The sequence below is a fragment of the Syntrophotalea acetylenica genome (genome assembly GCF_001888165.1).
In the GTDB taxonomy this organism is placed as follows: Bacteria; Desulfobacterota; Desulfuromonadia; order Desulfuromonadales; family Syntrophotaleaceae; genus Syntrophotalea; species Syntrophotalea acetylenica.
The window spans coordinates 1,777,378-1,835,048 of record NZ_CP015455.1 but is presented as its reverse complement, the minus strand read 5'-3'; the positions used below and the strand labels follow the sequence as shown (position 1 = coordinate 1,835,048).

General features: G+C 57.3%; 53 protein-coding genes, 1 other RNA gene, 6 pseudogenes and 1 other annotated feature (1 of these 61 running past the window's edge). Of the genes and pseudogenes, 54 read left to right on the top strand and 6 right to left on the bottom strand.

Annotation, left to right across the window (positions count from 1 at the left end; all coding sequences use genetic code 11):
- The 10 genes from A6070_RS08490 to ahcY all read left to right on the top strand — a co-directional run.
- A protein-coding gene (locus A6070_RS08490; RefSeq protein ID WP_072287900.1) for a PTS system mannose/fructose/N-acetylgalactosamine-transporter subunit IIB crosses the window boundary here: on the top strand, positions 1-349 show its 3' portion. Its footprint begins 134 nt before the window's first position; only the last 349 of its 483 coding nucleotides appear in the window; its start codon lies beyond the left edge, outside the window; its stop codon occupies positions 347-349.
- A 7-nt stretch (positions 350-356) separates the two neighbouring features.
- Positions 357-614, top strand: coding sequence for a PTS sugar transporter subunit IIC (locus A6070_RS16710; protein ID WP_072502065.1), 258 nt, complete (start codon positions 357-359; stop codon positions 612-614).
- Positions 533-1,054, top strand: a complete 522-nt coding sequence (locus A6070_RS15575) for a hypothetical protein (protein WP_158515874.1) — start codon at positions 533-535, stop codon at positions 1,052-1,054. Before A6070_RS16710 ends, A6070_RS15575 begins: the two co-directional genes overlap by 82 nt.
- 3 nt (positions 1,055-1,057) lie before the next feature.
- Complete coding sequence (locus tag A6070_RS08475) at positions 1,058-1,828, top strand: PTS system mannose/fructose/sorbose family transporter subunit IID (protein ID WP_072502063.1); 771 nt, start codon at positions 1,058-1,060, stop codon at positions 1,826-1,828.
- Positions 1,828-2,094: an HPr family phosphocarrier protein gene (locus A6070_RS08470; protein WP_072288206.1), complete on the top strand. Its 267-nt coding sequence runs from the start codon at positions 1,828-1,830 to the stop codon at positions 2,092-2,094. The genes A6070_RS08475 and A6070_RS08470 overlap by 1 nt, the downstream gene beginning before the upstream one ends.
- A gap of 1 nt (position 2,095) precedes the next feature.
- Entirely contained in the window at positions 2,096-3,871 is a 1,776-nt protein-coding gene (gene ptsP, locus A6070_RS08465; protein ID WP_201257957.1) for a phosphoenolpyruvate--protein phosphotransferase, read from the top strand.
- A gap of 81 nt (positions 3,872-3,952) precedes the next feature.
- Complete coding sequence (gene metK / locus A6070_RS08460) at positions 3,953-5,122, top strand: methionine adenosyltransferase (protein ID WP_072287896.1); 1,170 nt, start codon at positions 3,953-3,955, stop codon at positions 5,120-5,122.
- A 240-nt stretch (positions 5,123-5,362) separates the two neighbouring features.
- Positions 5,363-6,094: a hypothetical protein gene (locus A6070_RS16335; protein WP_072287895.1), complete on the top strand. Its 732-nt coding sequence runs from the start codon at positions 5,363-5,365 to the stop codon at positions 6,092-6,094.
- Between the two features lie 120 nt (positions 6,095-6,214).
- Positions 6,215-7,153, top strand: a complete 939-nt coding sequence (locus A6070_RS08450; protein WP_072287894.1) for an ArsR/SmtB family transcription factor — start codon at positions 6,215-6,217, stop codon at positions 7,151-7,153.
- A gap of 47 nt (positions 7,154-7,200) precedes the next feature.
- Positions 7,201-8,628, top strand: a complete 1,428-nt coding sequence (ahcY, locus tag A6070_RS08445) for an adenosylhomocysteinase (protein WP_072287893.1) — start codon at positions 7,201-7,203, stop codon at positions 8,626-8,628.
- Positions 8,629-8,724: 96 nt separating this feature from the next.
- Here ahcY and lptG read toward each other — a convergent pair.
- Together lptG and lptF are read right to left on the bottom strand one after the other, a co-directional pair.
- Positions 8,725-9,809, bottom strand: a pseudogene (gene lptG, locus A6070_RS08440) (LPS export ABC transporter permease LptG).
- Positions 9,810-9,811: 2 nt separating this feature from the next.
- Positions 9,812-10,944, bottom strand: a pseudogene (gene lptF, locus A6070_RS16080) (LPS export ABC transporter permease LptF).
- A 328-nt stretch (positions 10,945-11,272) separates the two neighbouring features.
- Between lptF and rpsB the strand changes: the two are divergent.
- The 32 genes and pseudogenes from rpsB (at position 11,273) to recJ (ending at position 44,489) form a co-directional block, all read left to right on the top strand.
- Entirely contained in the window at positions 11,273-12,064 is a 792-nt protein-coding gene (gene rpsB / locus A6070_RS08420) for a 30S ribosomal protein S2 (RefSeq protein ID WP_072287890.1), read from the top strand.
- A gap of 120 nt (positions 12,065-12,184) precedes the next feature.
- Positions 12,185-13,096 (top strand): translation elongation factor Ts, encoded by a 912-nt coding sequence (gene tsf, locus A6070_RS08415; protein ID WP_072287889.1) that lies wholly within the window; start codon positions 12,185-12,187, stop codon positions 13,094-13,096.
- 13 nt (positions 13,097-13,109) lie between these two features.
- Complete coding sequence (gene pyrH / locus A6070_RS08410; protein WP_072287888.1) at positions 13,110-13,835, top strand: UMP kinase; 726 nt, start codon at positions 13,110-13,112, stop codon at positions 13,833-13,835.
- Positions 13,836-13,840: 5 nt separating this feature from the next.
- The gene (gene frr, locus A6070_RS08405; RefSeq protein WP_072287887.1) at positions 13,841-14,398 is read left to right on the top strand and encodes a ribosome recycling factor; all 558 of its coding nucleotides are present in this window, start codon (positions 13,841-13,843) and stop codon (positions 14,396-14,398) included.
- Between the two features lie 214 nt (positions 14,399-14,612).
- Positions 14,613-15,341 (top strand): isoprenyl transferase, encoded by a 729-nt coding sequence (locus A6070_RS08400; RefSeq protein WP_072287886.1) that lies wholly within the window; start codon positions 14,613-14,615, stop codon positions 15,339-15,341.
- The gene (locus A6070_RS08395) at positions 15,338-16,150 is read left to right on the top strand and encodes a phosphatidate cytidylyltransferase (protein WP_072287885.1); all 813 of its coding nucleotides are present in this window, start codon (positions 15,338-15,340) and stop codon (positions 16,148-16,150) included. The genes A6070_RS08400 and A6070_RS08395 overlap by 4 nt, the downstream gene beginning before the upstream one ends.
- Before the next feature lie 17 nt (positions 16,151-16,167).
- Positions 16,168-17,342 (top strand): annotated as a pseudogene (locus tag A6070_RS08390) (1-deoxy-D-xylulose-5-phosphate reductoisomerase).
- Positions 17,336-18,678, top strand: a pseudogene (gene rseP, locus A6070_RS08385) (RIP metalloprotease RseP). Before A6070_RS08390 ends, rseP begins: the two co-directional pseudogenes overlap by 7 nt.
- Position 18,679: 1 nt before the next feature.
- Positions 18,680-19,390, top strand: a complete 711-nt coding sequence (tsaB, locus tag A6070_RS08380) for a tRNA (adenosine(37)-N6)-threonylcarbamoyltransferase complex dimerization subunit type 1 TsaB (protein ID WP_072287883.1) — start codon at positions 18,680-18,682, stop codon at positions 19,388-19,390.
- Positions 19,391-19,559: 169 nt separating this feature from the next.
- A complete protein-coding gene (locus tag A6070_RS08375) occupies positions 19,560-19,781 on the top strand; it encodes a YdcH family protein (protein WP_072287882.1) in 222 nt (73 codons plus the stop codon).
- A 205-nt stretch (positions 19,782-19,986) separates the two neighbouring features.
- Positions 19,987-21,657 carry a dihydroxy-acid dehydratase gene (gene ilvD, locus A6070_RS08370; RefSeq protein WP_072287881.1) on the top strand — a complete coding sequence of 557 codons (1,671 nt, stop codon included), beginning with the start codon at positions 19,987-19,989 and terminating at the stop codon, positions 21,655-21,657.
- 79 nt (positions 21,658-21,736) lie between these two features.
- Positions 21,737-23,434: a biosynthetic-type acetolactate synthase large subunit gene (ilvB, locus tag A6070_RS08365; protein WP_072287880.1), complete on the top strand. Its 1,698-nt coding sequence runs from the start codon at positions 21,737-21,739 to the stop codon at positions 23,432-23,434.
- A gap of 12 nt (positions 23,435-23,446) precedes the next feature.
- Positions 23,447-23,953: an acetolactate synthase small subunit gene (ilvN, locus tag A6070_RS08360; RefSeq protein ID WP_072287879.1), complete on the top strand. Its 507-nt coding sequence runs from the start codon at positions 23,447-23,449 to the stop codon at positions 23,951-23,953.
- A 105-nt stretch (positions 23,954-24,058) separates the two neighbouring features.
- A complete protein-coding gene (locus A6070_RS08355; protein WP_072287878.1) occupies positions 24,059-24,703 on the top strand; it encodes a phosphatidylserine decarboxylase family protein in 645 nt (214 codons plus the stop codon).
- 220 nt (positions 24,704-24,923) lie between these two features.
- Positions 24,924-25,140 (top strand) — a binding site (T-box leader).
- Positions 25,141-25,346: 206 nt separating this feature from the next.
- Positions 25,347-26,888, top strand: a complete 1,542-nt coding sequence (locus A6070_RS08350) for a 2-isopropylmalate synthase (protein ID WP_072287877.1) — start codon at positions 25,347-25,349, stop codon at positions 26,886-26,888.
- Between the two features lie 56 nt (positions 26,889-26,944).
- Positions 26,945-28,224, top strand: a pseudogene (locus A6070_RS08345) (3-isopropylmalate dehydratase large subunit).
- A gap of 38 nt (positions 28,225-28,262) precedes the next feature.
- Positions 28,263-28,793 carry a 3-isopropylmalate dehydratase small subunit gene (locus tag A6070_RS08340; protein WP_072287875.1) on the top strand — a complete coding sequence of 177 codons (531 nt, stop codon included), beginning with the start codon at positions 28,263-28,265 and terminating at the stop codon, positions 28,791-28,793.
- A 222-nt stretch (positions 28,794-29,015) separates the two neighbouring features.
- Positions 29,016-30,113 (top strand): 3-isopropylmalate dehydrogenase, encoded by a 1,098-nt coding sequence (leuB, locus tag A6070_RS08335; protein WP_072287874.1) that lies wholly within the window; start codon positions 29,016-29,018, stop codon positions 30,111-30,113.
- A gap of 71 nt (positions 30,114-30,184) precedes the next feature.
- A complete protein-coding gene (locus tag A6070_RS08330; RefSeq protein ID WP_072287873.1) occupies positions 30,185-31,204 on the top strand; it encodes an aspartate-semialdehyde dehydrogenase in 1,020 nt (339 codons plus the stop codon).
- Positions 31,205-31,289: 85 nt separating this feature from the next.
- Positions 31,290-32,042 carry a CbiQ family ECF transporter T component gene (locus tag A6070_RS08325; RefSeq protein WP_072287872.1) on the top strand — a complete coding sequence of 251 codons (753 nt, stop codon included), beginning with the start codon at positions 31,290-31,292 and terminating at the stop codon, positions 32,040-32,042.
- Positions 32,039-32,830: a tRNA pseudouridine(38-40) synthase TruA gene (gene truA / locus A6070_RS08320; RefSeq protein WP_072287871.1), complete on the top strand. Its 792-nt coding sequence runs from the start codon at positions 32,039-32,041 to the stop codon at positions 32,828-32,830. Before A6070_RS08325 ends, truA begins: the two co-directional genes overlap by 4 nt.
- A gap of 59 nt (positions 32,831-32,889) precedes the next feature.
- On the top strand, positions 32,890-33,318 hold the full coding sequence (gene rplM / locus A6070_RS08315; RefSeq protein ID WP_072287870.1) for a 50S ribosomal protein L13: 429 nt from the start codon (positions 32,890-32,892) through the stop codon (positions 33,316-33,318).
- 29 nt (positions 33,319-33,347) lie between these two features.
- A complete protein-coding gene (gene rpsI / locus A6070_RS08310) occupies positions 33,348-33,740 on the top strand; it encodes a 30S ribosomal protein S9 (RefSeq protein WP_072287869.1) in 393 nt (130 codons plus the stop codon).
- A 111-nt stretch (positions 33,741-33,851) separates the two neighbouring features.
- Positions 33,852-34,889, top strand: coding sequence for an N-acetyl-gamma-glutamyl-phosphate reductase (gene argC, locus A6070_RS08305; RefSeq protein WP_072288204.1), 1,038 nt, complete (start codon positions 33,852-33,854; stop codon positions 34,887-34,889).
- 48 nt (positions 34,890-34,937) lie between these two features.
- Positions 34,938-36,824, top strand: coding sequence for a YgiQ family radical SAM protein (locus A6070_RS08300; protein WP_072287868.1), 1,887 nt, complete (start codon positions 34,938-34,940; stop codon positions 36,822-36,824).
- Between the two features lie 141 nt (positions 36,825-36,965).
- The gene (locus A6070_RS08295; protein WP_072287867.1) at positions 36,966-37,154 is read left to right on the top strand and encodes a DUF2065 domain-containing protein; all 189 of its coding nucleotides are present in this window, start codon (positions 36,966-36,968) and stop codon (positions 37,152-37,154) included.
- Positions 37,155-37,236: 82 nt separating this feature from the next.
- A complete protein-coding gene (gene queA / locus A6070_RS08290; protein WP_072287866.1) occupies positions 37,237-38,268 on the top strand; it encodes a tRNA preQ1(34) S-adenosylmethionine ribosyltransferase-isomerase QueA in 1,032 nt (343 codons plus the stop codon).
- A gap of 123 nt (positions 38,269-38,391) precedes the next feature.
- On the top strand, positions 38,392-39,522 hold the full coding sequence (gene tgt, locus A6070_RS08285; RefSeq protein ID WP_072287865.1) for a tRNA guanosine(34) transglycosylase Tgt: 1,131 nt from the start codon (positions 38,392-38,394) through the stop codon (positions 39,520-39,522).
- Positions 39,523-39,608: 86 nt separating this feature from the next.
- On the top strand, positions 39,609-39,920 hold the full coding sequence (gene yajC / locus A6070_RS08280; protein WP_072287864.1) for a preprotein translocase subunit YajC: 312 nt from the start codon (positions 39,609-39,611) through the stop codon (positions 39,918-39,920).
- Between the two features lie 222 nt (positions 39,921-40,142).
- Positions 40,143-41,744: a protein translocase subunit SecD gene (gene secD / locus A6070_RS08275; RefSeq protein ID WP_072287863.1), complete on the top strand. Its 1,602-nt coding sequence runs from the start codon at positions 40,143-40,145 to the stop codon at positions 41,742-41,744.
- A 10-nt stretch (positions 41,745-41,754) separates the two neighbouring features.
- On the top strand, positions 41,755-42,672 hold the full coding sequence (gene secF, locus A6070_RS08270; RefSeq protein WP_072287862.1) for a protein translocase subunit SecF: 918 nt from the start codon (positions 41,755-41,757) through the stop codon (positions 42,670-42,672).
- Between the two features lie 89 nt (positions 42,673-42,761).
- Complete coding sequence (gene recJ / locus A6070_RS08265) at positions 42,762-44,489, top strand: single-stranded-DNA-specific exonuclease RecJ (RefSeq protein WP_072287861.1); 1,728 nt, start codon at positions 42,762-42,764, stop codon at positions 44,487-44,489.
- Positions 44,490-44,685: 196 nt separating this feature from the next.
- On the opposite strand, the gene A6070_RS08260 is transcribed toward recJ, so the two are convergent.
- Positions 44,686-45,873: a pyridoxal phosphate-dependent aminotransferase gene (locus A6070_RS08260; protein ID WP_072287860.1), complete on the bottom strand. Its 1,188-nt coding sequence runs from the start codon at positions 45,871-45,873 to the stop codon at positions 44,686-44,688.
- Between the two features lie 173 nt (positions 45,874-46,046).
- On the opposite strand from A6070_RS08260, the gene pheA reads away from it, so the two are divergent.
- The 10 genes and pseudogenes from pheA to A6070_RS08215 all read left to right on the top strand — a co-directional run bounded on the left by pheA (position 46,047) and on the right by A6070_RS08215 (position 54,439).
- Positions 46,047-47,126 (top strand): prephenate dehydratase, encoded by a 1,080-nt coding sequence (gene pheA / locus A6070_RS08255; protein WP_072287859.1) that lies wholly within the window; start codon positions 46,047-46,049, stop codon positions 47,124-47,126.
- A 37-nt stretch (positions 47,127-47,163) separates the two neighbouring features.
- Positions 47,164-48,030, top strand: a complete 867-nt coding sequence (locus A6070_RS08250; RefSeq protein ID WP_072287858.1) for a prephenate dehydrogenase — start codon at positions 47,164-47,166, stop codon at positions 48,028-48,030.
- A 41-nt stretch (positions 48,031-48,071) separates the two neighbouring features.
- Positions 48,072-49,366 (top strand): annotated as a pseudogene (aroA, locus tag A6070_RS08245) (3-phosphoshikimate 1-carboxyvinyltransferase).
- A 28-nt stretch (positions 49,367-49,394) separates the two neighbouring features.
- Entirely contained in the window at positions 49,395-50,102 is a 708-nt protein-coding gene (gene cmk, locus A6070_RS08240; RefSeq protein WP_072287856.1) for a (d)CMP kinase, read from the top strand.
- On the top strand, positions 50,099-50,938 hold the full coding sequence (locus A6070_RS08235; protein WP_072287855.1) for a 4-hydroxy-3-methylbut-2-enyl diphosphate reductase: 840 nt from the start codon (positions 50,099-50,101) through the stop codon (positions 50,936-50,938). Before cmk ends, A6070_RS08235 begins: the two co-directional genes overlap by 4 nt.
- A gap of 103 nt (positions 50,939-51,041) precedes the next feature.
- Positions 51,042-52,763, top strand: coding sequence for a 30S ribosomal protein S1 (locus A6070_RS08230; RefSeq protein WP_072287854.1), 1,722 nt, complete (start codon positions 51,042-51,044; stop codon positions 52,761-52,763).
- Positions 52,764-52,823: 60 nt separating this feature from the next.
- Positions 52,824-53,240 (top strand): ATP-dependent Clp protease proteolytic subunit, encoded by a 417-nt coding sequence (locus A6070_RS16070; RefSeq protein WP_236718877.1) that lies wholly within the window; start codon positions 52,824-52,826, stop codon positions 53,238-53,240.
- Complete coding sequence (sppA, locus tag A6070_RS16065) at positions 53,141-53,716, top strand: signal peptide peptidase SppA (protein ID WP_330220618.1); 576 nt, start codon at positions 53,141-53,143, stop codon at positions 53,714-53,716. Before A6070_RS16070 ends, sppA begins: the two co-directional genes overlap by 100 nt.
- Before the next feature lie 18 nt (positions 53,717-53,734).
- On the top strand, positions 53,735-54,019 hold the full coding sequence (locus tag A6070_RS08220; protein WP_072287853.1) for an integration host factor subunit beta: 285 nt from the start codon (positions 53,735-53,737) through the stop codon (positions 54,017-54,019).
- A 36-nt stretch (positions 54,020-54,055) separates the two neighbouring features.
- Positions 54,056-54,439 carry a PaaI family thioesterase gene (locus tag A6070_RS08215; protein WP_072287852.1) on the top strand — a complete coding sequence of 128 codons (384 nt, stop codon included), beginning with the start codon at positions 54,056-54,058 and terminating at the stop codon, positions 54,437-54,439.
- 92 nt (positions 54,440-54,531) lie between these two features.
- On the opposite strand, the gene ssrS is transcribed toward A6070_RS08215, so the two are convergent.
- Positions 54,532-54,709, bottom strand: a non-coding RNA gene (gene ssrS, locus A6070_RS08210) — 6S RNA.
- Positions 54,710-54,942: 233 nt separating this feature from the next.
- On the opposite strand from ssrS, the gene A6070_RS08205 reads away from it, so the two are divergent.
- Together A6070_RS08205 and lgt are read left to right on the top strand one after the other, a co-directional pair.
- The gene (locus A6070_RS08205; protein WP_327191987.1) at positions 54,943-55,896 is read left to right on the top strand and encodes an RluA family pseudouridine synthase; all 954 of its coding nucleotides are present in this window, start codon (positions 54,943-54,945) and stop codon (positions 55,894-55,896) included.
- A gap of 41 nt (positions 55,897-55,937) precedes the next feature.
- Positions 55,938-56,720 (top strand): prolipoprotein diacylglyceryl transferase, encoded by a 783-nt coding sequence (gene lgt / locus A6070_RS08200; RefSeq protein WP_072288201.1) that lies wholly within the window; start codon positions 55,938-55,940, stop codon positions 56,718-56,720.
- A gap of 132 nt (positions 56,721-56,852) precedes the next feature.
- Here the strand turns inward: lgt and A6070_RS08195 are convergent, their stop codons facing one another.
- A complete protein-coding gene (locus A6070_RS08195; protein WP_072287851.1) occupies positions 56,853-57,272 on the bottom strand; it encodes an ATP-binding protein in 420 nt (139 codons plus the stop codon).
- A 15-nt stretch (positions 57,273-57,287) separates the two neighbouring features.
- Positions 57,288-57,629, bottom strand: a complete 342-nt coding sequence (locus A6070_RS08190; RefSeq protein WP_072287850.1) for an STAS domain-containing protein — start codon at positions 57,627-57,629, stop codon at positions 57,288-57,290.
- Positions 57,630-57,671 lie beyond the last annotated feature (42 nt).

The window sequence follows — 57,671 nt, the reverse complement described above, 5'->3', positions numbered from 1 at the left end:
ACTCATGACCGCTTCCGTGCCGCGCGGCATCCAGGTATTGATCGAATCTGTCGAAGAATCGGCAAAATTTGTCGCGTCCCGGGATAACGAGACACTGCGGGTCCTGGTTCTTTTCGCCAGCCCGGCAGATGCCCTGCGGGCCTATCGGCTGGGCCTGCATTTTTCGAAACTCAATCTCGGCAATCTTCATCGGCCCGAAGGTGCGTTTCAGTTGGGATGCACCGTTACCCTGGATCCCGAAGATATTGCAAACCTTTCCGAGCTCGAATCCTGCGGCGTAAAGATCGACTTGCAGTGCGTTCCCTCGGACCGCAAACGAAGCTGGCGCAACGCAATCAAGCTGAAATAAGGCAGGTATGACAATCGGATCTTCCCTCTGCACAGCTGCCGCCGTTTCCCTGCTTGCCGGCCTGGATCGGACTGCGGTATTGCAGCTGATGATTTCCCGGCCAATCGTGGCGGCGCCACTGGCTGGATGGCTGCTTGGTAATGCGGCCATCGGATTGGAAATCGGCGCTTTTCTCGAATTGTTGTGGTTGGGACGGATCCCTGTTGGCGCCTCGATCCCCCCGACGATACCCAGGTCGCCATCGGCTGTACCTTTCTTGCCATAACCCAGTATCCGGGACCGCCGGTCCCCGCAACGGCGTTTTCCATCCTCTGCTTGCTGGCAGCATTGCCCTTCGGCAGGATCGGCGGTTTTTTTGATCGTCTTGCCCGGCGTCGGAATGAATGTCTGTGGATGCGTGCCCAGCAGGCTCTCGATGAGCAGCGCTATGGGGTGGTGAACTGGCTGCATCTTCAGGGCGCGCTGCATTTCGGAATGGCATCGCTTTTGACATTGGGGGTGGTTCTTCTTGGCGGTTTTGTAGGGATCAGGGTTTTTACACCTGTTCTTGCCTCCGGGCCGACAGACATCTCCCCGTGGTTACGCATGGCCGTGCCGCTGGCCGGCATCGCGGCTTGTCTCGGCACCGTGAACTTCCGCAAATCCGCGTGCTTTTACGTTTTGAGCTTTATGGTCGTTTACAGTCTGCTGCTGGTTTCGGGATAAGCCATGGCCCTGTCGCGGAAGATTACCGGATGGATCCTCTGGCGGGTTGCGTTGCGCGGCTGGTTTTTGCAAGCCAGTTGGAATTTCGGGCGCATGCAGAACCTGGGGTTTCTTTTCGCCCTGTTTCCCGGCTTGCGCGTCCTTTATCAAGGTGCGGACCTGCAGCGGGTTTGCCGGCGTCATCTTGATTATTTCAATACCCATCCGGTGTTAGCTTTGCCGGTACTTGGCGCCAGTCTGCACCTCGAAGAACGGATAAGCCAGGGACAGGCACCCGAGATGGAGGTGGCGGAGTTCAAGTCCGTTCTGGCTGGCCCCTGCGCCGCCATGGGAGACAGTTTTTTCTGGGGAACACTGCGGCCTTTGGCGGCCAGCATTGCCGTCGGGTTGGCACTTGCCGGTTTCTGGTGGAGTGTCGCGGTTTTTTTGCTTTTGTACAATGCGCCATCCTGCGGTTTGCGGATTTACGGTTTCTGGCAGGGATACCGGAGAGGTTACAGAATTGTCGACAAGCTGCATCGATGGGGTCTGTCGGATCTTGCTTACCGTTTGCGCGCCATTCTGGTCATGGTTCTGGGAGGGGTGTCGGCCTGGATAACCTTTTCTGGACTGGAATCTGTCCGGCAACCCGGCCACTGGGGCTGGCTTGTGGTACCTGTTATGGTTATGGTCGGGTGGCTGGTCCGGCGCGGATTATCCTCGCTTGCGATGCTGACCGGTGTGGTGTTGTTGGTCTGGATTGGATCACATGTATGCGCCAGTGTGGGATTTTGATGGAAAAACAGTCTTTTATTATTGTCAATAAGCTGGGATTGCATGCCAGGGCGGCGGCCCTGTTCGTGAAGACAGCCGCCAGGTTCGAGGCCGAGGTCACGGTCTCCAAGGATGGTGAGGAAGTCAGCGGTAAAAGTATTATGGGGATATTGATGCTTGCGGCGGCCCAGGGGACGCATATCGAGGTTACGACCTCCGGCCCGGATGCCTGCCAGGCCATGGAATCCCTCGGGCAATTGATCCAGGATGGGTTTGGGGAGCAGTGAGATGATGCAGGACGTTTTTCTTGTAGGCATCGGCGCTTCACCGGGCATCGCCATCGGCTCCGCCTATGTGGTGGATCGCAGGCGCATGTCGGCTGTTGAGAGGGCGGTCGAACCCGGCGAACTCGATGCTGAAATCCGATTGTTCGAAAAAGCTCTGCAGCGTTCCCGGCAAGAACTGGAGGACGTCAAAAATCGTGTTGCCGATCCCCATATTGCCGAGCATCTGCATATCATCGACACGCACCTGATGATCCTGAAGGATCCCATGCTGGTCGATGAAACCATCGCTGTTATCCGCAGGAACCGGATCAATGCCGAGGGCGCCCTGCTGAGGGTTCTTGGGAAGTTTCGCGCCGTTTTCGATACCATTGACGACGAATACCTCCGGGAACGCCGCTCCGACATCGATTCGGTGGGGGAGCGCGTTCTTCGCAATCTGGTAGGCGTTTCTCAGCAATCCCTGGCCGACATCGAGCGTAAATCCGTTATCGTGGCCCACGATATTTCGCCCACCGACACGATGCAGATGGACAAGGCGCGGATTATCGGTTTTGTCACGGACCTGGGGGGCAGAACCTCCCATACGACGATTCTCGCCCGTTCCCTTGGAATCCCCGCGGTGGTCGGACTCGAAAATGTCACTTCCCGCGTGCGGGAGGGCATGCCTGTCATTATTGACGGCAGCACCGGAACGGTGGTGCTCAACCCCTCCCATGACACCTTCCGTGAGTACCTTGAAAAGAAGCGGTTTTATGAATACCAGGCCGAGGAACTGACTTATTTCCGGGGACTTGAAGCCGTTACCCTGGACGGTCACCGAGTGGTGCTGCGCAGCAATATCGAAATTGCGGAGGAGGTGCCGATTGCCCTGCGCGAAGGGGCGCAGGGTGTGGGGTTGTTCCGTACCGAATTTCTTTACATGAAGCGCAATCATGTGCCATCCGAAGAAGAACAACTGAGCGCTTACCGACAGATCATCGAAAGCATGGCCCCGCACCCGGTGACCATTCGCACCCTGGATGTCGGAGGCGACAAACTGGTTTCCGGCATCGATCTTTCCGACGAAGCGAATCCGGCCATGGGGTTGCGCGCGATCCGCTTTTCCCTGAAAGAAAAGAATCTGTTCAAGGTCCAGTTGCGGGCCATCCTCAGGGCTTCCGCGTTTGGCAATGCGCGCATCCTGTTCCCCATGATTACCGGCGTGGCGGAGATAAAAAGCTGCAAGTGCCTGCTTCAGGAAATCAGGCAGGAGTTGGTCGCGGAAGGGCATGCTTTCGACCCTGACATCGAGATCGGCATCATGATCGAGACCCCCGCAGCGGCCCTGGTCACCGAATTGCTGGCTCGTGAAGTCGATTTTCTTTCCGTGGGAACCAACGATCTGATTCAGTACTGTCTGGCCGTGGATCGCGGCAACGAACATGTGGCCTATCTTTTCGAACCCCTGCATCCAGCCATTTTGCGGACTCTGCGGATGATCTGTGATGCGGCAAAACAGGCAGGCGTCATGGTCGGTATCTGTGGCGAAATGGCCGGCGACCCCCTCTATGCGCTGGTTTTGCTCGGTCTCGGTTTTGATGAATGGTCCATGAATGCCCCCTATATCTCCCAGGTCAAGCGGATCATACGTCAGGTTCACCGACCCGAGGCCGAGAGGCTTGTCGAAGAACTGTTCGAACTGGGGTCGGCTCCCGAGGCAGCCCGTCGTCTCGCAGGAGAAATGAACAAACGGTTCCCCTCGCTTTTCAGCCACCCGACCGCAGTTGGCGGCGAATGATACAGCGTAAAAGCTTGACAGGTCCCACGTCGCTACTTAAGATTCAGCATTCTTCAAAATACTTACCAGGAGGGCTTTCTCATGCCTATGACCGATTTTCTTTTTACCTCCGAATCCGTAAGCGAAGGGCACCCCGACAAGGTGGCCGACCAGGTATCCGACGCGATTCTTGATGCCATCCTCGCTCAGGATCCGCACAGCCGTGTCGCCTGTGAAACGATGGTTACCACGGGGATGGCCATTGTCGCCGGAGAAATTACCACCAACGCTGTCGTCAACTATCCCAATGTGGTCCGTGACGTTATCCGGGACATCGGCTACAACGATTCCGCCATGGGTTTCGACTGGGAAACCTGCGCGGTGCTGACGTCCATCGATCGCCAGTCCCCGGATATTTCCCAGGGCGTTACCGAAGGGCAGGGGCTCTACAAGGAGCAGGGGGCCGGCGACCAGGGGCTGATGTTCGGTTATGCCTGCGACGAAACGTCCGTGCTGATGCCGATGCCCATTACCTATGCCCATCAATTGACACAACGCATGGCCGATGTTCGCAAGAGCGGAATGCTGACTTTTTTGCGTCCGGACAGCAAATCCCAGGTGTCGGTTCAGTATATCAACGACAAGCCGGTAAGAGTCGATGCGGTGGTGGTCTCTTCCCAGCATGAACCGGATGTGTCTTACGAGACGTTGCGCGAGGCACTGATCGAAGAAGTTATCAAAAAAGTCATTCCGGTTGAGATGCTCGATGAGAACACCAAGTTTTACGTCAACCCGACAGGCCGGTTCGTCGTCGGCGGTCCGCAGGGCGACTGCGGTTTGACGGGCCGGAAAATCATCGTCGATACCTATGGTGGTCAGGGATCCCATGGCGGCGGGGCCTTTTCCGGCAAGGATCCCTCCAAGGTCGATCGCAGCGCCTCCTATATGGCGCGCTACATTGCCAAAAATGTCGTGGCCGCAAAACTGGCACGCAAGTGTGAAGTTCAGATTGCCTACGCCATTGGCGTGGCCGAACCTGTTTCCATCATGGTCAACACCTTCGGTACCGGTGTGCTGCCGTCCAACGATATTGCCCGCATCGTGCGCGAAGAGTTCGACATGCGCCCGGCCGCCATCATTCGCAGTCTCGACCTGCTGCGCCCCATTTATCACAAAACCGCTGCCTATGGACACTTCGGGCGGGAATTGCCGGATTTCACCTGGGAGCGCATCGACCGGGTCGATTCCCTGCGTGAACGCGCCGGGTTCTGATCCTTCCGACAAAAAAGCGAGCCTTGCGGTTCGCTTTTTTGTATTGGACGGTTTGCGGTGCTGTCTGCATTGCTGTTGTCGGTTTGCCGAGCCCAGGTGACGACCATGACCTGATTTATGTGCTAATATAGGTTTAATTCAGATCGTGCGGATAAATGAAAAGTGCTCAGTTCTGCAAGAATGCAATCGTTTGACGGAACGGAACCAGACACGCATCTGCTAACGGAAAGGTGGACGATCATGAAAATTACCGGTTCGATGTTATCTCTGGCGCTGTTGGCGGTACTGCAGGCGGGGTGCTCGGCCTATCGCAGTCAGGAAGTGCCGTTCCGGGCTCCATCAAGCTACGCAAATATGCAAGTGGTTTCCGGAGCGCAACTGGCATCCAGGGCGTTTGTCGATAAATCCGAGGCAATCAGCGCGTTCGGCTTCGACATCCGCAGTGCCGGGCTGCTGCCGGTCCAGGTGGTTTTCGACAATCAGGGTGAACAGGCATTGACCGTGGTTCCCGAGCAATCTTTCCTGATCGATAGCACTGGCAGCCTGTGGAATCTGCTCGACAGCCGCACCGCCTATATGCGTATCGAACAGAGTTCGGAATATGCACGGATTGCAAAGGGCGGCGGCAAGGGAGCCATGCTCGGTGCAGCCGGGGGAGCGGTGCTTGGTGCCGCCATTGGCATTCTCAGCGGTGAAAACGTCGGTTCCGCCCTGTTCAAGGGGGCGGCCGTGGGCGGCGCTGGCGGAGCGGTTGTCGGTGGCACCCAGGGTGCCGGCGACGATGAGGCAGGCCGGCAGATAGCCAGGGATCTGGCCAACAAATCCCTGATTAACGAGGCTATCCAGCCAGGCAGTCTCGCTCAGGGCTTTCTGTTCTTCCCCGGTGAGGCCGAGTCAGCCGCTCAACTGCGTCTGCAGGTCCGCGAAGTTGCTACGGGAAAAGTGCATACCGTGGTGATGCCACTGCAGTAAAGGGGTATCCGGGTTGTCCTGGGGCGGTTCCCTTCGGGGGGCCGCCTTTTTTCTTGCCTTGTGGTGCGAAATTCGCTATATCAAAACATATTGATATAGTCCGACAGGGATTCTTGATATATGTTTTCGACATTCAAAGCCTTGGCCGATCCAACCCGCTTGCGTCTGCTGGCGGTTCTCGTTCACGGCGAGTTTACCGTTCAGGAACTGACCGGCATTCTCGGGACCGGACAATCCAGGGTTTCGCATCACCTTAAAATACTTACGGATGTCGGGTTGCTGTCGGTGAAAAGGCAAGGCACCTGGGGATACTACCGTCTGGACGGGGATAACCCGTTTTTTCATGCCATTCGTTCCGTGGTCGAGGCCAGGCTTCGAAAGGAAACCGCCCCGGGTGACAAGGAGCGTATGCTGGCGACTCTGGAGAAGAGGCGGCACAGAAGCCGGGATTTTTTCGACAGACATGCGCGGCAGTGGGACAATCTGGTGCGCAACCTTCTGCCGATGGCGGATTACGAAAAGGAACTGCTGGCTTGCATACCCCGGGTGTCCGTTGTCCTTGAAGTTGGCGTCGGAACCGGCAATCTTCTGGCCGGCCTGCGCGGCCGCGCAGCGAAGGTGATCGGGGTGGATCATTCTTCGCGGATGCTCGAACTGGCCCGCCAAAGAGTTGCCGATGCGGGACTTGACGGCGTCGAGTTGCGCCTGGGAGAAATGCGCCATCTGCCGGTGGCGGATGGCGCGGCTCAGTGGATTGTGCTTAACATGGTGCTGCACCACGCCCCCCACCCGCAACAGGTGTTTTACGAACTGGCCCGGGTGCTGCCGGCCGGCGGCGGCATCAGTATTGCCGACCTGTGCCGTCATGATCAGGATTGGGTCAGAGAGCAAATGGCGGACCAATGGCTCGGTTTCGAACGGCAGGAACTGGAAACATGGCTGGCTGCTGCTGGTTTTGAGCCGGTTTTTTTTAATCGGGTGTCCGGAAATGTCAATGAACAGGACACCCTGTTGCTTTCCGCGGTTAAGATACGACAGGGTATGGAGACACACACTTAAATATTGCATGGCCTGGGCGTTGTTTAATTTCTGAAAGGGAGAACGTTATGAAAGAGCAACCATTGTCGAGCGGTTATATCGTCAGGGATATCAGCCTGGCCGAATGGGGCCGACGTGAAATACGCATGGCGGAAGCCGAGATGCCCGGACTCATGGCCATCCGTGAAGAATACCGGGACAGCAGGCCTCTTGCCGGCGCGCGCATAACCGGGTCTTTACACATGACCATTCAGACCGCGGTTCTGATCGAAACGCTGGCGGCCCTCGGTGCTGAGCTGCGCTGGGCCAGTTGCAATATTTTCTCGACCCAGGATCACGCCGCGGCCGCCATTGCCGCAGCGGGCATTCCGGTTTTTGCCTACAAGGGCGAATCTCTGGAAGAATACTGGGAGTACACTTTTAAAGCGCTGGCCCATGATCAAGGGCCGCAACTGATTGTTGATGACGGTGGTGATGCCACCCTGCTGATTCATCGTGGAGTGGCGCGGGAGCGGGAGTTTGCCCGTACCGGCAAGATTCCTGAAATCTCCTGCGAAAATAAGGAGTTGAGCATCGTGGACACGCTGCTGAACCGGCAGCTGCTTTGCGACGCCGAATATTGGCAGCACATGGCATCCGGATTGATGGGAGTCAGCGAGGAAACCACGACCGGCGTGCATCGCCTCTATCAGATGGCCCGTAACGGCGAATTACTGTTTCCGGCCTTTAACGTCAACGATTCTGTCACCAAAAGCAAATTTGATAATTTGTATGGTTGTCGCGAATCGCTGATCGACGGCATCAAGCGCGCCACCGATGTGATGATTGCGGGCAAGAAGTGTGTCGTGCTCGGATACGGAGATGTCGGCAAAGGCTGTGCCCAGGCATTTCGCGGCATGGGGGCTCTGGTGTCCGTCACGGAAATCGACCCGATCTGTGCACTTCAGGCCGCAATGGAAGGTTTTTCCGTCGTCGACATGGACGATGCCTGCCACTGGGGGGATGTCTTCGTCACCACCACCGGCAATGTGGACGTCATCACCCGCAGTCATATGGATGCCATGAAAAACGAGGCGATTGTCTGCAATATCGGACATTTCGATTCGGAAATTCAGGTCGATGCATTGTACGATGATCCGCAGCTCAAGGTGCATGAAGTCAAGCCCCAGGTCGATCAGGTGGAGTGGCCCGACGGCAAGCGCGTAACGGTACTGGCACGGGGGCGGCTGGTGAATCTTGGGTGCGCGACAGGGCACCCGTCCTTTGTCATGTCCAATTCCTTTACCAATCAGGTGTTGGCCCAGATCGAGCTGTGGCAGAACGCTCGCCACTATGAGAACCGTGTTTATGTGCTGCCAAAACAGCTGGATGAAAAGGTCGCCCGGCTGCATCTGGCTCAGCTTGGGGTAAAGCTGACCCGTTTGACTCCGAAGCAGGCCGCTTACCTCGGGGTGGATGCGGACGGGCCCTTCAAGCCTGATCACTACCGTTACTGACCCCGTCATTTCAAAGGGCAAAAAAATGGCGTCCGTTTGGGACGCCATTTTTTTGCAAAGGACTTCGAGTCCAGCGCGTAGAGGCAAAAGATCGGGTCAGGCATCCCCCTGCAGGAACAGCCAGGCGGCGACCATCAGAAACAGGATGTTGGCACCCCACGCCGCCACCAGCGGGGAAAAGGTTCCGGTGTATCCGAAGGCCAGCAGCGCGGCGTGCATGATGAAATAGGTTGCACCGATACCGATGCTGAGGGCAATCCCCGAGGCGAGGCTGACACCCCGGCCCTTGCGGATGGCAAAAGGAATGCCGAGAAACGCCATGACAAGACAGGCGAACGGCGAGGCAATGCGGGCGTGCATGTCGACATGGAAACGGGTCGAATTATAGCCTTCCTGTTGCAATTTGTTCGCGAGGCGCTTCAATTCGCTGATGGACAGATCCTCGTTGCGCTTGCTGCCGGGCACCTTGAAATCTTCGGGGGTGACAGGCAGGGCCATGGCTTTTTCGGGGAAACGCTGCTCGGTCAGCAGGCTGCCGCTGTCCGGATCGAACGTGCGGCCAACGACATCTCGGCAGCGCCACAGGTTTCCGGCAAAGGTGGCGCCGGCGGCATCGAGGCGTTCGCGCACGCGAAATCCGTCGTCGAAGGACAGCATGGTGATGCCTTCCAGGGTTTGCCGGTCGGGGTTGGCCGCGCGAATATTGAGAATGTTTTTTTGATGTCGCAACCAGATTCTGTCTCGCTTATAGGTCACCGAAGGCCCGCCTTTGACTTCGGTGGCCAGAACGTGACGCGCCTGTTTCACCGTATCGGGTACCACGAACTCGTTGGCGGTGAGGAGGATCAGAGAGAACAGCAGTCCCATGCGCAGCAGGGGGCGGAAATCGCCGCCAGGCTGAAGCCACCGGCGTGCATGGCGGTGAGTTCCCCGTTGCGCGCCATTCCGCCAAGGGTCATAAAGACCGCCATCAGGCATGCCAGTGGGGTAACCTGGGTGATGATAAGCGGCATTTTGTTAAGAAAATAGGCCAGATACAGGGAAGCCGAAGCACCGTGCTCGATGAAATTGTCGACCCTTTCAAAAAAATCGATGAGCAGGTACAGGCCGACGAAGGTCGCCAGGGCCAGCGCGAACAACCGGAAAAAGGATCGCAGGATATAGCGGTTGATGATAAGCATGGTCACCTTTTCCATAAACGGCGGCACAGGTACTCCGTCCATCGACGGCCGGCCTGCACCAGGGGCAGGGGCCTTTCCATGGCCGCGGCTTTGAGTATGGAGAGGCCGACCGCCAGAAAAACCAGGTTGGGCATCCAGATGATAAAACTGGGTTGTCCGCTTTCCACCACCAGGGTGTTGGCCAGGGACAACAGCAGATAATAGCCGAGAAAAACCAGCAGGCCGATGGCAAAGCCACTGCCGCGGCCGGAACGTACCGGTTGAATGCCCAGAGGAATGCCGATCAGCACAAAAACAAGAGGTGCAACAGGCAGCGCCAGGCGCCACTGATATTCGGCGGACAGTTCACGGTATCGCTCCGTGTCGCGGTCGGCAACCGGGGTGGCATGCAGTTCATGGCGTAGTTCATCAAGGAACATGGTCTTTCTGCGTTTGCGTGGTTTGTTGACGGAAGCGGAATCCTGTCCGAGATCCAGGCTCAGGTCGTATTGATGGAAGCCGACGACTTGAAAGGCATTCGCCGAACCGCCACCTTGCCGCTGAATGGTACCCCCTCCAGATGCAATGTCATTGTCAGGGTACTGGGACTGGACACGATGTGTCCGCTGCTGGCCAGAATTATCGCCGGCAAGGTGTTCTTGCGTTCGTCGGAGATAAATACCCCCTGCATGGCGCCGGAGCGCTCGTCGATATCGTTGGCGTAAATGACGATACCCTCGAATTCGTCGTTGAAGACCTGCGGTTCAATTCCGATGTTGGCGCGATTGCTGGCAATGTCGAACAGCTTCTGTTTGAAAAATTGTTCACTGGCCGGACGCACGGTGGTGGTCAGAAGTGCTGTCGCCAGGCTGACCGCCAGAGCGAGGGCGGCAAGGGGTTTTGCTATCTGGTAAAGACTGGTACCGCTGGCTTTCAGCGCAAGGATTTCCAGGTCGGAAGACATGCGGCCGAGGCCGGCCATGATGCCGAGCAAAAAGGACAGCGGCAGCGTAAGAACCAGAAAGCTCGGCAGCAACGAGGCAAACAGCAGCAGGATATCCATCAACGGTACGCCCTTGTTGACCACAAGTTCGACCAGTTTCAGGATCCGTCCCATGAGCAGGACAAGCGTAAAGACCGTCAGACCCAGGAACATGGGGACCAGGGTTTCCCGCAGCAGATAGCGATAAATGCGATGTGTAGACATAGCCCGGCATAGTAATACAGTCCCCCTGCTTTGTAAACAAGGCTTGCCTTGCGCCTTGCGCCGTCGGATCCCTGCGGCGCATGACGTCGGCAGGGAATGGTTGCCGTGGTTCAGTGAGCCGATTTTCTCCTTGCTAAGCCGGTACGTCCATGGTAAATACACGTGTTCACATCACGCACGCGTTCTGACCATCGGCGACGGTGCCCGACCGAATGAGTCCGGCGGGCTTCGCCAGGGGCGAGGGGCGCGGAGGCAAACCATTATCAAGGAGAAAAACATGGCTCAAATCAGTATGAAACAACTGCTCGAGGCGGGGGTGCACTTCGGCCACCAGACCAAACGCTGGAACCCCAAAATGAAGCCTTATATCTTCGGGGCCCGCAACGGTATCTACATTATCGACCTGCAAAAGACCGTACGCTATTTCAAGTCGGCCTACCAGTTCGTGCGTGAGACGGTTCAGAATGGGGAGAAAATCCTCTTCGTCGGCACCAAAAAGCAGGCCCAGGAAGCCATCCGCGAGGAAACTGAGCGCGCAGGTCAGTTTTTTATCGACAGCCGCTGGCTTGGTGGCATGCTGACCAACTTTTCCACGATCAAAAAAAGCATCGAGCGATTGAAGAAAATCGAAATCATGTCGCAGGACGGCACCTATGAGCTGCTCACCAAAAAGGAAGCTCTGGGTCTGGAGCGCGAGCGTGAAAAACTCGAAAAAACCCTTGGCGGCATCAAGGGCATGAATAAATTGCCCGGCGCCATTTTTGTCATCGATCCCAAAAAGGAAACCATTGCCGTTAAGGAAGCCCGGAAGCTTGGTATCCCGGTGGTCGCGGTGGTCGATACCAACTGTGACCCCGACGATATCGACTATCTGATTCCTGGTAACGATGATGCCATCCGCGCCATTCGTCTGTTTGCTGCCAAGATGGCCGATGCCTGCCTCGAAGGGGCTCAGGCCCGTGAAGCCGCCTTGCGTGCCGATACCGACAAGGCTGCAGAGGAAGCCAGTGACGAACCCGCGGTAGCCGAGGCGGCCACCGAGGCCGCCGCGGATGCTGAAAAAGCATAATCCGTCAATATCGCTGAAGTTCGCAACAGGCGGTCCGGGAAACCGACCGCCTTTTTGCTGAATGTATCACGGAAGCTCCCTTGTGCGGGGGTTTTCAAGAATCAATGAGGGGAGATAGTCATGAAAATCACTGCATCGATGGTTTCCGAGCTGCGCACCAAGACCGGTGCCGGGATGATGGACTGCAAGAAGGCACTGGCCGAAGCCGACGGAAATATGGAAGAAGCCGTTGATATTCTGCGTAAAAAAGGTCTGTCCGCCGCTGCCAAAAAGGCTGATCGTGCGGCCGCCGAAGGGCTGGTTGCCGGTGTTGCCGAGGGCCGCTGCGGCGTGTTGGTGGAAGTTAACGCCGAGACTGACTTTGTGGCCAAAAACGCTAACTTTCAGGCGTTTACCAATGGGGTGGCTGCGGTAGTTCTCTCCTCCAGACCCGCTGATCTGGATGCGCTCAAGGCTCAACCCTTCCCCGGAACCGGACGCACTATCGCCGAGGAGCAGACGCACCAGGTGGCGACTATCGGCGAGAATATCAATCTGCGGCGTTTCGTCTGTTTTGAAACCAGTCAGGGTGTCGTCTCCTGTTATATTCATGGGGTAGGCAAAATTGGTGTACTGGTCGAGTTGGAGACTTCCGCCGAGAACGATGATCGTGTCGCCAACCTTGGCCGCAATCTTGCCATGCATATCGCTGCCGCGAACCCTCCCTATCTGTGCCGTGAAGATGTACCGGCCGAGGTGGTGGAAAAGGAAAAAGAGATCATGCGCGTCAAAGCCATCGACAGCGGCAAGCCTGAAAATATTGTCGAGAAAATCATCACCGGGCAGATCAATAAATACTTCGGGGAAGTCTGCCTGCTGGAACAGGCCTACGTTATCGATCCCGATCTGACGGTGACAAAGGTGGTGAGCAACTTAGGCAAGGAAATCGGCGCCGACGTTCGGCTGACCCGTTTTGCCCGTTTCCAGCTTGGCGAAGGGGTCGAAAAACGCTCCGACGATTTCGCTGCCGAAGTCGCCTCCATGACAAAATAAAGTGACGTCTGCTATGGAAGGCCAACAACCTGTTTATAAGCGGATTCTTCTGAAACTGAGTGGCGAAGCCCTGGCGGGTAACCAGGGCTTCGGCATCGATCCCCAGGTCATTTCCGGCATTGCGGGTGAGATCAGGGAGGTTCTCGGCCTCGGTGTGGAGGTAGCCGTAGTGATCGGCGGGGGCAACATTTTTCGCGGCATGGCAGCGGCGGCCGGCGGGATGGATCGTGCCGGGGCCGATTATATGGGGATGCTCGCGACGATAATGAACAGCCTCGCGCTGCAGGATGCCCTCGAGCAGGTCGGGGTTGTCACCCGGGTGCAGACCGCCATCGAAATGCGCGAAGTCGCCGAGCCCTATATCCGCCGGCGCGCTATCCGGCATCTGGAAAAAGGCCGGGTGGTTATTTTCGGCGGCGGCACCGGCAATCCTTTCTTTACCACCGACACGGCTGCCAGTCTGCGCGCCATGGAAATCGGAGCCGATGTCATCCTCAAGGCTACCAAGGTTGATGGCGTGTACAGCGCCGACCCCTGTCAGGACAAAAGCGCGGTCAAGTACGACCGCCTGACCTACCTTGATGTTCTGCAAAAGGGTCTCAAAGTCATGGATGCCACGGCCACCTCGCTGTGTATGGATAATGATCTGCCTATCGTGGTTTTCCAATTGTCCCGCCCGGGGAATATCCAGAAGGTGGTTCTCGGAGAGGGGATTGGCACCATTGTCAAAGGAGAATGAATTCCATGTATAACGATGTCATCAAGAAAGCTCGCAGCGGCATGGACAAGGCAGTGGATGCCTTGAAAAAGGACATGACCAAAGTACGCACGGGCAGGGCCTCGACCGCTCTGCTGGATGATGTCATGGTCGATTATTACGGCACGCCGACGCCACTGAACCAGGTCGGTACCCTGGCTGTTCCCGAGCCCCGCATGATTACCATTCAGCCCTGGGAGAAAAAACTCCTTTCCGAAATTGAAAAAGCCATATTCAAGGCTGACCTCGGCCTTAATCCCTCTTCGGACGGACAGATTATCCGTATAGCGATACCGCCCATGACCGAAGAGCGACGCAAGGAAATGGGCAAGGTGGTACGGAAGATGGGCGAAGATGCCAAGGTTGCCGTGCGCGGTGCCCGCCGCGAAGCCAACGATGGCATGAAAAAGCTGGAAAAAGGCAAGGAAATCAGTGCCGATGATTTGAAACGCGGCGAGAAAGAGATTCAGGATCTTACCGACTCTTTTGTGGCAAGGATCGATGAACTTGTTGTCGCCAAGGAAAAGGAAATCATGGAGATCTGAGGTGCGCACAGATTCCTGTGCCCGCATCGGGTGTCTGGCCAATCCGTGATCTGTCCCGGCCTGGCACATATCTACAGGTAAACCGAGGGACGTCGGTGGTGGCGTCCCTTTTTTATATCAGCAGCTTCAACGGATGCCGTCTTGCCGGTAAAAAACCGTTGTGTTAATGTTCTAACCTTTCGAAGTATCGTCGTTTGCCATGGGGTGGTGTTGAATGCGAATACCCGAACATCTCGCCATAATCATGGATGGCAATGGCCGCTGGGCCGAGCAGCGAAACTTGCCCCGCATGCTTGGTCATCATCATGGAGTCGAAACCGCCAAGGTCATCATTGAGGAATGTCGTCGGCTACGGGTTCCGTATCTGACGCTCTACGCTTTCAGTTCCGAAAACTGGGGCCGTCCGGATGAAGAAGTCGATGCTCTGATGAGCCTGCTCAACACTTTTCTCGAAAGAGAACTGCAGTCCCTCCTTACCCATCGTATCCGTCTGAATGTCATCGGCTCCATTCGTCGTTTGCCCGCGCCGGTCCGGGAAACCCTCGTGCAGACCATGGAGCGCACTGCCAGCAATCGGGATATGGTGCTGACACTGGCCTTGTCTTATGGCGCCCGGGACGAAATTGTCGAAGCGGCCAGGATGCTTGCGCATGACGCCGTGGCCGGGCTCCTCGATCCTTCTGAAATCGATGAAAAGACATTTTCAAATGCATTGCAGACCGCGGACATGCCCGATCCGGACTTTTTAATCCGTACCAGCGGCGAGATGCGTATCAGTAACTTTCTGTTGTGGCAGTTGGCTTATGCCGAAATCTATGTCACGCCGGTTCTGTGGCCTGATTTTGGCGTTGTCGATCTGCACCAGGCGCTGGCTGAATTCGGGCGCAGAGAACGACGCTACGGCCTGACAGGTGGACAGTTGCAACATGAAACCAGGGAATGAAGGAGGCTGCCATTAAAACCCGGATTCTGACCGCGTGCATTGTATTGCCGCTGCTTATCGCCTTTATTCTGTGGACACCTTTCTGGGGCTTTTTCGGGTTTGTCGGCCTCGTGTGCGGCTGGGGACTTTTAGAATTTTTCGCCATGGCTTACGCTCAGCGTCGATTTGGCGAAACGCTTCTGGGCCTGGCTCTTGGGCTGGCTCTTATGGTTTTTGCGGCTTTGGGCTGGCATGCAGCTTTTATCGGCTGTCTGACCGCATCCCTGTTCGGGGTTGCCTGCTGTTTCCTTATACGCCACGGAAATATGCAAACCGTCGCGGGAGAGTTGTCTCTGCTGCTGTTCGGCGTGCTTTATGTGAGTTTGCCGCTGGCGCATCTGGCCATGCTGCGTGGTTTGCCCCACGGTGTCCGTTGGATTTTTCTGGTTTTGCTGATGGTGATGCTGAACGATACCTGCGCCTATTTTACCGGCAGCTTTTTGGGGCGGCACAAATTGTATCCCAGTGTCAGCCCCAACAAGAGCGTCGAGGGCGCCATTGGCGGCCTCGCCGGCAGCATTCTCGCCGCGGGTATTGCGCATCTGACATTTGTCCCCTGGCCTGGCCTCGGGTTTTTGTTGTTGTTGGGGTTGGTGGCTGGCGCCGTGGCCGAACTCGGAGATCTGTTTGAATCACTACTGAAGCGCTCTTTCGGGGTCAAGGATTCCGGTTCGATGATTCCGGGGCATGGCGGTATTCTGGACCGCCTTGACAGTCTGCTGTTCGTTTTTCCTTTAACATATTATTTTGCCCTGACCTTTCAGGGCTAGAGGGGACTATGGCTTCCGTGAAGAAACTCGGTATCCTCGGTTCTACTGGATCCATCGGTGTCAGTACGCTGGAAATAGTTGCTGATTTTCCTGATCAGTTCGAGGTTGTAACCCTTACTGCCGGCAACAATCTCACGCGTCTGGAGGAGCAGATCCGGCGTTTTCGCCCGAAAATGGTCGCGGTTATTTCTCCGGAGGGAGCTGAAACGCTGCGCCGGCGTCTCGGCGCCGATGCACCGGAGATCCTCTCCGGCGTCGAGGGGCTGGTGGCCTGTGCCTGTGATCCCGATATCGACATGATCGTATCCGCCATCGTTGGCGCCGCAGGACTTGTGCCGACCATGGCCGCAATCGAATCGGGAAAGGATGTCGCTCTGGCCAACAAGGAAACCCTGGTGACCGCCGGGCCGCTGGTCACCGCAGCGGTCAAGCGCCTCGGTGTGCGCCTGTTTCCCGTGGATAGCGAACATTCGGCTATTTTCCAGTCCATGGAAGGACATCGAATGGATAACGTGCGGCGTCTTATCCTGACGGCATCCGGGGGACCGTTCCGCAATCGCCCGCTGGCCGAGATGCGCTGCGTGACGCCTGCCGACGCTCTTGCTCATCCCAATTGGAGCATGGGCCGTAAAATCTCCATCGATTCCGCGACCATGATGAACAAAGGGCTCGAAGTGATCGAGGCACGGTGGCTGTTCGACGTTTTGCCGGAACGTATCGCCGTCCACATTCACCCGCAAAGCATTGTCCATTCATTGGTCGAATATATCGATGGGGCGGTGATCGCCCAGTTGGGCATCCCCGATATGAAGACACCCATTGCCTATGCCTTGTCTCATCCTCACCGCCTGCCCCTCAATCTGCCGCCGCTCGATCTGTGCGGCCTGCGGAATCTCACCTTCGACGAACCGGATCTGGAACGGTTTCCCTGTCTGGGTCTCGCTTATGAAGCTCTGGCCATGGGGGGACGGCCCCAGCGGTGCTCAATGCGGCCAATGAGGTGGCGGTCGAGGCATTTTTAAATGGGGAAATTCCGTTCCTCGAAATCGCCAGCGTGATCCGTGCCACACTGGCTGGGCATGAGGTAAAGAACCTGGAGCACATAGACGAAGTTTTGCGGGCCGATCTCTGGGCCCGCAAGCAGGCCCGCCAGGTTGCGGTCAAAATCGCTGGAGGGGGGCAGGCATGCTGAAAATCGCTGGCGGTATTCTGATGCTCGGGATACTGGTGTTCGTTCACGAACTGGGACATTTTCTCGTTGCCAAATGCTGCCGTGTCAAGGTTCTCAAGTTTTCTCTCGGGTTTGGACCCAAACTGTTTTCCCGGACATGGGGCGAAACGGAATACAAGATCTGCCTGATCCCCCTTGGCGGATATGTGCAGATGCTTGGCGAAGGTGCTGAGGATGAGCAGCAGCCGGTAACCGAGGCGGACAGGTCGCGTTCCTTTGCGGAAAAGCCGGTGTTGCAGAGACTGGCCATCGTTGCCGCCGGGCCGGCCATGAATTTGGCTTTGCCTTTTTTATTTCTGCCGCTGGCTTACTTTCTCGGCATGGACCAGCCGAAGTTTCTGGACCGGCCTGCTTGTGTCGGATATGTGGTCGGAGAAAGCTTTGCCGCCCGGGCGGGATTCCAGACCAGTGATTGTATTTTTCAGGTTGACGGGACCGAGACCGTCAGTTGGGCGGAAACTGAAAAGCAGCTGCTGTCCCATGCCGGCAGGGAAATGTCCCTGTTGATAAAGCGGGATGCCGAAATTCTGGAGTTGCTGTTGCCGCCGGAAGCCCCTGTCGCCGAAGGCATGCAGGGCATCGGGCTTATGCCGCAGCAGTCCGCCGTGATTGGATTTCTTGATCCGGGAACCCCTGCCGCGCTTGCCGGGTTGCAGCCGGGAGATCGCATCGTTGCCATCGGCGGCACGGAGGTCATGTCCTGGTACGATATTCATACGCTTGTGCAGGCGGGAGAAGGGCGTGCTCTTTCCGTTACCGTGATGCGCGCCGGCAGGCAGTCGATTCTTAATATTACCCCTGAGCTCAAAGGTGAAAACGAAGCCGGACAACCACGGTACATAATTGGCGTGGGGCCCCAAGTTGAAGCTGAATTCAAACGTTACGCCTTTGCGGATGCCGTCGGCGAGGGCTTTGCGCGGGGGGCCGAACTGGTCGATCTGACCCTGCTGTTTCTGCGTAAATTGTTTGCAGGGCATATTTCGGCCCAGAATATCGGTGGCCCCATCATGGTGGTGCAGATGGCCGGCGCCGTCGCCGAAGAGGTCGATGTAGCCAAAATCCTGTCGATGCTCGCTTTTTGAGCGTGCAGCTGGGAATTCTCAATCTTCTTCCGGTTCCCATTCTGGATGGCGGGCATCTGCTGTTCGGACTGGTTGAGCTTGTGCGCCGTAAGCCCCTGTCGGAGCAGGCCCGTGAGGTGGCTCAGCAGATCGGCCTCGCCATGATTGTCCTGCTGATGGCGTGGGCATTTTACAACGACATCATGCGCATCCTGCGCCTGCAATTCGGGGGCTAGGATGTCGGAGCTGATTCTTACCGTCGATACTTCCACGCCGGCCGGCAGCGTGGCGCTGAGCCGTGGAGAAGAATTGCTTGGCGAGGTGCTGCTGCATTTACGGGGTACTCACACCGACCGCATTCTGGGGTCGATGAACTGGATGCTGGCGGAGGCGGGTTTCAAGCCGAGTGACATGGATGCTTTCGGGGTGGTTGTCGGGCCCGGCTCCTTTACCGGCCTGCGCGTCGGAGTCGGCACGGTCAAGGGGCTGGCTTATGCTTGCGGGGTTCCGGTGGTCGGCGTTTCTTCCCTGGAAACTCTTGCCACGCAGTGTCCGGCGTCGGCTTATCCGGTTTGTGCCCTGATCGATGCCCGCAAAAAGGAGGTCTATGCCTCGGTATTCGACTGCAAGGCGGGCGAACCGGCTTCTGTCATCCCCGAACAAGTTCTGAGCCCCGATGCCTTGCTGGATCATTTGCATGATGATCACCTGTTTATCGGCAGCGGTGCTCTTCTTTACAGGGATCTGATCCGGCAGCGGATGGGCGAGCGCTGCCATTTTGTCTCCTGGAGCCTGAACCTGCCCCGTGCATCCCATGCTGCAATGCTGGTTTTGTCCCGACTGCGAGACGGACAGGGAAAGACTGCCAGGGAAATCATGCCTCGTTATATCCGGGCGTCCGAAGCCGAGTATATGCTGGCGGCAAAAGGCTCCTCCTGCTCCGGTTGAGTGTCCATGCCGCCATTTTGCAGGCTCTCCGGGATATTCGGAGAAGGCCGTTTCGACACGGTGTGCCTGCCGCAACCGGCCCGGCTTAGGTTGTTGACATATGTGGAGTGATTCGCTATTTTGAAACAGGCTCGTTGCTCTTTGTCAACCCTTTCCTGGGAGGTGTCTGATGGAAGAACAAGATCTTGGACTGGTCCAGCGGCTCTGCGATGCAAGTCCCCGATATCGCAGGCTTTACGAGGAGCACGTGCTGCTCGAGCGGGAACTTGAAATGCTGGACCAGCGGGAAATTCTAAGTACCGACGAAGAACTCCAAAGGAAAAAAGTGCAAAAGCTTAAACTTGCGGGTAAGGATGAAATGGCGCAGATCATGCGTCTTTGGAAGCGGTAGAAAACCATTGTCGCGATTTGGTGGAAGGGTTTGGGCGCATCGTCCGAACCCTTTCTGCATCATCGGCTATTTGGTATTTTCAAAAAAAAGTTTTGCGCTGTCGACAATTTTATGAAATCCGGGATGTGTGACGCTGCTGGTCAAGGCACCCGGAAAGGTCACCGGGGCAGACAACAGATCTTCAGGAAAGGAATCTATCCGACTTATGAAAGGCAAACGAAGCGAAGCCGTCACACAAGGATTTGAACGCGCCCCCCATCGCGCCCTGCTGATGGGCACCGGCATTCCCCGCAAGGAGCTGGACAAGCCCCTTATCGGGATCGCCACCTCTTTTACCGACCTGATCCCCGGCCATATTGGAATGCGCGATCTTGAGCGCTTCATCGAAAAGGGTGTGCATACCGGAGGCGGGTATTCCTTTCTGTTTGGTATTCCTGGTGTCTGTGACGGTATTGCCATGGGTCACAAGGGGATGCACTACTCCCTGTCCACCCGTGAGCTGATTGCCGATATGGTCGAATCGATTGCCGAAGCGCACCGCCTCGATGGTCTGGTGTTGCTCACCAATTGCGACAAGATTACGCCCGGCATGCTGATGGCCGCGGCGCGGCTCGACATCCCCTGTATTGTCGTTACGGCAGGGCCCATGCTGACCGGGACGGGACGTCGCGGTCGTCGTTATTCGTTTGTTACCGATACCTTCGAGGCTATGGCCCGGTTCAAAAAAGGTGAAATCAGCGCCGATGAACTGCAGCAGTGCGAAAACCGCGCATGTCCCGGCGCCGGGTCCTGTCAGGGGCTGTTTACCGCCAATACCATGGCGATTCTGACCGAAACTCTCGGTATGAGCCTGGTAGGATGCGGTACCACGGTAGCGGTTTCTTCCCACAAACGGCATATTGCTTTTGCTTCGGGAGAGCGCATCGTCGATCTGGTCCGGGAAGGCATCACTCCACGACAGATTCTTACCCGGCAGGCTTTCGAAAACGCCATTCGGGTAGATCTGGCGCTTGGCGGATCGAGCAACACGGTTCTGCACCTGCTGGCTATTGCTCATGAGGCGGAAGTCGATCTGCCTCTGGATATGTTCGATAAACTTGGCCGTGACACGCCGCAACTGGCATCCATGAATCCCGGGGGAAAATATTTCATGGAAGATCTCGATGCCGCCGGTGGCGTGCCGGGTGTGCTCTACCAGCTGCGCGACCTTATCCTTGACAACCCCACTCTCGGTGGTATCAGCGTGAAGCAGATCATCGACAGTGTTTATGATGTCGACGAGGAAGTCATTCATCCAATGAGCGATGCGATCCGCCCCGAGGGAGGGATCGCCGTTCTGTCAGGTAATCTGGCCCCTGACGGCGCGATCGTCAAACAGTCGGGGGTATCCGAAAAAATGATGAAATTCGAGGGTACGGCCCGTTGCTTCAATTCAGAGGAAGATGCCATGCAGGCCCTCATGAATGGGGTCGTCAAAGCCGGTGACGTGGTCGTGATCCGTTACGAGGGTCCCAAAGGAGGTCCCGGCATGCGCGAAATGCTTGCCCCTACGGCAACCCTCATGGGACTCGGGCTCGGCGACAGCGTTGCGCTGATCACCGATGGGCGTTTTTCCGGCGGCACCCGTGGCCCGTGCATCGGGCACGTTTCACCGGAAGCCGCGGTGGGGGGGACCATTGCCCTTGTCGAGGATGGTGATGTCATCGAGCTTGACATCCCGACCCGCCGCCTTGAGCTGAAGGTGCCGGAGCAGGTGCTGGAGGAGCGTCGCCAACGCTGGCAGGCTCCCGAGCCCAAGATCAAAAAAGGCTGGTTGTCCCGCTATGCCTCTGTGGTAACGTCGGCCAATACCGGCGCCATCTGTCAGGCGCGATGACAAAGGCCATTGATCCCGGGCGGCAGCCAGGCCGCCGTCCGGGTGTTTTACATGATGCTGGCTTGCGAGGAGGCATGGCGTGAAGAAAACCGGTTCTCAGATACTTCTGGAAAGCCTGGTGCTCGAGGGTGTGGACACGGTGTTCGGTTATCCCGGCGGTACCGTCATCAATATCTACAACGACTTGCTTGATTACCCCATCAAGCACATCCTTACCCGACATGAGCAGGCGGCTGTACACGCTGCCGACGGCTATGCCCGGGCGACGGGCAAGGTGGGCGTGGCCATTGCCACCAGCGGTCCCGGTGCGACCAACACAGTGACCGGTATCGCAACCGCCTACATGGATTCGACTCCGATGGTGGTCATTACCGGGCAGGTGCCGACGCCTCTGATCGGCAACGACGCTTTTCAGGAAGCGGACATTGTCGGCATGACCCGCTCCATTACCAAGCACAATTATCTGGTCAAGGATGTCAAGGACCTCGCACGCATCATCAAACAGGCTTTCTATATCGCCCGCACCGGTCGTCCAGGCCCCGTTCTGATCGATCTTCCTAAAGACGTGCAGATCGCAGCGACCCGTTTTTCCTATCCCGAAACCGTTGAACTGCGAGGCTACAAGCCGACTTACAGCGGCAATGTGCGGCAGGTTGAGAAAGCCGCCAAAATGATCCTGGCGTCCCGCCGTCCGGTGCTCTTTGTCGGCGGCGGTGCAACGGCTTCCGATGCCGGCGAGGATCTGATGTCCTTTGCCGAGCTCATCCAGGCACCGGTGGTGACAACCCTGATGGGGATGGCCGCTTTCCCGACGGGGCATCCTCTTGCTCTTGGCATGCTCGGCATGCATGGAACCTATTACGCCAATATGGCCGTTACCAATGCGGACCTTCTGGTTGCCATCGGTGCGCGATTTGACGACCGTGTCACCGGCAGAGTCGCGGCTTTTGCGCCTAAAGCCAAAATCATTCATATCGACATCGATCCCACCTCCATCAAGAAGAATGTCAGGGTTGATCTGCCCATTGTCGGGGAACTGCGGGACGTGATCACCAATATCATGGACCGCCTCCGGAGCGATGCGGCACAGGTCCAGGCTCTTCCGGAGCTTACCGCGTCCTGGCGCAGTCAGATCGATGCCTGGCGTTCCCAGTACCCCATGACTTACAAGGCCAGCGATACCGTCATCAAACCGCAGTTTGTCATCCAGAAGATCCGGGAACTGACGGCCAGGGATGCCGTCATCGCCACCGAGGTAGGACAACATCAGATGTGGACCGCGCAGTTTTTCAATTTCTGCCATCCACGCAGTTTTATAACCTCCGGCGGATTGGGGACCATGGGATTTGGTCTTCCCGCTGCCCTTGGGGCCCAGGTGGCTTGTCCCGACCGGCAGGTCATTGACATTTCCGGGGACGGTTCCTTCCAGATGAATTCCCAGGAACTCGCGACCCTTGTGCAGTACAAACTGCCCGTGAAAATTGCGATTCTGAACAATAATTTTCTTGGCATGGTGCGACAGTGGCAGCAGTTGTTCTTTGATCGGCGCTACAGTCAGACGCCGATGGAGCTGCCGATTGATTTCGTCAAACTGGCCGAGGCTTACGGTGCTACAGGTTTGCGTGCCACCCGTCCTGCCGAGGTGGAAGGGGTTATCCGAAAAGCTCTCGAAATACCGGGTCCGGTTCTGATGGAATTCCAGGTCGACCGGGAAGAAAATGTCATGCCCATGGTACCTGCAGGGGCTGCGATCGATGAAATGGTTCTGGCTTCTTAGGAGGTGGGTGTAATGGCAAGCCAAGAGGCAAAACATACGATTTCCGTACTTGTGGAAAACGAGTTCGGGGTCCTGACCCGTGTTGCAGGGCTTTTCTCCGGCCGCGGGTTCAATATTGAAAGTTTGTCGGTCGCGCCGACTCTGGATCCCAGCATCTCCCGCATGACCATTGTGACCAGCGGCGATGAACGCATCCTGGAACAGATCACCAAACAGCTCAACAAACTCATCGACACCATCAAGGTCATCGATTTTACCGACTGTGAGTTTGTGGAGCGTGAACTGGCGCTGATCAAGGTGCAGGCCACCGAGGATACGCGGGCCGAGGTTCTGCGCATCGTCGATATCTTCCGGGGGAGTGTCGTTGATGTAACGGCGCGGTCCTATACCATCGAGATCACCGGTGCTCCAGGCAAGATTCAGGCGGTTGTCGATCTGCTCAAGCCCATTGGCATTCAGGAAATCGTGCGCTCAGGACCCATCGTTCTGGGGCGCGGACACAAGGGGTGGAACGGCTGAAGTTCTGCCAGTAGCGACACTGCTGTTGCTTGCCTTGGGGATACATGGTAGGGCCCAGCGGCCCTTTTCGTCGTTTTTTTTATGGGACAAGAGAGGAAACGCTTTATGCGTAACCAAAATCAACCGGTAGCTGTCGAAGGCTACCCCTTTATCGGCTTGTTCGCTTTTATCACCTTGGTATTCGCGCTTCTGGGGTGGGGGCTATGTACCATTCTGTTTCTCGGCCTGACCCTGTTTGCAACCTATTTTTTCCGCAATCCCGAGCGCTACAGTGACGCCGAGGCGGTGGCGATTCTGGCTCCAGCCGACGGCAAGGTGATTTATGTCGGGCCTGCCCTGGAGGAGCGCTGTTTCAAAGCTGAAGTCACCAAGATCAGCATCTTCATGTCGGTCTTTGATGTCCATGTGAATCGCGTACCGATTTCCGGCAAGGTTGTGGATCTGTTTTACAACAAGGGGCAGTTTCTCAATGCCTCCCTGGACAAGGCCAGTCTGAACAATGAGCAGTCCGGAATGCTGCTGGAAGACTCTTCGGGACGCAAAATGCTTGTAGTGCAGATAGCCGGGCTGATAGCGCGGCGCATTGTCTCATATCCGGTACTGGGGGATATTCTGCAGCGGGGTGCCCGGTATGGACTGATCCGGTTCGGATCCCGCGTCGATCTTTATTTTCCGGAGGATGTCGATATCCAGGTGCGAGTCGGTGAAAGAGTCTGGGGTGGTGAGTCGGTGCTTGGTTATCTGAAATGATGGATTTTCAGATGCGGGCATGCTCAGGTTGCGGATGAAAGCCGGCGGCGCACCGGCATGGGGTTTGTCTTCCGCTTCAACAAAGAGGCAGGGCCGGTATTTTAAAGATACCGAATATCGTATCGCCGTATCGAAAAAATGCTGCAATAACTGCTGTTTCGACCCTTTACGCCTTGACAGTATGGCCTGGATTCTGGTCTAGTACGGTATAGAGAATGTCTGAAAGACGGTGAAGAGGAGTAGTAGGTCCTCACTCGATTGCAGAGAGCCGGCGGTTGCTGCGAGCCGGTATCGAGCGGGCTGAACTCGCCTCGGAGTTGCGCGATTGAACCGGCAGTGGCGGCTAGGTTGCGACGTGAGCCTGCGTGAATGGAAATAAAGGGCCCCGTCGGGGCTGAATCAGGGTGGTACCGCGAAGCCAAGCTCTCGCCCCTGGAAGGGAAGAGAGCTTTTGTGTATCCGGCGGCATGCTTGGTCATGATGCGCGGAAACAGGAAAGGGGGTGGTCAGGTGGAATCGGACCTGGGTGACCTGATAGTTCATCGTCCTTACGTTATAGGTAAAATTGTCCGAAAATTATTCACGAAGACGACCGCTCCCTGCTTGCGGTGACGATGCCGGGGCGGCAACTGACGGAGGTCCCATGCAGAACGTAAAAAATATAAAGATTTTCGACACTACCCTGCGCGATGGCGAGCAATCGCCTGGCGCCAGCATGAATATCGATGAGAAACTGCGTATCGCGTTTCAGCTTGCCAAATTGAACGTTGATGTAATCGAGGCCGGTTTTCCCATTGCTTCCGAAGGCGATTTCGAAGCGGTAAGGCGTATTGCCCAGACCATCAAGGGGCCGCAGATCGCCGGACTGTGCCGTGCGTCCGACAAGGACATTGACTGTGCCTGGGAGGCTCTCAAGCATGCCGGAGACCGCGGCCGCATCCACACGTTCCTGGCCACCAGCGACATTCACATGAAGTACAAGCTCAAGATGAGCGAGGAACAGGTCATCGAGACCGCTGTTGCCGCCATCCGGCGTGCCGGTCGTTATACGGAAAATATCGAGTTCAGCTGCGAGGACGCAGCGCGCACCCGGCCCGAATTTCTGGCTCGGGTGGTCGAGGCGGTCATTGCCGCGGGAGCCAGAGTCGTCAACATCCCCGATACGGTCGGCTACAGCATCCCGTCCGAATTTGCCGCTCTGATCCGCGGGCTTAAAAACAGCGTGCCCAATGTCGACAAGGCCATTCTGTCCGTGCATTGCCACAACGACCTCGGTCTGGCGGTGGCCAATTCTTTGGCTGCCATTGAGGCGGGGGCAGAGCAGGTTGAGTGTACCATCAACGGCATCGGCGAGCGCGCCGGCAACTGTTCGCTGGAAGAGGTCGTTATGACGCTGCGCACCCGCGCCGACATCCTGCCGTTCAAAACCGACCTGGTTACCGAGCATATCTATGCCACCAGCAAATTGCTGTCCACCATCACCGGCATTCAGGTGCAGCCCAACAAGGCGATTGTCGGCGCCAATGCCTTTGCTCATGAAGCGGGCATCCATCAACATGGAGTTTTGATGGAGAAGTCGACCTACGAGATCATGACGCCCGAGTCCATCGGCCTGACCCGCAATAAGCTGGTGCTTGGCAAGCATTCGGGACGGCATGCTTTCGGACAGCGTCTGGAACAGCTCGGCTATGCTCTGGGCAAGGATGATCTGGACCGGGCTTTCGTGCGTTTCAAGGCCCTTGCCGACCAGAAGAAGGAGATTTTCGACGAAGACCTCGATGCCATTGTAGCCGACGAAATCATTCGTATCCCCGAAAAATACAAATTGTTGCAGATGAACACCAGCTCCGGTTCCTTCGCCGCTCCCACCGCTACGGTTGAAATGGAAATCGACGGTAAGGTTAAAAAGGGCGCAATGATTGGCGGCGGACCCGTTGACGCCACCTTCAAGGCCATCAAGAAACTCACCAAGAGCAAGGCCAATCTGCTCAGTTTCACCGTCGGCGCGATTACCGGGGGTACCGATGCCCAGGGTGAATGCACCGTGCGCCTTGAACTCGACGGCCGCGAGGTGCTTGGCCAGGGGGCGCATCCCGATATCATCGTGGCCAGTGCCAAGGCATACATCAATGCTCTGAACCATCTGGCATCCGTGGTCAAAAAACGCCCTACGGCCCATTTTTAGCTCATTGGCGGGCCGGGGTTCCGGCCCGATTTTTTTCAGGAATTTTGGAGTCATTCATGGGACAGACGATTGCACAAAAGATTTTCGCAGCGCATCTGCGTGACGAACCCTTTCCGGGAACCTATGTTCTTGATCTCGACCGGGTTCTGTGTCACGAAATTACCACCCCAGTGGCCATTGCCGACCTGGAGTGGCGTGGCAAGGACCGGGTTTTCGATCCCCTCAAGATCAAGGCCGTTATCGATCATGTCACCCCGGCCAAGGACAGCAAGACCGCTATCCAGGGAAAAATTCTGCGGGACTGGGCTCACCGCCACGACATTCCCGATTTTTTCGATATCGGTCACAATGGCGTGTGCCATGCGCTGTTTCCGGAGAAGGGTTTTATCCGTCCCGGATTCACCGTCATCATGGGTGACAGTCACACCTGTACCCATGGCGCTTTCGGCGCTTTTGCCGCCGGCGTCGGCACTACCGACCTGGAGGTCGGTATCCTGAAAGGGGTTTGCGCCTTCCGCAAGCCGCAGAGCATCAGGGTCAACATTTCCGGAAACCTCCCCGCGCACGTCTACGCCAAGGATGTCATACTGCATATCATTCACCGGCTTGGCGTCAACGGTGCCACCGATCACGTGATCGAGTTCCGTGGTCCGGTGGTCGAGGCCATGTCCATGGATGCCCGCATGACGCTGACCAATATGGCCATCGAAGCCGGTGGCACCTGCGGCATCTGTCTGCCCGACGCGGTGACGGTTGATTATCTGTGGCCCTTTATCGCCGAGGAGTACCCTTCCAGGGAAGCTGCCCTTGCCGATTTCAAAAAGTGGCATTCGGATGCCGATGCCGAGTACGCCAGGGTCCTTGATATCGATGTCACCGGTCTTGAGCCCCAGGTGACCTTCGACTATAAGCCCGACTGCGTTAAGTCTGCGCGGGAGATGGCCGGTGCCAAAATCGACCAGGTGTATATCGGCACCTGCACCAACGGTCGCCTTGAAGACCTGCGCCAGGCCGCTGAAATTCTCAGGGGCCGCAAGCTTGCTGCCAACGTACGCGGGATCCTGTCGCCCGGCACTCCCAAAATCTTCCGTCAGGCGATGGAAGAGGGGCTTCTCGCCATTTTCATGGATGCCGGCTTCTGCATCACCAATCCGACCTGCGGCGCGTGCCTCGGTATGAGCAACGGCGTTCTGGCGCCTGGCGAGGCTTGTGCCGCGACCAGCAACCGGAACTTCCAGGGACGCATGGGGCAGGGGGGATGGTGTACCTTATGAGTCCGGCAACCGCGGCCGCTTCCGGGATTACGGGAGCCGTGACCGATCCACGCGATTTGTGATCCGCAATGCGGCTTTTTGAGGAAGGAGCAAAACCATTATGAAAAGAACCTTTGGCGGTCCGGCAATTTTTCTGGATCGGTCCGATATCAATACCGACGAAATCATCCCGGCGCGCTATTTGACGGAAGTTACCAAGGAAGCCCTCAAGCCCTACCTGCTTGAGGATCTGAAACTGCCCGGGTTCGATCCTGCCGGGGAGGCATTGCGACGGGCCAAAGTGATTGTGGCTCGTAAAAACTTCGGTTGCGGATCATCGCGCGAGCACGCGCCATGGTCGCTGGAAGTCAATGGTATCTATACGGTCATTGCCGAGAGCTATGCACGTATTTTCCGCCAGAATATGTTTAACTGCGGCATGCTTGCCATTGAGTTGCCGGCGGAGGATATTGACCGTCTTCTGGATCTGGAGAAACAAGGGGAAGTCATGATTGCCATCAACCTTCAGACGCACCGGATCGAGGCCGAGGTCGGCGCGCGCAGGGAAGTCTTTTCCTTTGCCATCAGCCCCTTCGATCAGGCCCTGGTTGAGGCGGGTGGATGGGTCGAATTTGCCGACCAGCGGTATTAAGACCAAGATGACCGGGCTCGCCCCGGTCATTTTTTGTTAACACTGTGCCAAAAGAAACACATAAATATGTGCCATTTAAGGCGCAACTCTTTTGGCCGAGGCCCTCAAAGGGCAAAAATATTTGACAATTTCCCGAGGCCCTTCCTATTATGGCGCCGTTCGAGCAAACCGGGTAACGGAAATGAGCGGTGCAAGGCCTTATTTGCAAGGAGACTATCTGCAATGAAAAAAGCATTCAAGCTGGCAGTTTTGCCCGGTGACGGTATTGGCCCTGAAATCATGGCAGAGGCCATGAAGGTTCTGGATGCCATTGAACAGAAATTCGGCGTCAGGTTCGAACGCAACTTTGCCAATGTGGGCGGCGTTGCCATCGATACGGATGGAAAGGCGCTGCCCGATGCCACGATCGCATTGTGCCACGCCTCCGACGCCATTCTGTTTGGCAGTGTCGGCGGGCCCAAGTGGGATCTGCTGCCCGCCGAGGAGCGTCCCGAGCGCGGTGCGCTGTTGCCTTTGCGAAAAATCTTCGGGCTGTTCTGCAACTTCCGGCCTGCCATCGTGTTTCCGTCTTTGACCTCGGCTTCTTCACTCAAGGAAGAAATTATAGCCGGAGGTTTCGATATCCTGGTTGTCCGCGAGCTGACCGGGGATGTATATTTCGCCCAGCCCAAAGGGATCGAGGGCGAAGGCTCTCAGCGGCGCGGTTTTGATACCATGGCTTATTCAGCATACGAGATCGAGCGAATCGCGCGCGTCGCTTTTGAAGCCGCCGGCAAGAGAGGCAAAAAACTCGTGTCCATCGATAAGGCGAATGTCCTGTCGAGTTCGGTGCTGTGGCGCGAAGTGGTGGAACAGGTTGCCGCCGACTACCCCGATGTCGCCCTGACCCATATGTATGTCGATAACGCCGCCATGCAGCTGGTCAAGAATCCCAAGCAGTTCGACGTGGTTTTGTGCCCCAATATGTTTGGTGACATTCTGTCTGACGAGGCCGCCATGCTGACCGGCTCTCTGGGGATGTTGCCATCTGCCTCGCTGGCGGAAGGCACCTTCGGCATGTACGAACCTGCCGGCGGCAGCGCGCCGGACATCGCCGGTAAAAATGTTGCCAATCCCGTTGCCCAGATTTTATCGGCGGCAATGCTGCTGCGGTATTCATGCGGTCTGCCCGAGGCCGCGGAATGTATTGAAAAAGCAGTGGAAAACTGTCTTGCCAAAGGGTTGCGCACTCAGGATATATTCCAGAATGCGAGCGGTGAGCAGTTGGTTTCCACCAGCGCCATGGGCGATGCGGTGGTGGCTGAAATTAACCGGGCGTAAGCCGGCAGGGACCGGAACAGGTCCTGTCCCCTGATAATCTATAGTCGCGTTCCAAGCGGAAGGAATCATCCATGTCCAAGTTGTTCAATGTCGCGGTCGCCGGAGCTACCGGCGCCGTGGGTAATCAGATGCTGGAAGTGTTGGCCGAGCGTAATTTTCCCATCGGGGAGCTGCGTTTGCTGGCGTCCGAACGTTCCGAAGGGAAATTTCTGGAATTCAGGGGCGAGCAACTGGTTGTGCAGAAACTTGGCAGGGATTCTTTCAAGGGTATCGATATCGCCCTGTTCAGCGCCGGCGGTTCGCGCAGTGAGGAATTCTGTCCCATCGCCGCGGCTTCCGGGGCGGTCTGCGTTGATAATTCCAGTGCCTGGCGCATGGATCCCGAAGTCCCTTTGGTGGTTCCCGAAGTCAACCCGGCGGATGTTGCCCTGTATACCAATAAAGGTATCATCGCCAACCCCAACTGTTCCACTATCCAGATGATGGTTGCCCTCAAGCCGCTGCATGACTACGCTAAAATCAAGCGTATCGTTGTTTCTACCTATCAGGCCGTGTCCGGCACCGGACGAAATGCCATCGAGGAGCTGCGCATTCAATCCGGCGAGTTGCTCAACGGTCGTCCTGCCGAGTGCAAGGTGTATCCTCATCAGATTGCCTTTAATTGCCTGCCGCACATTGATGTCTTCCTTGATAACGGCTATACCAAGGAAGAAATGAAAATGGTCAACGAAACCAGAAAAATTCTCGGCGACAACGCCTTGCGTGTTACCGCCACCACGGTTCGGGTTCCGGTGTTTTACTGCCATAGCGAAGCGGTCAATATCGAAACCGAAAAACCGCTGTCCGCGGCCAAGGCCCGCGAACTTCTGGCTGCGGCTCCGGGCGTCCGGGTGGTTGATGATGTTGCCAATCTGCTTTATCCGACCGCGATTGATGCCGCCGGGCAGGATCTTACCTACGTGGGCCGTATTCGTGAGGACGAGTCGATCGACAACGGTCTGAATCTGTGGGTGGTTGCCGACAATCTTCGCAAGGGCGCCGCCACCAATGCGGTTCAGATCGCTGAATTGCTTGCGGCCAAATATCTGTAAATTGCAAACAACCGGTCGTTTTCAAAGGGGCCTCCGGGGCCCCTTTGCTGATTCTGGGTAACCATACAGGGACAGGGGTGAGATTGTGGCAGACGCACGGCCGTCCGTGGCGCAAAAACCCTTCGCACTCGACCCCCGCACCAGGCTGGTGGCTCTGGCAGCTTTGCTGGTTGGCGTTTTTTCGGCCCCTGGCGTCAAGGCTCTGCTGGGTATCAGTCTGCCGGTTCTGAGCCTGGTGCTGCTGTGTGGTGTCCCCCGGCAACGACTGTTGCGGCGGTGCTTTTCCTTACGCTGGCTGTTTGCCGGAGTACTTCTGATGCACCTTCTGCTGGGCAGCGGACGGACGCTGGGTGGCGTGGCCTTTCTGTCTTTGGATGGATTTTACGAGGGCGTTTTGATTGTCTGGCGGCTGGGCCTGGCATCGCTTTGTTCCGCTGTATTCTGTTGGACCACGTCGCCTGCCTGCCTCATGCAGGCCCTGCGGTTGAACATGGGCAGGCTCGGGCGGTTGCCCGCGGCGGGTTTTCTGAGCCGTCATGTGGCTCTCGTGTTTTTATGGTTGCCTCTGGTTCAGGATGCGCTATCCTCGGCGAAGAAGCCTGATCGTAACCCGGGGCGTCCCTGGTTTGCGCGGTTCGGCGATGCCGTGGAGTCCTTTTTCCTGTTGATGGATGGCCTGTTTCAGAAAGTTGATATGATAGCCGTGAACGTGCATTGCGAATCGGGGCTGTCTTTTTCCGCCGAGGTATCCGCCGGGGCTCGAATGGCTATGGCCGACCGTCTGGTATTGCTGGCATCCGCGGTTTTTGTGCCGTGCTGGTTGTGGGGTGTGCGATGAGCGTCGTGCGGCTTGTCATAGAGTACGACGGCACGCAATACGTGGGCTGGCAGATTCAACCCAACGGCCTCGCCGTGCAGCAGGTGGTTGAGGATGCTCTGGCGCGCATCTGCGGAGTCAGGCATCGGCTGGTTTCCTCCGGCCGTACCGATGCGGGGGTTCACGCACGCGGCATGGTGGCGCATTTCGTCACGGATAAACTTTTGCCGATGCGCGCTTATCGTGATGGCGTCAACCGGCACCTTCCGGCGGATATCGCCGTGCGCGACGCAGCGCTGGCATGCGATGATTTTCACGCCCGTTACAGCGCCAGATCCAAGTGGTATCGTTACAGTATTTATCGCGCTGCGGTGCGATCCCCCATGGCCTGCCGTTTCAGCTGGCAGGTGCGTGGGCGACTGGATGTCCAGGCCATGCGTGAGGCCGCCGAACTGTTTGTCGGGCGACATGATTTTTCGGCGTTTCGCGCCAGCGGCTGTGCGGCCCGCACAACGGTGCGAGAGCTTTTCTCCGTCGATCTGGTTGAGGAAGATCCTTTGCTGCAGGTGGATGTGCGCGGTGAAGGTTTTTTGCGGAACATGGTGCGCATCATGGTCGGGACCCTGGTCGAGGTCGGCCTGGGAAGCAGGTCGCCTTGCGAAATTGAAGATATGCTGTCGGCTGGGGGCAGGGATCGTGCCGGGGTCACGGCTCCGCCCCAGGGGCTTTGCCTGATGGCGGTCGATTACGCCGGGCAGGATGTTTTTCCCGGGCAAAAATGCCTTGACATGTCTGAAACGTTCCGCTAAATTCGGATGTCCCTGTGGTCCCGTTACGCAAATCACAGTTTACGCATAGAGAGGAAGCCATGAGCACGCAGGTAGCAAAAAAATCCGAAGTCAAAAAGAACTGGTATGTCGTCGACCTGGATGGCAAGGTGCTGGGTCGCGCCGCAAGCGAGATTGCCCGCGTCCTGCGCGGCAAGCACAAGGCGATTTACTCCCCGAGTGTGGATACCGGTGATTTTGTGGTCGTTATCAATGCCGAAAAGGTCAAGCTGACCGGTAATAAACTGGCTGCCAAGATGTATTACCGCCACTCCGGATATCCCGGCGGATTGCGCGAGGCCACTGCCGCGCAAATGCTTGACAAGAAGCCCGAAGATCTGATCAGGAAGGCTGTCAAAGGCATGTTGCCCAGGAACAAGCTGGGCCGGGACATGATCCGCAAGCTGAAGGTGTATGCCGGCGGCGAGCATCCGCATGCTGCCCAGCAGCCGCTTGAATTGAACATTTAAGGAATTCAGGACCGAGTCAGGAGATAAAGATGGCCGAACAAAGGTTCTACGCAACCGGCAAAAGAAAAACATCCATCGCCCGTGTCTGGCTGCAGCCGGGGGAAGGTAACATTACTGTCAATCGTCGCACCCTGGATGAGTATTTTGGACGGGAAACCTCCAAGATGGTTATTCGCCAGCCTCTTGAACTGACCAACAACGTCGGGAAGTTCGATATTCTGGTCAATGTATGCGGCGGCGGGCCCTCGGGTCAGGCCGGTGCCATCAAGCATGGCATCACCAAGGCTCTGCTCGAGGCCGATCCCGAACTCCGCGCTGTGCTTAAAAAAGCCGGATTCATTACCCGCGACAGCCGTGCCAAGGAGCGCAAAAAATACGGACGCAAATCCGCCCGCGCACGGTTCCAGTTCTCCAAACGTTAATCCGGATGGGTTGCAGGGTCGGGTCGGTCATTCTGCCCAGCTCTGCGTCTTTACAGCTATGGTGCAAAGGGAAACCCGCGGGTTTCCCTTTTCGCTTTTATGGAGGTTGCCATGGTCAGAGTTGCCATTGTCGGCGCCAGTGGTTATACCGGTGTCGAACTGCTTCGGTTGCTGCTTAATCATCCGCGGGTCGAAATTACCTGCGTGACTTCCCGTCAGAATGCCGGAACGCCCATTGTCAGTGTTTTCCCTTCACTGCTCGGACGTATCGATCTGGCCTTTGATCCGGTCGACCTCGATACCATCATCCGAAAATCCGACTTCGTATTTACCGCACTGCCTCACAAGGCCGCCATGCTTGTGGTTCCCGAATTGCTCAAGGCCGGCAAAAAAGTTGTCGATCTGTCCGCGGATTACCGCCTGCGCGATGTTGCCGTTTATGAGGCATGGTACGACAAACATACCAGCCCCGAGTTGCTGGGCGAGGCGATCTATGGGCTCCCTGAGCTTTTTCGCGAGAATATTCGCGGCGTACGTCTGGTGGCCAATCCGGGTTGCTATCCGACCAGTGTCGCTTTGGCGCTGGCCCCGTTGCTGGAAAAGATGCTGATCGATCCACACAGCCTGATCATTGACAGCAAGTCGGGTACCAGCGGAGCCGGACGTACCGCAAAGCTCGGCAGCCTGTATTGCGAGGTCAATGAAGGTTTCAAAGCCTACGGTGTGGCTTCGCATCGCCACACTCCGGAAATCGAGCAGACCCTCGGCCAGTTGGCGGGGCAGCCGGTTCGCGTCAGCTTTACACCGCACCTGTTGCCGGTCAGCCGTGGCATTTTGTCCACCTGTTACGCAACCTTGACGCAGCCCATGGATACGGCGCAGCTGCAGGGATTGTTCGCGCGGCGTTATGCCGATGAACCTTTTGTGCGGGTTCACCCAAAGGGCGAATTACCCAATATACTCCATGTGCGCGGCAGCAATTTCTGTAATCTCGGCGTTGTCGGGGACCCTCGCACCGGCCGTGTCATCGTCGTCTCGGTTATCGATAACCTGCTCAAGGGCGCGGCCAGCCAGGCGGTGCAGAATATGAACATCATGCTGGACTGGGAGGAAGATTGCGGGCTGAAGGATCTTCCCCTGTATCCCTGATGCTGCTGGGAGAGTCTGCTTTGCTCAAGCCCGTACCGGGGTGCTGTCATTAACACGCGCGTCCATCCAGGCAACCTTTATGCGCCGGATCGTTCTCCGCTTTTCCTGCCGACCAGTCGGCGGGAAATGGAGGACCTAGGCTGGGACGAACTCGATGTCCTGTTTGTCAGTGGCGATGCCTATGTCGATCATCCGGCATTTGGCGTGGCGCTGCTGGCGCGGTTTCTCTTTAGTCATGGGTTTCGGGTCGGCATCCTCCCCCAGCCGGACTGGAGACGTGGCGATGCTTTTCGTGTCATGGGCCGGCCGCGACTGTTTGGGGCGGTTTCCGCCGGCGCCATGGATTCCATGGTGAACCATTACACGGCTGCGCGCAAGCTGCGCCACAACGATGCCTATACACCCGGAGGGCAGGCCGGGGCCCGCCCCAACCGCGCGGTCATCGCTTATACCGCGGCACTCAAGAGCGCCTACAAAGGGCTTCCGGTGGTCATCGGCGGGATTGAAGCCAGCCTGCGCCGTCTGGCGCATTACGATTACTGGTCGGACAAAGTACGCCGTTCGGTGCTGGCCGATGCCAAAGCCGATATGCTGATTTACGGCATGGCGGAGACCAGTCTTCTGGAGCTGGCGCGGCGCTGCGCGGCCGGAAGCCGTCCTGCTCAAATTCTGGACCTCCCCGCATCGGCGGTCATGGTTTCACAGGCGCCTGCGGGAACCGTCGAACTGCCTTCCTATGAAACCGTGTGCCAGGACGCGTCGGCTTTCAATGACGCTTTCATGCGTGCGGCAGCTGAAGCCGACCCTTACCGGGGGCGTCGTGTCGCACAGCATCACGGCGAGCGCTGGGTCCTTGTCAACCCTCCGGCTTTACCCCTCGACCAACAGCAGCTGGACGCATTGTATGCCTTGCCGTTCAGTCGCCTGCCGCATCCCGGTTACACCGACCCGATTCCAGCCTTTGAACAGATCCGCTACTCCATAACCAGCCACCGGGGATGTTTTGGCGGCTGTGCCTTCTGTGCCATTGCCTCCCATCAGGGAAAAACAATACAGTCCCGTTCCGAAGCTTCCATTCTGGCCGAAGCCGCCAGGATGGCTGAATCCGAAGGTTTTCGGGGCACAATCACCGATGTCGGCGGACCATCCGCCAATATGTACGGTGCGCATTGTGGCAATGCCGAGGCGCGCCGCAACTGCCGCCGCCAGGGCTGCCTGTTTCCCGAACCCTGCAAGCATCTCGTGGCCGAAGATAAAGCCATCGCCGCGATGTTGAAAAAAATCGGGGCGTTGCCCAACGTGCGTCACGTGTTCGTCGCATCCGGCGTGCGTCTCGATCTCCTGGAGCAACAGCCGGCCTATTCCCGGCAACTGCTGGAACGGCACATCAGCGGCCTGCTCAAGGTCGCGCCGGAAACCTTGAGCGGCAAGGTGGCGAAGATCATGCGCAAGCCGGGACCGGCTATTTTCCTGCGTTTTCTGCATGGTTTTCGCTTGTTTAATCGCGAGCAGGGCAGGCGACAGGCGATAGTTCCCTATCTTATCGCCGGGCACCCCGGTTGCACCCTGGGGGACATGGTCGACACCGCACTGTTTTTAAAGGAGAACGGGTTGCGTGTCGAACAGGTGCAGGAATTTACGCCGACGCCGGGAACGCTGGCAACCTGCATGTATCACACCGGCATCGACCCCGAGACCGGAAGATCGGTCCATGTTGCCAGGGGCGATCGGGAAAGGCGCCTGCAAAAAGCCTTGCTGCTGTGGCACCTGCCGGAACAGCGAACCAGTATCATGCATGCATTGCAAAGCTGCGGCCGCCTTGATGCAGCAGATCGGCTGCTGGGTAAGGGGGTGGATAAACGCCGCCAGATTTCCGCTTCCGCCAGTGCCAGACGACATGGAAAAAAATCTGGCCAGAACCGCAAATCCGAATAAGGGCAGGTTGCTGGCAGCGGTCGGTCATAGCTGCCAGGTCAGGGTGGCAGGGAGTTCCATGACACCGGTCTGCGGCCGCATTTCTTGACAGTGCCTGCCGGGAAGATTAAGATAGCGCCCTTTGACAAGAGGAATGCTGCCATGGTCGATTTTATGGTGACGGTGATGGGGGTGGTGCTGATCGTCGAGGGCATGCCCTGGTTTGTTTCGCCTGCCGGTATGAAAAAAATGCTGCTTGGCTTTTTGCGCATACCCGATCGCATCATGCGCGGTATGGGACTGTTGCTTATGGCAAGCGGGTTGCTGCTGGTGTATCTGGTTAAAGGATGAGTTCCGCGAGTTATCAGCATGATCTGCACAGGCAGATTATGCTGCCCGGAGCCTGGCATTGACGAAAGTTGTAAACCATCATATGCGTCTGAATGATTTCGATTTCGAACTTCCGGAAGCGCTGATTGCCCAGCACCCTTTGCAGGAACGCCAGTCCTCCCGACTGATGGTTCTTAACCGGGAAACGCAACAGGCACAGCTGGCGCGCTTCGCCGAAATCGTCGACTGGTTTCGCGCAGGGGACGTGCTTGTTGTCAACGATACACGGGTGATTCCTGCGCGTCTTCTGGGCCGCAAGGAGACTGGCGGACGTATCGAGGTGTTTCTGGTGCGGCGCCTGCCTGGCGACGATGAGACCTGGGCCTGCCTGACCCGGTGTTCCAAGTCGCCTCGCACCGGCATGCGCCTGTGTTTCGGGGAAGGACTTGAGGGTGTCGTTACCGAAGGAGGCGCTTCTCCCTACCGGCATGTGCGTTTCGAATGCCCCGGAGACTTTGCCGCGGTCCTTGGCCGGGTCGGACGAATTCCGCTTCCGCCTTATATCCGACGGGAAGCCACCGAAGAAGATCATATCCGCTATCAAACCGTCTTCGCCAGAGCGGCGGGTGCCGTTGCCGCACCCACCGCCGGCCTTCATTTTACCGGGGGAATCCTTCAGGCTCTGCGGACCAGGGGGGTCGATATCCGCACTTTGACGCTGCATGTCGGGCTTGGGACTTTTCTGCCGGTGCGCACCGATAATCTGGCCGAACATCGCATGCACGAGGAAAATTACATTGTGCCGGCGGATACCGCGGCGGCTGTCAATCTTGCCAAGCAGGAGGGGCGGCGTGTCATTGCTCTTGGCACTACCAGTACGCGCACCCTGGAATACGCTGTCGATGACCGTGGCAGGCTGTGCGAGGGGCAGGGCAGTTGCGACCTGTTTATCCGGCCCGGCTTTGACTTCCGGATTATAGACGGGCTGATAACCAACTTCCATTTACCCTGCTCAACTTTGCTGATGCTGGTAGCGGCTTTTGCAGGCCGGGATTTTGTCCTCGAGGCTTACCGAAGGGCCGTGGCCGAGCGTTTTCGTTTTTTCAGCTATGGCGATTGTATGTTGATCCTCTGAGCCGGCGGTGCCCCGTGGCATATCGGCGCAGGACAGTTTTGATGCTGTCGCATCGTTTGCAGTGTTTCGATCAAAAGGGGATCGTTGCTTCGCGGGCAGGTCTCCGGAAGGAATTTATTGTCTGTGAAGGGTTTCAGGTTCGAATTGCTTACGCAGGACTCCGGCAGCCAGGCGCGGCGTGGCCGCATGACGACCCGCCGGGGCGTGGTGGAAACGCCTGTTTTCATGCCGGTGGGCACCCAGGGCACGGTCAAGGCCATACTGCCCGAGGATCTCAAGGCGGAAGGTGCGCAGATCATTCTGGCCAACACCTACCATTTGTTTTTGCGCCCTGGCCACGAGCGCATCCAACGGCTCGGCGGCCTGCATTCCTTTATGCACTGGACCGGTCCGATCCTGACCGACAGCGGCGGGTTCCAGGTGTTCAGCCTCGGCAAGCTGTGCAAGATCAGCGAGGACGGCGTGCGCTTTCAGTCCCACCTCGACGGCTCCCGGCAGGTTCTCACGCCGGAGGTGTCCATCGCGGTGCAGGAAGCCCTCGGGGCGGATATCATCATGGTCTTCGACGAGTGCATTCCCTATCCTTCGAGTCGCGAATACGTTGCGGACTCCACCGCCCTTTCCCAGCGTTGGGCACTGCGTTCCAAAAACGCCCGCAGCCGCCGGGATGGGGCTGCCCTGTTCGGCATCGTGCAGGGAGGCATGTATCCGGATTTGCGGCGCCAGAGCGCCGAAGCTCTCGTGGAGATCGGTTTTGACGGCTATGCCCTCGGTGGTCTGTCCGTCGGTGAAGAGGCCGAGCGCATGTACGAGATGATGGATATCGCGCTGCCGCTGCTGCCGCAGCAGTGCCCGCGTTATGTCATGGGTGTCGGAACGCCGGAAAACCTTATCGAGGGCATAGCGCGCGGCGTGGATATGTTCGACTGCGTGATGCCGACACGCAACGCCCGTAACGGCACGCTGTTTACTTCCTTTGGAAAAATCAGCATCAAGCAGGCGCGTTATGCCGATGACAATGGCCCCGTCGATCCGGCCTGCGGGTGTTATGTGTGCCGTAACTACAGTCGCGCCTATTTGCGCCATCTGTATCAAAGTAACGAGATTCTGGCTTCGATGCTCAACACGCGGCATAATCTCCATTATTATCTCGATTTGATGCGTCAGGCGCGGCTTGCCATCGAACAGGGGCGCTTTGGCGCCTTTCGCGCCGATTTCCACAGGCGCCGCCACGATGACGGATCGCAGGACTGAAAAACACCTGAGTCCGTCTGTTTTTTATGGTAGGCTGCTAACAGATTGTAAACGAATAACCACACTTCAACCCGAAGGAGCCGATTATGTTCTGGATTTCCGAAGCCCATGCCATGGCATCGCCCCCCGGCGGTCAGTCCAACCCCTACAGTACCATTATCATGCTGGTGCTGATGTTCGGCATCTTTTACTTTCTCCTGATCCGGCCACAGCAGAAACGTGCCAAAGAGCATAAACAACTGGTTGACGGACTCAAGGTCGGCGATCAGATCGTCACCGCCGGTGGCATTCACGGCAAGGTCGCCAGTGTGCAGGACAACATCGTGTCCCTCGAAGTTGCCACGGGCGTCAAAATCAGGGTCAATCGTTCCTCCATCGTGAGTGTGGAACAGGGCTGAACCCGCATCGCAGTTTCGTTTCCCGGGTGCGCTTTTATGATTCCGCTCCGCTTTTTCCTCGCGGGGCGGTTGTTGAATAGCCGTTTGTTTGTGGATCCGGCGGTTGCCGGGTGTCTGCACCTTGCCTGCGCGTTGGCAGCGGTCCTGTTCGTCGGATCGCCTGCCGGTTTCCGGGCCGGGCGGGCGCGCTGTCATCGATTGCGAAAGGAGTAGTGACCAGCCATGTCCAAAAGCATCAAGCTGCGGGGAGGGGTCGTTCTGTTGTGCCTCGTCCTGTCCATGTTGGTATTAATGCCGACGCTGTTTCCCAACAGTACCCCTAACTGGCTGAAAAAAAGTTTTGATCCTCTGCATCTCGGTCTCGACCTGCAGGGAGGCATGCATCTTGTGCTCGGGGTGGACGTCGACAAGGCTGTGGAAAGCCGGGTTGACGGACTGGTTGACCAGATCGAGGGCGAGCTGAGGGACAAGGATATTATTTTCAAGCGGGTATCGAGGACCGGCAATGATCGCCTGACGGTTGTGGTCTACGACGATGAGGCGGGCCGCCAGATCGATGCTCTGATGAGCGAGGGCGTTTATGCTGACCTCGAGCCGCTGACCCTTGAGACCCAGGGCGGGTATATCGAAAAAAACTTCCGCTATTCCACGGAGGCGGTGTCGGCTATCAAGGACAACGCTGTCAAGCAGGCGCTGGAGACACTGCGCAACCGTATCGATCAGTTCGGGGTCAGTGAAACGGTTCTGCAGCGACAGGGAAGTGATCGCATCCTGGTGCAGTTGCCCGGGGTCAAGGAGCCCAAGCGCGCCGTTGCCCTGCTGGGCAAGACCGCCCTGCTGGAGTTCAAGATGGTGGCGGACAATGTCGATGCGCAAGCCGTTGCCGGCGGGGCGCTGCCTCCCGGAACCCGTCTTCTGTACGAACGGATGGTCGACCGGAAGACCGGGACCGTTACCCAGGTCCCTTTGGTTGTATACGATAAAACCGTCCTGACTGGCGATCTGGTCTCCGACGCCCAGGTGCGTATCGACCCCCGCTTTAACGAACCCTACGTTTCCATCGATTTCAACGCCGTGGGCGCCAAGCGCTTCGATCAGATTACCGCCGCCAACATTGGCCAGCGCATGGCCATCGTGCTGGACGATACTGTCTACTCGGCACCGGTCATACGCGAGAGGATCTCCGGCGGCAGTGCACAGATCTCCGGTTCCTTTGACGAGCAGGAGGCCACCGACCTGGCGATTGTTCTGCGTGCCGGTTCGCTGCCCGCGCCGGTTACCATTCTCGAAAATCGTACAGTGGGTCCGTCCCTCGGTCTCGATTCCATCAATCAGGGGATTTTGTCGGTCATTATCGGCAGCGTCGCTGTGGTGGTTGCCATGGCAATCTATTACAATCTCGCCGGACTGGTGGCAAACCTGGCGCTGGTGCTCAATCTGATATTCATTCTGGCGCTGCTCAGCCTCTTCAAGGCCAGTCTCACCCTGCCGGGGATCGGCGGTATTGTGCTGACTCTGGGAATGGCCGTCGACGCCAACGTGCTGATTTACGAACGTATCCGCGAGGAACTGCGTCTTGGAAAAACGGTCCGAAATGCGCTTGAGGCTGGTTACAGCAAGGCTTTTTTGACGATTATGGATGCCAATATTACAACCTTGATCGCCGCTTTGGTGCTGTTCCAGTTCGGCACCGGCCCGGTCAAAGGATTCGCCGTGACCCTGTCGGTGGGGATTGTATCTTCCCTTTTTACGGCCATCTTTGTTTCGCGCGTAGTTTTCGACTTTTTCCTGGAACGTTACCAGGTCAAGCGGTTGAGTATCTAGGGAGGGTGGCATGCAAATCGTCAAGCACGATATCAATATCAACTTTGTCGGCCGGCGCAAGCTGGCGCTGATCTTTTCTCTGTTGCTGGTGGTTGCCGGGCTTGTTTCCCTGATTGCCAGAGGCGGACCTGAATACGGCATTGATTTTGCCGGTGGTACCCTGATCCAGGTCAAATTCTCCGAAGCCACCCGGGCCGCCGATATCAAATCCGCCCTCAAGGGCATGCACCTGAAAGGTCTGTTGGTGCAGAAATTCGAGGGGGACTCGCAGGAGTTCATGCTTCGCCTGCAGGACACCAGTTCCGAACTCGAGGGGATGGCGCAGCAGGTCGGCGCGCATCTTGAACAGGCTTACGGTAAAGGAACGGTGGATATCCGGCGCGTTGAAATGGTCGGACCACAGGTGGGCAAGGATCTGCGCAAAAAAGGGCTTATGGCTATCCTGTTTGCCATGATCGGGGTACTGATCTACATTACCATTCGCTTCGAATTCAAATTCGCCGTCGGCGCTGTCATTGCCCTGGCGCACGATGTGCTCATTACCCTCGGAGCGTTCTCCCTGTTCGGCAAGGAGATCGACCTGCCGATCATTGCCGCGTTCCTGGCCATCATCGGATATTCACTGAACGACACCATCATCGTGTACGATCGGATTCGCGAAAATATCGGGCGGCATCCGAAGCAGTCCTTCGATCAGACGGTCAATGGCAGCATCAATGAAACTCTGTCCCGCACGATTCTCACCTCGGGCACCACGTTGCTTGTCGTGTTGGCTTTGTTTCTGTTCGGCGGCGGGGTCATTCACAATTTCGCCTTCGCCATGCTGGTCGGGATTCTGATTGGCACCTATTCCTCTATTTTCGTCGCCAGCCCGGTTCTTCTGGTCTGGGACGATATGAAGAAACGGCGCAATGCCACGGCTTCCTGATTCAAGGCTTTAAGCAACTGACGTGATCGGGCCGGGAAGGGAAACCTCCTGGCCCGATCACATTGGAAGGACAAAACACAAGGGGGAACATGGTAACGCCGCATCTGGATACGCTCTGGATTGAACGCCCTCGCAGCGAGGCTCTGCAGGGAGTGGATCTGCAACGGTGTTTGGGTGTTTCGCATCTGGCCGAGGAAGTGCTGCGCCGCCGCGACCTTCCCTCTCTCGAAGAAGTTCGCGAGTTTCTCGAAGCCCGGCTGTCCGCCATGCCCGATCCTTTTCAGATGGCGGACATGCAGCGCGCCGTGGAGCGCCTGGCGCAGGCCCTGCGTCAAGGGGAGGGGATCGCGGTGCACGGGGATTACGACGTCGATGGCGTTACGGGCACGGCGTTGATGGTCGAAACCCTGCGCGCCATTGGCGGACGGGTCAGTTACCACATCCCCATGCGCCTGAAAGATGGTTACGGGCTGTGCCTGGAGGCGCTCGAATCCTGCGCGGCAGCCGGCGCCCGTGTGGCGGTCTCCGTCGACTGTGGCATCTCCGCGCATCGGCAGGCGCAAAGGGCTGCCGAACTGGGCCTTGATCTGATCATCACCGACCATCATCAGCCGCCGGAAATTCTTCCGCAAGCCTTGGCGATTGTGAATCCCGCCCGTCGCGATTGCTCCTTTCCCTACAAGCACCTTGCCGGCGTCGGCGTGGTGTTTTTGCTGCTGGTCGCATTGCGCAGGTATCTGCGCGAGTCGGGATACTGGACCAAAAGTGCCGAACCGGATCTGCGCTACGGTCTTGATCTGGTAGCACTGGGCAGCATCGCGGACATTGTTCCTCTCAAGGGACTAAACCGCGCTTTGACCAAGGCGGGTCTCGAATTGCTGTCCCACTCCGGACGGCCCGGTCTGCAGGCGCTAAAACAGGTTGCCGCGGTCGACAAGGTTACCTGCGGCACGGTCGGGTTTCGCCTGGCCCCGCGCATCAATGCCGCCGGCCGCCTCGAAGATGCCTCCGTTGGCGTTGAGCTGCTGCTGAAAAGGTCCGTCGAGGATGCCATGCCCGCGGCCGAGTTGCTCGACCGGGTCAATCGACAGCGCCAGGTTCTCGAGCAGCAGACCCTGGAGGAGGCCGATGAACGCTGGCAGCGGGAAACTTCCGGGGCGACGCACAGCATCGTGCTCGCCGATGCGCGGTGGCACCCCGGCGTGATCGGCATTGTCGCCAGCCGGCTGGTCGAAAAGTACCATCGCCCGACAGTGTTGATCGCGCTGAACGAGGGGGCCGGCAAAGGTTCCGCACGTTCGATCAAGGGGTTGCACCTGTATCAGGCCTTGCAGGACTGCCATGCTTGCCTGCAGGGGTTTGGCGGTCATGAATTTGCTGCCGGACTCAGCATCGGGGCGGAGAAGATTCCGGAATTCGCCCGGCGCTTTGAAGCGGTGGCCCGGCAGCGGTTGAGCCCGGACGATCTTTTGCCCCGGCAATTTCACGACGGGGAAATTACCCTGGAGGAGATCGACGCCGCTGACCTGCTGGCTCTGGAACGTCTTGCTCCCTACGGTCCGGGAAACCCCCAGCCGTTATTTCTGGCTCGTGGTGTGCACCTGCAATGCATTCAGGTTGCCGGTGAAAGCCATTTGCGGTTTCTCGCCTGTCAGGGAGGATGCGGTTTGTCCGCCATTGCCTTCGGCATGGCGGATCGGCGGCATCAGCTTGACGGCCCCCAGGATATCCTCTTCATTCCCAGCTTGAATGACTGGCGCGGCAAGGTCTCCATTCAGTTGCAGGTCAAACACATCCGCCCCGCCCTCCATGAATGATCGCCCTGCTCAGGCTGCATCGGACGGCGCTCTTTGGGGCAGGGTGGCTTTTGCCTACGGACCGCACGGCATTCAGCGTCCACGCTCTGCTTTTTCAAACGGCGGCAGTGATGAACGGGCGGCATAGTGTGGAGAAGTGAAAATCAGCAACGCCCGGGAACATAAGCCCCGGGCGTTGCTGTTTGTGCGGGGATGTTTACAGCCCGGCGTCCCGGGCGATTTTTTCCCAGGCTGGCAGGCTTGCCTCGATGGTCTGCATGGGAATGCAGTAAGCGATACGGAAGTAGCCGGGAGCGCCGAATCCCTGCCCGGGCACCACCAGCACGCGGTGTTCCAGCGCCATGCGGGTGAAGGCCACATCATCCTCGATGGGTGATTCCGGGAAAAGGTAAAAACCTCCCTGCGGCTTGACGGTCCGAAAGCCGAGGCGGGTCAGGTGCTCGAAGAGCATGTCCCGTTTGACCTGGTAATCCGCAATGTCGACGCTTTCCTCCTGCAGGCCGGCAACCAGACGCTGCATCATGGCCGGCGCGTTGACGAATCCCAGCACCCGGTTGCAGAAAACGGCACCCTCGATGAATTGCTGAACGTCGTCCATGGCCGGGTTGGCGGCAAGGTAGCCGATACGCTCTCCCGGCAGGGCCAGGTCCTTGCTATGGGAGGTTATGATGACGGCGTTGCGAATGTGCTCGAAAATGCAGGGGACCGTTGCATCGTCATAGGCCAGGCGGGCGTAGGGTTCGTCGGATAGCACAAAAAGGGTACGGCCCGATTCCCGCTCCTTGCGCGCCAGCATATTGCCGAGGGCTTGCAGGTCCGCCGCCGGGTAAATGACGCCGGTGGGGTTGTTGGGGGAATTGATGATGATGGCCCGGGTTCTGGGGCCGATGGCGGCTTCGATGGCATCGATGTCGAGTTGAAAGCTGTCCTTGCGGGTTGCAACGGATCTGGTGGTGCCGCCGTGGTTGTCGACGTAAAAGATATATTCGACGAAGTAGGGGGCCAGGATCAGAACTTCGTCGCCGGGGTCGAGAATGGTCTTGAGGGCCACGTTCAGCGCCCCTCCGGCGCCGCAGGTCATGACGATATGGCGGGCTTCGACCGGCGATGAAGCGGTTCGGGAGAGATGCCGCGCCACAGCCTCGCGCGTCTCCGGATAACCGGCGTTGTTCATATAGCGGTGCATGCCTGGTTGCGGATGGCTGGCCAGTTGAAGAAGTGCCTTGTTGAAGGCTTCGGGCGGTTCCGTCGAAGGATTGCCGAGGGTAAAATCGAAGACGTTGTCATCGCCGTGTATGGCTTTCAGGCGCGTACCCTCCTCGAACATCTTTCGAATCCATGATGCCCGTTCGATAAACGCGGAAACTTTCGTGGAAATAGCCATGGCCCCTCCCTGGTAAAAGAATACATGCCGGGTGCTTCCGGTCGCAGTGTAATGTCTTGCGTGCGGGGGGTCAAGAATTATGCTGGAGTGCAGGCCGGTGCCCGGCTTTCGTTTGCTTTTTGCGCAAGGATAGGCTAATCTTGCAGCCCATATTTCAGCGGGGTGGAACGTGTATGGAGACAGTGGAAAAAGTATTGGCCGAATTGCGACGGAAAATCGATGGGATCGATGATCAGATCCTGTCCCTGCTGAACCAGCGGGCGCTTGTGGCCCAGCAGATCGGGCAGGCCAAGGCCGGCCAGGGGCTCGATTTTTACAACCCGGGGCGGGAACTTGCCGTGTTCGAACGGCTTGTTGCCCAGAATTGCGGGCCTTTCCCCGCGGATGCGGTGAAACGCGTTTTTCGGGAGATTATTTCCGCTTCCCTGTCCCTTGAACAGCCCATGAAGGTGGCCTTTCTCGGGCCGTCGGCGACTTTCACCCACCAGGCGGCACAGAAGCAGTTCGGTTTTTCCGCTCAGCTTGTGGCTCTGAAAAGTATCCCCGCGGTGTTTGAGGAAGTGCGTCGGGGCCGGGCCGATTTTGGCGTGGTGCCGGTGGAGAACACCACCGAAGGAATCGTCTCCCATACCCTGGACATGTTCGTCGAGTCGGATCTGGTAATCAATGCGGAAATCCTGATGGAAATCTCCCATGATCTGCTTTCCGTCAGCGGCAGGATGGAGGATGTCGGCAGGGTTCTGTCCCATCCCCAGGCCCTTGCCCAGTGCCGCCACTGGCTTGAAGAAAACCTTGCCGATGTTCCCCTTGTCGATGCGCCCAGCACCGCCATGGCCGCGCGCCAGGCGTCGGAAGATCCGGGCATCGCAGCCATTGCCAGTGAAATCGCCGCCTCCCTTTACGGACTGCGCATCATCAAGTCGAAAATTCAGGACAATACCAACAACCTTACCCGTTTTCTGGTGGTCGGCCGGACCCTCTCCCCGCGGACCGGACAGGACAAGACCTCCGTCATGTTTATTGTCGCCGATCAACCTGGCATTCTCTGCAGGATGCTTGAACCGTTCAGTCGCCGGAACATCAATCTCACCAAGATCGAAAGCCGGCCGATCAAATCCAAGGCCTGGGAGTATGTGTTTTTCCTTGATCTGGAAGGGCATGCCGAGGATGCCGCGGTCAGTGAGGCGCTGGCGGACCTTCAGTCCTGCTGCCGCTCCTTCAAGATCCTGGGGTCCTATCCGCGTTGCCGTTAAATCAATCTTCTTTTCTGTCAGGATGCATTCAATAGATATGTCGGATTTCTATGTTTCCAAGCTGGCCGTGGTGGGTGTCGGTCTCATCGGAGGATCCTTTGCGCTGGCCCTCAAGCAAGCTGGTCTCGTCGGCGAGGTGGTCGGTATCGGCCGCGGGCGGGCAAACCTTGAAACGGCCTGCGAGAGAGGCATAATCGACAGTTTCACTCATTCCCTCGTAGAAGGAGTGGCGGAGGCCGATGTGGTATTCCTGGCCACGCCGGTCCGGACCCTGGCGCGGGTGGCCGCGGAGGCCCTGCCGTATATGAAAAAGGGCGCGGTTCTGACCGATGGCGGCAGTGTCAAGGCCGAGGTGGTCGCGGCGATCGAGCCGTTGCTCCCCGAAGGCGTGCATTTTGTGCCCGGACATCCCGTGGCCGGTACCGAACGCAGCGGCGCGGAGGCGGCCTTTGCCACGCTGTACCGGGGGCGGCGCTGCATCCTCACGCCGACCTCGCGTACCGATCGCGGCGCCCTGGAGCTGATCCGGCAGTTGTGGCGGGCCGCTGGCAGTGAAGTGGTTGACATGACGCCGGAAAAACACGACCACATCCTGGCGGCCATCAGCCATCTGCCGCACATGGTTGCCTATGCGCTGGTCAATGCCGTGGTCGGCTGCGGAGACCAGGACGAGGACATTCTCAGCTATTCGGCGGGCGGATTCAGGGACTTTACACGCATTGCCTCGTCCGATCCGACCATGTGGCGTGATATCGCGCTGAGCAACCGTGAAGCGCTGCTGGAGGTGATCGGGATCTTCGAAAAAAGCCTGGCAACAGTGAAGAGCGACATCGCTGCCGGCAATGCCGATGCGCTGTTCGACTTTTTCCAGCGGTCCAAACAAAGGCGTGACGCCATCGTTTGAGAATTTTCGGGCGCCGCCCGATGCAAGAAACAGGGGAAAATATGCGTGATCTACAGGTTATCCGGCCCGGGGGCCGGTTGCGCGGTGAAATTCAGGTTCCCGGCGACAAGTCGATTTCCCATCGGGCTGTCATGCTTGGCGCGCTGGGCAAGGGGGAGACGGTAGTTCGGGGGTTGTTGCGCGGTGAAGACAACCTTGCAACCCTGGAGGCTTTTCGCGGCATGGGGTTGAGGTCCTGGATGAACCCGGTGATGTTCTGCGTATCAGAGGGCGGGGTCTGAACGGTCTGCAGGAGCCCCAGGATGTTATCGATTGCGGAAACTCCGGAACCACCATGCGGCTGATGACCGGCCTGCTGGCGGGACAGAGGTTTTTCTCCGTATTGACCGGCGACCGGTTTCTGCGCAAGCGTCCCATGAAACGCGTCGTCGTGCCGCTGACCGGCATGGGGGCCAGAATTCTGGGCCGCGCCGGTGGTGAATTCGCTCCCCTGGCTCTTAAGGGCAGTCCACTCACGGGGATAACTCACCAGTCGGCGGTCGCCAGCGCGCAGGTAAAGTCCGCGCTGATGCTGGCCGGGCTGTATGCCGACGGGCCGACCACCATTCGTGAGCCCCATGTGTCCAGGGATCACAGCGAACGCATGCTGCGCTGGTTCGGAGCCGACGTCAGGCCTTTTGACGGAGGCGTAACCCTGTATCCCGGCAGAGCTTTGCAGGGGCGCGAGGTGACGGTGCCCGGCGATATCTCCTCAGCCGCCTTTTTCATGGTGGCCGCTCTGATCGTGCCCGGTTCGGAACTTATTATCCGGCAGGTGGGCGTGAATCCGACCCGCAGCGGCATTATCGATATTCTGCGTGCGATGGGCGGACAAATCGAGTTGCTCGATCAGCGGGAATGTTCGGGAGAGCCGGTGGCGGATATCCTGGTGCGGGCCAGTGATCTGAAGGGCGTGGAAATCGGCGGTGCCCTGGTGCCGCGCGCCATCGACGAATTTCCGGTGATCAGCGTTGCCGCCTGTTTTGCCGAAGGCCGGACGGTGATCCGCGATGCCCGGGAATTACGGGTCAAGGAAACCGACCGCATTGCTTCCATGTGCTCCCAGCTCGAAGCTCTCGGTGCCCAGGTCGAGGCGCGGGATGACGGCATGGTGATTGACGGCGGCAGCGAACTCGGCGCAGCGCAGGTGTCCGCTCTTGGCGATCACCGCATCGGCATGAGCATGGCCGTGGCCGCCCTGCGGGCCCGGGGGTCGGTAACCATTTCTGAAACGGCGTGCACCGCGACATCCTTTCCCGGTTTCTGGGAGCTTTTCGATGCGTCCCGCGAGGTTTGACCAATTCTGATCGAGAAAGGCCGATCTTTTGAAACAAGCTCTTATCATCGCTATCGACGGTCCTTCCGGTGTCGGCAAAAGTACCCTGAGCCGTCGTCTGGCCAAAAAGCTCAATTATGTTAACATCGACACCGGCGCCATGTACCGCTCGGTGGCCCTTGCCGCCCACAGGGCCGGCATCGCACCGGATGACGAAGCATCCCTTTCAGCATTGTGCCTGCGGATCGAGATCCGCTTCGTTCGTCAGGACGAGATGGAGCGGGTATTGCTCAATGGCGAGGATGTCTCCGAAGCCATCCGGACTCCGGAAATCAGCCTCTTGTCATCCAGGGTCTCCGCGCATCCCGTGGTGCGCCGGGCACTTGTCGAATTGCAGCGCGAACTGGGTCGCAACGGTGGCGTCGTGCTGGAGGGGCGCGATATCGGCACGGTGGTGTTTCCCGGAGCCGATGTCAAATTTTTCCTGGCCGCAAGCGCCGCCGAGCGAGGCAGACGCCGTTGGCTCGAACTCAGGGACAAGGGGCTTGACGTCGATCTCGAGCGCACCATCGAGGAAGTCGAGGCCCGGGACGCCGCCGATACCCAACGCACCCACGCGCCGTTGCGCCAGGCGCAGGATGCGGTGTGCATCGACACCACTCACCTTGACATCGACCAGGTTCTGGAGCGCATGCTTGAGGTGGTTGCCCAGAGCCGCTTGCAGGACGTTAATCTGAAGGAGACCCCCGCGTCATGAAGATCATTCTGGCCGCCAGTGCCGGGTTCTGTTTTGGCGTCAAGCGCGCTACCAACCTTGCTTTCGAAGCCGCCGACGAATATCCCCATATCTGCTCCCTGGGGCCGATCATTCATAGCCCGCAAGTTGTTAAAAAACTGGAGGAAAAGGGGGTCAAGGTTATCGGTAAAGTGGAGGATATCGATCACGGTGCGGTTATCATCCGATCCCACGGCATTACCGCCGAGGAACTCGATATGATACACCAGCGGGATCTCAGAATTGTCGACGCAACCTGTCCGTTTGTGAAAAAAGCCCAGGATTATGCCACGATGCTGTGCAACGAGGGATATTCGGTAGTCCTGGTCGGTGAAAAAGATCATCCCGAGGTGCAGGGTATCATTTCCTATACCCGTGGCGGGGAAGTCTTCGTGGTGGCCGACTGCAAGGAAGCCGAGCGGGTGCCGAACCGTCCCAAACTGGGCCTCGTCGCCCAGACCACCCAGTCTTTCAAAAACCTCCAGCAGGTAGCCGAAACCTGCCTTGAGAAAAGCAAGGAGGTGCGGATCTTCAACACCATTTGCGATGCGACCTCGGTACGCCAGAACGAGGCGCGGAAAATTGCGAGGGAGGCGGATCTGATGCTGGTTGTCGGCGGATTCAACAGCGCCAACACCACCCGCCTGGCGCAGATCTGCCAGGATATTCAACCACGGACTTTTTATGTGGAAACCGCTGAAAAGATCCAGGACAGCTGGTTTGATGGCGTCGAATGTGTCGGTATCACCGCCGGTGCATCCACCCCCCGCTGGATTATCGATCAGGTCGTGGAACGGGTCGCGGGTGTGTCCAAATAAATGTTTGTTTTTTTAGTGTTATCATGCTAAGGTCGCTCCGATGTCCTCGGGGGCATCGCTGTCGCGGGTCGGCAGGATTATCGCTTAGGGGGTTAGTTTGTTAATGGTAGATGCTAAAGAAAACAAAAACACTGATGAATTCATGGATGATGAATTCGAGGACATGGAACAGAGCTTCAGCGAGCTTTTTGAGAGCAGCATCAAGGAGCTCAATGTAGGTGACGTTGTCGAGGGCACGGTTCTGCAGATCAACGGCGACATGGTCGTGGTCGATGTCGGATACAAGTCCGAAGGCATCATTCCTCTTTCTGAGTTCAGTGACGAGAGCGGCCAGGTGGATGTCAAGGTCGGCGACAAAATCGATGTGCTTTTCGAGCGCCGTGAGAATGAGAACGGTCTGATCAGCCTGTCGAAGGAGAAAGCCGACCGTCAGAAAATCTGGAACAATCTCGAAGAAGGCGCCGTCGTCGAAGGCCGTATTGCCGCCCGCATCAAAGGCGGCCTGTCTGTCGATATCGGCGTCAATGCGTTTTTGCCTGGCTCCCAGGTTGATCTGCGCCCGGTGCGCAATCTGGATAAACTGCTTGGCGAATCCTTCGAATTCAAGATCATCAAGCTCAATAAACGGCGCGGCAATATTGTTCTGTCGCGTCGCGTCCTGCTGGAAGAGCAGCGCGAGACGCTGCGCCAGGATACTCTCGAAACCCTGGCGGAGGACCAGGAAGTGGTCGGCGTGGTCAAGAATCTCACCGATTACGGCGCGTTTATCGATCTTGGCGGCATCGATGGCCTGTTGCACATCACCGATATGTCCTGGGGACGCGTGGCGCATCCCTCCGATGTCCTGGCCGTGGGAGACAAGATCAAGGTCAAGGTTCTCAAGTTCGACCGCGAGAAGGAACGTGTGTCTCTTGGTCTGAAACAACTGACTTCGGATCCCTGGCTGAGCGTCGCCGATAAATACCCCATCGGTAACCGGGTATCCGGCAAGGTGGTCAGTCTGACCGACTACGGCGCATTTGTCGAACTGGACGAAGGTGTCGAAGGGCTGATTCATGTCAGCGAAATGAGCTGGACCAAGCGGATCAAGCATCCCAGCAAGATTCTCAATATCGGCGACGAAATCGAATCGGTGGTGCTTGCCGTCGACGTGGCCAACCGTCGCATTTCCCTGGGACTGAAGCAGACCGAGCGCAACCCCTGGGAAGTCATCGGCGAGAAATTCCCCATCGGCACCATTATCGAGGGTCAGGTGAAGAACATCACCGACTTCGGTATCTTCGTTGGCGTTGATGATGGCATTGACGGTCTGGTGCACATTTCCGATCTTTCGTGGACCAAGCGCATCAAGCATCCCTCCGAGTTGTACAAAAAAGGTGATGTGGTCAAGGCCGTGGTCCTCAATATCGATCAGGACAACGAGCGGTTCTCGCTTGGCATCAAACAGTTGGCATCCGATCCCTGGCAGACCATCGCCACCCGTTACGCTCCCGGCACCATGATCCAGGGGAGAGTTACCTCCGTTACCGATTTCGGCATTTTCCTGGAAGTCGAGGAGGGGATCGAGGGATTGATCCACGTTTCTGAAATCAGCAAGGAAAAAATCGATTCACCGAAGGATTTCGCCAAGGTGGGTGATCTCCTTGAAGCCGTGGTTCTGCATGTGGACACCGACGACAAGAAAATCGCGTTGTCCATCAAGCATGTTGCGCAGCAGAAGGAGAAAGCTGAAGTCGATGCGTTCCTCGGCTCGCAGAAAAGCGCCACGTCCAATCTTGGGGATATCTTCAAGGGCGCTCTCGATAAGGCCGGTGACAAAGATTAATCCTTTTACGGGATCGTACCGGTCGGATTGTCATTGCCGGCCGGTACGCTTGATGCTTTCATGAAGAAACGACCTTTTTTGATGGCCCTGCTGACGCTCGGGGCCATCTTTCTTTTATTCGTGGTTCTGACCCTGTTGCTGTCGCGCTGCGGTAGAGATTTTCAGGGACTACCCCTGGGTGAACGCATCGGGGTTATTGAAATCGAAGGCATGCTTACGGAATCCGAGGAGACCGTTACGCAATTGCTTTCCTTCAGGGATGATACTTCGATCAAGGCCGTCATTCTGAGGGTCAACTCCCCGGGCGGAGCCGTAGCGCCTTCTCAGGAGATACACGACGAAGTGGCGCGCCTCGCGGCAGTCAAGCCAGTTGTCGCATCCATGGCATCCGTTGCTGCTTCGGGGGGTACTATGTCAGCATCCCTGCGCATCGCATACTGGCCAACCCCGGCACCATCACCGGAAGTATCGGGGTAATTATGCAGGTCACCAATTTTGAGGATCTTTATCACAAGCTTGGATTGAAAAACCAGGTCGTCAAAAGCGGGGAACATAAGGATATGGGGTCGCCGCTGAGGCCGATGACGGCTGCCGATCGTCATATTCTGCAAAGTATCATCGATGATGTTTACGATCAGTTTGTCCATGCGGTCAGCGAAGGTCGAAAAATGCCTGTTGCCAATGTCAAACAGTTGGCCGACGGGCGTATATTTACCGGGAGGCAGGCCAAGGAAGCCGGGCTTGTCGATCAGCTTGGTGGATTGCAGGACGCTGTCAGGGTTGCTTCCGAACTTGCAGGGATTCGCGGTGAGCCGAAGCTGGTTTATCCATCGAAGCCCAAAGAAAGCCTGTTGAAATATTTTATAGAAGAATCCGCCTCGCAGGTGGGTCGCGTGCTGGAGCAAAGGCAGGAGGGCACTCCGGTCATGCAATATCTGTGGACGGGCCAATGACCAGGAGGGTTTGAGTTCATGACCAAAAGTGAGTTGATCGAGGAGCTTTCCTGTGTGAACGGAATGCTCAGCAAAAAGGAATCGGAACTGGTAATCAATACCGTACTCGATAGCATTCGCGACGCTCTGGTCGATGGCGACCGCGTTGAGATTCGCGGGTTTGGGTCTTTCACCGTGCGCACACGTGAGGCGCGTGAGGCCAGAAACCCCAAGAGCGGTGAGGTGGTTTCCATTCCGGCAAAGAAAACTGCTTTTTTCAAAACCGGCAAGCAGCTTCGTGAACGGGTCGATAGCGGGGAGTAACCCGGTTCCCTTTTTACACGCCTTGCAGGAGGGATCATGAAAGCCAGAACCCATTTAGCTATCTCGTCGACGTTGGTTGGTGAATTGGTGGCTCTGCAGGAGGGCGAGGCCGTTGCCCGTCTGCAGACCACGGCGGCTATGGCTGCCGATGAGCACGGCCTGGTACATGGAGGGTTCACATTCGGGCTTGCAGACTATGCTGCGATGCTCGCGGTCAATGATCCCCATGTCGTTCTGGGCAGCGCCGATGTAAAATTTCTTGCGCCTGTTCGCTGCGGCGAGGTGATGGAGGCCACGGCGCGCCTTGAGAACCATGAAGGCCGAAAGCATCGCGTTCACTGCTACGTTGCAAGTGGTGAAAAGCGCGTCTTTGAAGGATCCTTTATCTGCTTTGTGCTGGATAAGCCAGTGTTGGGCTGAACGGTTGATGCACCAGGGTTTTCCTCCAACTCGTTTGTGACACAACAAAGCCCCGCACGGTGTGCGGGGCTTTTCTGCGTGGGGCTTGCTGTTGCGTCTCCGAGATGCCGATTGCTCCGGAAAATAGGACCGGACCAAAAGCTTGGTCTTCACCGGCCATTTCAGGCGTCCCACTGCAAGGTAGGCTGGCTCACCATGGCAACGGGTGAAAGACATCTCGATCATTATGTTGGTCAGCTTATCCAGGATACTCGCGCATCTCAGAGACAACATCGTGCCACCTGCGAAGCAAATGCTAGCACAGTACGACGGCCTGTCAATGGCCTGGTGACATTATCGACTGGATTGACAATCTGTTTTGCGGCGACAATGGAAATGGCCTGTGTTAGCATGAAACCGATCCAGCGTGGAACCCGTGTTCCCCGGGTGACGACTTTGTTGCCAGACCGGTGATCCAGGCAGAAGATTCCGAATTCGTCGGGGCGTTATCGAAAGGGTTGAAAATGGCCGGAAGTGTTTTCCGGATTACGGTTCCTGCTGCATGCCACGGCATGCGCCTTGATCAGTACCTTGCCCAGGCGGTCCCGGGTTTTTCCCGAGGCATGGCTCGAAAAATCATAGACCTTGGGGGGGTGCACATGGATGGCCGGCGCCTGCGGCGCAGTTCCCAGGTTGTGGGGCAGGGAGCGGCACTGGAAATTTTCGTTGACGGTGAGCCACAAGATATTTTTTCCATTGGCGAAGAGAATATCCTGTATCAGGATTCTTATCTTATCGCTGTCAATAAACCTGCGGGAATCAATACCCAGCCTACGCCCGCCCGTTATAAAGGCACACTTTACGAAGCGCTCATACGGCATCTCGACAACCCTTTCCGCCGCGGGACAAGGCCCTCATTGGGGATGGTACAGCGTCTCGACCGGGACACCTCGGGGGTTTTGGTTTTTTCCACGCATCCTGGATCTCACAAGCCTTTGTCCGCTAGTTTTTCGAATCGCAGCGTTCGGAAAATCTATCTGGCTCTGGTCGACGGATGCCTGGCCTGCGAGCAGGGCGTCTTCCATTCCGAAATCGCCCGGCAACATCGTACCAATCTCATGAAATCGGTCGATCGCGGGGGGAAGGAGGCCTTGACCCAGTATAGCGTGGTTGAGCGGTTTGCCGAGGCTACGCTGGTGAGAGTTGAAATTCCCACCGGGCGCTCTCATCAGATCAGGGTGCATTTTTCCGAAGCCGGCCATCCGTTGCTCGGCGACATCCGGTATGGAGGTCCGGCCAACCGGTGCGGGCAGGCGGTACCCAGGCAGATGCTGCATGCCTGGAGAATCGAGCTGGAGCACCCGATTACGAAGACCCCCGTGGTTTTTGAGGCTCCCTTGCCAATGGACTTTTTACGATGGCTCGAGTGTGCTCGCCATCCGGAATCGGGTCCTGGCGGCCCAGACAAGCAAGGTTGAAATTTTCACTGATATTTTTGTCATCGATCGAGGACTCCATGCTGTCATATCCCCATATCGACCCGGTTATTTTTCGTCTCGGGCCTTTTGCCGTACGCTGGTATGGCATGATGTATCTGCTCGGCTTTCTTGCGGCTTACCTGATTATCAATTATCTGGCCCGCTACCGCCGACTTGATCTGAGTTCGGAAAAGGTTGCCGATTTGCTGTTTTATTGCGTGATTGGCGTCATCGCCGGGGGCCGTCTCGGTTACGTGCTGTTTTATGATCCGGGGTTTTATCTGCAGCATCCACTGCAGGCTTTTGCGGTCTGGCAGGGCGGCATGAGTTTTCATGGCGGTCTGTTGGGCGTTATTGTGGCCGCGCTGTGGTGGTGCCGGCGCACAGGCATCGATAGTTTGCTTCTGGGAGATATCCTCGTCACCGCGGCAACCATCGGACTCGGATTGGGGCGTATCGGCAATTTCATCAATGGTGAACTCTGGGGTCGCGTCACGACCTTGCCCTGGGGGATGGTTTTTCCGGGGGCCGGGCCGCTGCCCAGGCATCCCAGTCAGCTCTATGAGGCCTTTTTCGAGGGAATTGTTCTGTTTTTACTATTGTGGCTCCTGCATGTCCGGCAGGTAGCGAAAGGTGTGCCGCTTTTCACTTTTCTGGCCGGTTATGGAGCTCTGCGTTTCATGCTGGAATTGGTGCGGGAGCCCGATGCGCATATCGGGTTGTTTTGGAGCAGCGTCTCCATGGGGCAGATGTTGTCCCTGCCCATGGTTATGGTTGGGCTTGCCGGGATTCTGTATTGCCGGCGGCGGGGGCTGGGTCGATAACGCCTGCAGTTGGCCGTTTATTCTGATGTCGACAGGGAGCTTTCGCCGATCATCCGGTGCGTCATTGGAAACTGGCGGTCAAGAAGGGAACGCTGTGTTGCCAGAGGGCGAGGTGCAGAACCAACGGATCCGTCAGTGAAGCGTTTTCTCCATTTCGAGGACATGTCCGCTTTTGAGTTTGCGATAAGATACCCGGTCCATAATGGCGCGAATGATGAAAATTCCGCGTCCCCGTTCCTGCAGGGACGCGGTGTCGGGCGGGCTCACGGTGTGGAGGTCGAAGCCTTGGCCCTGATCGTAGACTCTTATGGTCAGTTTGTGCCGGGCCAGGGTGATGGTGATACGTACTTCCGTCGAGGTCGGCTGATCGGCATGCTTGATGGCATTGGCCATGGCCTCGGTGAGAACCAGGTTGATGTGATACGCCAGTTCCTCCCGATCTCCCGAAAAGCGTTCAAGAGCGCGGGCCATGGACTCGCCGATCTGGCCTACGAGGCCTAGATAGCGGGTTTCCTTGGGAAGCGTGATGTCGAGCTCTATCCTTTCGCTCATCGAGCCTCCACAGGGTCAGACCTGAAAGCTGGCAATGGCTTCTTCGGGGCTGGGAAATATTTCAAAAACACGATGAAGGCGGGTCAGTTCGAACATGGACTGGACCTGGGGCTGCAACCCTGCGAGTTTGAGGCTGCCGTTGCGGGCGCTGGCATTTTTAAATCCCGACACCAGAGCCCCCAACCCGGAGGAATCGACGAAGCGAACCCCTTGCAGGTTGATGACCATGTTGTTTTTCCCGCCTTCGAACAATGACAGCAGGCGGGTTTTCAAATCGCCGCTGTTGTGGGCGTCGAGACGTTCTTCCCCGACGGAGATCAACACCACGGCGCCCTGCTCATTGATTTGAATGTTCATGGCATGCTCCTGAAAATAACCTTGCACTGAATCTGGAAACGG

Bases quoted from the DNA above. Each gene is read 5' to 3' on its own strand.
- A6070_RS16710 (WP_072502065.1), top strand. From the start codon at position 357: ATGACAATCGGATCTTCCCTCTGCACAGCTGCCGCCGTTTCCCTGCTT.
- A6070_RS08475 (WP_072502063.1), top strand. From the start codon at position 1,058: ATGGCCCTGTCGCGGAAGATTACCGGATGGATCCTCTGGCGGGTTGCG.
- A6070_RS08470 (WP_072288206.1), top strand. From the start codon at position 1,828: ATGGAAAAACAGTCTTTTATTATTGTCAATAAGCTGGGATTGCATGCC.
- ptsP (WP_201257957.1), top strand. From the start codon at position 2,096: ATGATGCAGGACGTTTTTCTTGTAGGCATCGGCGCTTCACCGGGCATC.
- metK (WP_072287896.1), top strand. From the start codon at position 3,953: ATGCCTATGACCGATTTTCTTTTTACCTCCGAATCCGTAAGCGAAGGG.
- A6070_RS16335 (WP_072287895.1), top strand. From the start codon at position 5,363: ATGAAAATTACCGGTTCGATGTTATCTCTGGCGCTGTTGGCGGTACTG.
- A6070_RS08450 (WP_072287894.1), top strand. From the start codon at position 6,215: ATGTTTTCGACATTCAAAGCCTTGGCCGATCCAACCCGCTTGCGTCTG.
- ahcY (WP_072287893.1), top strand. From the start codon at position 7,201: ATGAAAGAGCAACCATTGTCGAGCGGTTATATCGTCAGGGATATCAGC.
- rpsB (WP_072287890.1), top strand. From the start codon at position 11,273: ATGGCTCAAATCAGTATGAAACAACTGCTCGAGGCGGGGGTGCACTTC.
- tsf (WP_072287889.1), top strand. From the start codon at position 12,185: ATGAAAATCACTGCATCGATGGTTTCCGAGCTGCGCACCAAGACCGGT.
- pyrH (WP_072287888.1), top strand. From the start codon at position 13,110: ATGGAAGGCCAACAACCTGTTTATAAGCGGATTCTTCTGAAACTGAGT.
- frr (WP_072287887.1), top strand. From the start codon at position 13,841: ATGTATAACGATGTCATCAAGAAAGCTCGCAGCGGCATGGACAAGGCA.
- A6070_RS08400 (WP_072287886.1), top strand. From the start codon at position 14,613: ATGCGAATACCCGAACATCTCGCCATAATCATGGATGGCAATGGCCGC.
- A6070_RS08395 (WP_072287885.1), top strand. From the start codon at position 15,338: ATGAAGGAGGCTGCCATTAAAACCCGGATTCTGACCGCGTGCATTGTA.
- tsaB (WP_072287883.1), top strand. From the start codon at position 18,680: ATGTCGGAGCTGATTCTTACCGTCGATACTTCCACGCCGGCCGGCAGC.
- A6070_RS08375 (WP_072287882.1), top strand. From the start codon at position 19,560: ATGGAAGAACAAGATCTTGGACTGGTCCAGCGGCTCTGCGATGCAAGT.
- ilvD (WP_072287881.1), top strand. From the start codon at position 19,987: ATGAAAGGCAAACGAAGCGAAGCCGTCACACAAGGATTTGAACGCGCC.
- ilvN (WP_072287879.1), top strand. From the start codon at position 23,447: ATGGCAAGCCAAGAGGCAAAACATACGATTTCCGTACTTGTGGAAAAC.
- A6070_RS08355 (WP_072287878.1), top strand. From the start codon at position 24,059: ATGCGTAACCAAAATCAACCGGTAGCTGTCGAAGGCTACCCCTTTATC.
- A6070_RS08350 (WP_072287877.1), top strand. From the start codon at position 25,347: ATGCAGAACGTAAAAAATATAAAGATTTTCGACACTACCCTGCGCGAT.
- A6070_RS08340 (WP_072287875.1), top strand. From the start codon at position 28,263: ATGAAAAGAACCTTTGGCGGTCCGGCAATTTTTCTGGATCGGTCCGAT.
- leuB (WP_072287874.1), top strand. From the start codon at position 29,016: ATGAAAAAAGCATTCAAGCTGGCAGTTTTGCCCGGTGACGGTATTGGC.
- A6070_RS08330 (WP_072287873.1), top strand. From the start codon at position 30,185: ATGTCCAAGTTGTTCAATGTCGCGGTCGCCGGAGCTACCGGCGCCGTG.
- truA (WP_072287871.1), top strand. From the start codon at position 32,039: ATGAGCGTCGTGCGGCTTGTCATAGAGTACGACGGCACGCAATACGTG.
- rplM (WP_072287870.1), top strand. From the start codon at position 32,890: ATGAGCACGCAGGTAGCAAAAAAATCCGAAGTCAAAAAGAACTGGTAT.
- rpsI (WP_072287869.1), top strand. From the start codon at position 33,348: ATGGCCGAACAAAGGTTCTACGCAACCGGCAAAAGAAAAACATCCATC.
- argC (WP_072288204.1), top strand. From the start codon at position 33,852: ATGGTCAGAGTTGCCATTGTCGGCGCCAGTGGTTATACCGGTGTCGAA.
- A6070_RS08295 (WP_072287867.1), top strand. From the start codon at position 36,966: ATGGTCGATTTTATGGTGACGGTGATGGGGGTGGTGCTGATCGTCGAG.
- queA (WP_072287866.1), top strand. From the start codon at position 37,237: ATGCGTCTGAATGATTTCGATTTCGAACTTCCGGAAGCGCTGATTGCC.
- yajC (WP_072287864.1), top strand. From the start codon at position 39,609: ATGTTCTGGATTTCCGAAGCCCATGCCATGGCATCGCCCCCCGGCGGT.
- secD (WP_072287863.1), top strand. From the start codon at position 40,143: ATGTCCAAAAGCATCAAGCTGCGGGGAGGGGTCGTTCTGTTGTGCCTC.
- secF (WP_072287862.1), top strand. From the start codon at position 41,755: ATGCAAATCGTCAAGCACGATATCAATATCAACTTTGTCGGCCGGCGC.
- recJ (WP_072287861.1), top strand. From the start codon at position 42,762: ATGGTAACGCCGCATCTGGATACGCTCTGGATTGAACGCCCTCGCAGC.
- A6070_RS08260 (WP_072287860.1), bottom strand. From the start codon at position 45,873: ATGGCTATTTCCACGAAAGTTTCCGCGTTTATCGAACGGGCATCATGG.
- pheA (WP_072287859.1), top strand. From the start codon at position 46,047: ATGGAGACAGTGGAAAAAGTATTGGCCGAATTGCGACGGAAAATCGAT.
- A6070_RS08250 (WP_072287858.1), top strand. From the start codon at position 47,164: ATGTCGGATTTCTATGTTTCCAAGCTGGCCGTGGTGGGTGTCGGTCTC.
- A6070_RS08235 (WP_072287855.1), top strand. From the start codon at position 50,099: ATGAAGATCATTCTGGCCGCCAGTGCCGGGTTCTGTTTTGGCGTCAAG.
- A6070_RS08230 (WP_072287854.1), top strand. From the start codon at position 51,042: ATGGTAGATGCTAAAGAAAACAAAAACACTGATGAATTCATGGATGAT.
- A6070_RS16070 (WP_236718877.1), top strand. From the start codon at position 52,824: ATGAAGAAACGACCTTTTTTGATGGCCCTGCTGACGCTCGGGGCCATC.
- A6070_RS08220 (WP_072287853.1), top strand. From the start codon at position 53,735: ATGACCAAAAGTGAGTTGATCGAGGAGCTTTCCTGTGTGAACGGAATG.
- A6070_RS08215 (WP_072287852.1), top strand. From the start codon at position 54,056: ATGAAAGCCAGAACCCATTTAGCTATCTCGTCGACGTTGGTTGGTGAA.
- A6070_RS08205 (WP_327191987.1), top strand. From the start codon at position 54,943: ATGGCCGGAAGTGTTTTCCGGATTACGGTTCCTGCTGCATGCCACGGC.
- A6070_RS08195 (WP_072287851.1), bottom strand. From the start codon at position 57,272: ATGAGCGAAAGGATAGAGCTCGACATCACGCTTCCCAAGGAAACCCGC.
- A6070_RS08190 (WP_072287850.1), bottom strand. From the start codon at position 57,629: ATGAACATTCAAATCAATGAGCAGGGCGCCGTGGTGTTGATCTCCGTC.